Source organism: Paraburkholderia sp. TE9906, from assembly GCF_056279605.1.
The window spans coordinates 1-55,092 of record NZ_JBWCCT010000018.1; the positions used below are offsets into that span (position 1 = coordinate 1).

General features: G+C 60.6%; 61 protein-coding genes and 4 tRNA genes (1 of these 65 only partly in view). 59 read left to right on the forward strand and 6 right to left on the reverse strand.

Going from position 1 to position 55,092, the window contains the following annotated elements; all coding sequences use genetic code 11:
- Positions 1-195: 195 nt before the first annotated feature.
- The 11 genes from ACZ9H4_RS32095 to rplL all read left to right on the forward strand — a co-directional run bounded on the left by ACZ9H4_RS32095 (position 196) and on the right by rplL (position 5,395).
- Positions 196-281 (forward strand) — tRNA-Tyr (locus tag ACZ9H4_RS32095).
- A 41-nt stretch (positions 282-322) separates the two neighbouring features.
- A tRNA-Gly gene (locus ACZ9H4_RS32100) sits at positions 323-396 on the forward strand.
- Between the two features lie 16 nt (positions 397-412).
- A tRNA-Thr gene (locus ACZ9H4_RS32105) sits at positions 413-487 on the forward strand.
- 63 nt (positions 488-550) lie between these two features.
- Positions 551-1,741, forward strand: coding sequence for an elongation factor Tu (gene tuf, locus ACZ9H4_RS32110; protein WP_105511076.1), 1,191 nt, complete (start codon positions 551-553; stop codon positions 1,739-1,741).
- A 64-nt stretch (positions 1,742-1,805) separates the two neighbouring features.
- Positions 1,806-1,881 (forward strand) — tRNA-Trp (locus tag ACZ9H4_RS32115).
- 36 nt (positions 1,882-1,917) lie between these two features.
- On the forward strand, positions 1,918-2,298 hold the full coding sequence (secE, locus tag ACZ9H4_RS32120) for a preprotein translocase subunit SecE (RefSeq protein WP_179707953.1): 381 nt from the start codon (positions 1,918-1,920) through the stop codon (positions 2,296-2,298).
- A gap of 1 nt (position 2,299) precedes the next feature.
- The gene (nusG, locus tag ACZ9H4_RS32125; protein ID WP_007180147.1) at positions 2,300-2,857 is read left to right on the forward strand and encodes a transcription termination/antitermination protein NusG; all 558 of its coding nucleotides are present in this window, start codon (positions 2,300-2,302) and stop codon (positions 2,855-2,857) included.
- Between the two features lie 163 nt (positions 2,858-3,020).
- Entirely contained in the window at positions 3,021-3,452 is a 432-nt protein-coding gene (gene rplK, locus ACZ9H4_RS32130; RefSeq protein WP_042329781.1) for a 50S ribosomal protein L11, read from the forward strand.
- Positions 3,453-4,151, forward strand: coding sequence for a 50S ribosomal protein L1 (gene rplA, locus ACZ9H4_RS32135; RefSeq protein ID WP_042329780.1), 699 nt, complete (start codon positions 3,453-3,455; stop codon positions 4,149-4,151).
- Between the two features lie 302 nt (positions 4,152-4,453).
- Positions 4,454-4,957, forward strand: a complete 504-nt coding sequence (gene rplJ, locus ACZ9H4_RS32140; RefSeq protein WP_042329779.1) for a 50S ribosomal protein L10 — start codon at positions 4,454-4,456, stop codon at positions 4,955-4,957.
- A 63-nt stretch (positions 4,958-5,020) separates the two neighbouring features.
- Positions 5,021-5,395, forward strand: coding sequence for a 50S ribosomal protein L7/L12 (gene rplL / locus ACZ9H4_RS32145; RefSeq protein ID WP_408149840.1), 375 nt, complete (start codon positions 5,021-5,023; stop codon positions 5,393-5,395).
- Between the two features lie 3 nt (positions 5,396-5,398).
- Here rplL and ACZ9H4_RS32150 read toward each other — a convergent pair whose 3' ends face one another.
- Positions 5,399-5,641, reverse strand: coding sequence for a hypothetical protein (locus ACZ9H4_RS32150; RefSeq protein WP_408149842.1), 243 nt, complete (start codon positions 5,639-5,641; stop codon positions 5,399-5,401).
- Positions 5,642-5,765: 124 nt separating this feature from the next.
- Here ACZ9H4_RS32150 and rpoB point away from each other — a divergent pair, with 124 nt between their 5' ends.
- The 38 genes from rpoB to dsbD all read left to right on the forward strand — a co-directional run bounded on the left by rpoB (position 5,766) and on the right by dsbD (position 38,100).
- Positions 5,766-9,872: a DNA-directed RNA polymerase subunit beta gene (rpoB, locus tag ACZ9H4_RS32155; protein ID WP_121315902.1), complete on the forward strand. Its 4,107-nt coding sequence runs from the start codon at positions 5,766-5,768 to the stop codon at positions 9,870-9,872.
- Positions 9,873-9,893: 21 nt separating this feature from the next.
- Positions 9,894-14,132 (forward strand): DNA-directed RNA polymerase subunit beta', encoded by a 4,239-nt coding sequence (gene rpoC / locus ACZ9H4_RS32160; protein WP_408149844.1) that lies wholly within the window; start codon positions 9,894-9,896, stop codon positions 14,130-14,132.
- 201 nt (positions 14,133-14,333) lie between these two features.
- Positions 14,334-16,181 carry a DNA helicase RecQ gene (gene recQ / locus ACZ9H4_RS32165; RefSeq protein WP_476122458.1) on the forward strand — a complete coding sequence of 616 codons (1,848 nt, stop codon included), beginning with the start codon at positions 14,334-14,336 and terminating at the stop codon, positions 16,179-16,181.
- A gap of 221 nt (positions 16,182-16,402) precedes the next feature.
- The gene (gene rpsL, locus ACZ9H4_RS32170; RefSeq protein ID WP_006998493.1) at positions 16,403-16,783 is read left to right on the forward strand and encodes a 30S ribosomal protein S12; all 381 of its coding nucleotides are present in this window, start codon (positions 16,403-16,405) and stop codon (positions 16,781-16,783) included.
- Between the two features lie 178 nt (positions 16,784-16,961).
- Positions 16,962-17,432, forward strand: a complete 471-nt coding sequence (gene rpsG / locus ACZ9H4_RS32175; RefSeq protein ID WP_006053291.1) for a 30S ribosomal protein S7 — start codon at positions 16,962-16,964, stop codon at positions 17,430-17,432.
- A gap of 133 nt (positions 17,433-17,565) precedes the next feature.
- Positions 17,566-19,668 (forward strand): elongation factor G, encoded by a 2,103-nt coding sequence (gene fusA, locus ACZ9H4_RS32180; protein ID WP_175164670.1) that lies wholly within the window; start codon positions 17,566-17,568, stop codon positions 19,666-19,668.
- Positions 19,669-19,715: 47 nt separating this feature from the next.
- The gene (gene tuf / locus ACZ9H4_RS32185; RefSeq protein WP_105511076.1) at positions 19,716-20,906 is read left to right on the forward strand and encodes an elongation factor Tu; all 1,191 of its coding nucleotides are present in this window, start codon (positions 19,716-19,718) and stop codon (positions 20,904-20,906) included.
- Between the two features lie 127 nt (positions 20,907-21,033).
- Entirely contained in the window at positions 21,034-21,345 is a 312-nt protein-coding gene (rpsJ, locus tag ACZ9H4_RS32190; RefSeq protein ID WP_006998489.1) for a 30S ribosomal protein S10, read from the forward strand.
- 201 nt (positions 21,346-21,546) lie between these two features.
- Positions 21,547-22,206 carry a 50S ribosomal protein L3 gene (gene rplC / locus ACZ9H4_RS32195; protein ID WP_007180137.1) on the forward strand — a complete coding sequence of 220 codons (660 nt, stop codon included), beginning with the start codon at positions 21,547-21,549 and terminating at the stop codon, positions 22,204-22,206.
- Positions 22,206-22,826 (forward strand): 50S ribosomal protein L4, encoded by a 621-nt coding sequence (gene rplD, locus ACZ9H4_RS32200; protein WP_007180136.1) that lies wholly within the window; start codon positions 22,206-22,208, stop codon positions 22,824-22,826. The genes rplC and rplD overlap by 1 nt, the downstream gene beginning before the upstream one ends.
- Positions 22,823-23,137, forward strand: coding sequence for a 50S ribosomal protein L23 (gene rplW / locus ACZ9H4_RS32205; protein WP_007180135.1), 315 nt, complete (start codon positions 22,823-22,825; stop codon positions 23,135-23,137). Before rplD ends, rplW begins: the two co-directional genes overlap by 4 nt.
- Before the next feature lie 2 nt (positions 23,138-23,139).
- Positions 23,140-23,967, forward strand: a complete 828-nt coding sequence (rplB, locus tag ACZ9H4_RS32210; protein ID WP_408149849.1) for a 50S ribosomal protein L2 — start codon at positions 23,140-23,142, stop codon at positions 23,965-23,967.
- A gap of 10 nt (positions 23,968-23,977) precedes the next feature.
- The gene (gene rpsS, locus ACZ9H4_RS32215) at positions 23,978-24,253 is read left to right on the forward strand and encodes a 30S ribosomal protein S19 (RefSeq protein ID WP_004199273.1); all 276 of its coding nucleotides are present in this window, start codon (positions 23,978-23,980) and stop codon (positions 24,251-24,253) included.
- Positions 24,254-24,260: 7 nt separating this feature from the next.
- Positions 24,261-24,593, forward strand: coding sequence for a 50S ribosomal protein L22 (rplV, locus tag ACZ9H4_RS32220; RefSeq protein ID WP_007180133.1), 333 nt, complete (start codon positions 24,261-24,263; stop codon positions 24,591-24,593).
- An 11-nt stretch (positions 24,594-24,604) separates the two neighbouring features.
- Positions 24,605-25,411 carry a 30S ribosomal protein S3 gene (gene rpsC, locus ACZ9H4_RS32225; protein ID WP_408149852.1) on the forward strand — a complete coding sequence of 269 codons (807 nt, stop codon included), beginning with the start codon at positions 24,605-24,607 and terminating at the stop codon, positions 25,409-25,411.
- A 2-nt stretch (positions 25,412-25,413) separates the two neighbouring features.
- Entirely contained in the window at positions 25,414-25,830 is a 417-nt protein-coding gene (gene rplP, locus ACZ9H4_RS32230) for a 50S ribosomal protein L16 (protein WP_042329259.1), read from the forward strand.
- A 10-nt stretch (positions 25,831-25,840) separates the two neighbouring features.
- Entirely contained in the window at positions 25,841-26,035 is a 195-nt protein-coding gene (gene rpmC / locus ACZ9H4_RS32235; protein WP_007180130.1) for a 50S ribosomal protein L29, read from the forward strand.
- A complete protein-coding gene (rpsQ, locus tag ACZ9H4_RS32240; protein ID WP_007180129.1) occupies positions 26,032-26,304 on the forward strand; it encodes a 30S ribosomal protein S17 in 273 nt (90 codons plus the stop codon). Before rpmC ends, rpsQ begins: the two co-directional genes overlap by 4 nt.
- A 290-nt stretch (positions 26,305-26,594) precedes the next feature.
- The gene (gene rplN, locus ACZ9H4_RS32245; protein ID WP_006052212.1) at positions 26,595-26,963 is read left to right on the forward strand and encodes a 50S ribosomal protein L14; all 369 of its coding nucleotides are present in this window, start codon (positions 26,595-26,597) and stop codon (positions 26,961-26,963) included.
- A 9-nt stretch (positions 26,964-26,972) separates the two neighbouring features.
- The gene (gene rplX / locus ACZ9H4_RS32250; protein ID WP_042329258.1) at positions 26,973-27,281 is read left to right on the forward strand and encodes a 50S ribosomal protein L24; all 309 of its coding nucleotides are present in this window, start codon (positions 26,973-26,975) and stop codon (positions 27,279-27,281) included.
- A gap of 17 nt (positions 27,282-27,298) precedes the next feature.
- Positions 27,299-27,838, forward strand: a complete 540-nt coding sequence (gene rplE, locus ACZ9H4_RS32255; RefSeq protein WP_094778390.1) for a 50S ribosomal protein L5 — start codon at positions 27,299-27,301, stop codon at positions 27,836-27,838.
- A gap of 7 nt (positions 27,839-27,845) precedes the next feature.
- Positions 27,846-28,151 (forward strand): 30S ribosomal protein S14, encoded by a 306-nt coding sequence (rpsN, locus tag ACZ9H4_RS32260; RefSeq protein ID WP_013340737.1) that lies wholly within the window; start codon positions 27,846-27,848, stop codon positions 28,149-28,151.
- Between the two features lie 14 nt (positions 28,152-28,165).
- Positions 28,166-28,561 (forward strand): 30S ribosomal protein S8, encoded by a 396-nt coding sequence (gene rpsH, locus ACZ9H4_RS32265; protein WP_006052216.1) that lies wholly within the window; start codon positions 28,166-28,168, stop codon positions 28,559-28,561.
- A gap of 18 nt (positions 28,562-28,579) precedes the next feature.
- On the forward strand, positions 28,580-29,110 hold the full coding sequence (gene rplF, locus ACZ9H4_RS32270; RefSeq protein ID WP_408149856.1) for a 50S ribosomal protein L6: 531 nt from the start codon (positions 28,580-28,582) through the stop codon (positions 29,108-29,110).
- Positions 29,111-29,122: 12 nt separating this feature from the next.
- Positions 29,123-29,488 carry a 50S ribosomal protein L18 gene (rplR, locus tag ACZ9H4_RS32275; RefSeq protein WP_006052218.1) on the forward strand — a complete coding sequence of 122 codons (366 nt, stop codon included), beginning with the start codon at positions 29,123-29,125 and terminating at the stop codon, positions 29,486-29,488.
- 14 nt (positions 29,489-29,502) lie between these two features.
- Entirely contained in the window at positions 29,503-30,021 is a 519-nt protein-coding gene (rpsE, locus tag ACZ9H4_RS32280; protein ID WP_006052219.1) for a 30S ribosomal protein S5, read from the forward strand.
- A gap of 10 nt (positions 30,022-30,031) precedes the next feature.
- Positions 30,032-30,214, forward strand: coding sequence for a 50S ribosomal protein L30 (gene rpmD / locus ACZ9H4_RS32285; protein ID WP_007180126.1), 183 nt, complete (start codon positions 30,032-30,034; stop codon positions 30,212-30,214).
- 29 nt (positions 30,215-30,243) lie between these two features.
- The gene (gene rplO / locus ACZ9H4_RS32290; RefSeq protein ID WP_102632855.1) at positions 30,244-30,678 is read left to right on the forward strand and encodes a 50S ribosomal protein L15; all 435 of its coding nucleotides are present in this window, start codon (positions 30,244-30,246) and stop codon (positions 30,676-30,678) included.
- A 46-nt stretch (positions 30,679-30,724) separates the two neighbouring features.
- Positions 30,725-32,071, forward strand: a complete 1,347-nt coding sequence (gene secY, locus ACZ9H4_RS32295; RefSeq protein WP_408149858.1) for a preprotein translocase subunit SecY — start codon at positions 30,725-30,727, stop codon at positions 32,069-32,071.
- An 8-nt stretch (positions 32,072-32,079) separates the two neighbouring features.
- Entirely contained in the window at positions 32,080-32,298 is a 219-nt protein-coding gene (gene infA, locus ACZ9H4_RS32300) for a translation initiation factor IF-1 (RefSeq protein ID WP_004521905.1), read from the forward strand.
- Between the two features lie 20 nt (positions 32,299-32,318).
- A complete protein-coding gene (gene rpmJ, locus ACZ9H4_RS32305) occupies positions 32,319-32,435 on the forward strand; it encodes a 50S ribosomal protein L36 (RefSeq protein WP_004199844.1) in 117 nt (38 codons plus the stop codon).
- 41 nt (positions 32,436-32,476) lie between these two features.
- On the forward strand, positions 32,477-32,842 hold the full coding sequence (gene rpsM, locus ACZ9H4_RS32310; RefSeq protein ID WP_012434566.1) for a 30S ribosomal protein S13: 366 nt from the start codon (positions 32,477-32,479) through the stop codon (positions 32,840-32,842).
- Positions 32,843-32,870: 28 nt separating this feature from the next.
- Complete coding sequence (gene rpsK / locus ACZ9H4_RS32315; protein WP_006052224.1) at positions 32,871-33,275, forward strand: 30S ribosomal protein S11; 405 nt, start codon at positions 32,871-32,873, stop codon at positions 33,273-33,275.
- 147 nt (positions 33,276-33,422) lie between these two features.
- Entirely contained in the window at positions 33,423-34,046 is a 624-nt protein-coding gene (rpsD, locus tag ACZ9H4_RS32320) for a 30S ribosomal protein S4 (RefSeq protein ID WP_121315894.1), read from the forward strand.
- A 124-nt stretch (positions 34,047-34,170) separates the two neighbouring features.
- Positions 34,171-35,148 carry a DNA-directed RNA polymerase subunit alpha gene (locus ACZ9H4_RS32325; RefSeq protein ID WP_042329254.1) on the forward strand — a complete coding sequence of 326 codons (978 nt, stop codon included), beginning with the start codon at positions 34,171-34,173 and terminating at the stop codon, positions 35,146-35,148.
- 172 nt (positions 35,149-35,320) lie between these two features.
- Positions 35,321-35,713, forward strand: a complete 393-nt coding sequence (gene rplQ / locus ACZ9H4_RS32330; protein ID WP_006052227.1) for a 50S ribosomal protein L17 — start codon at positions 35,321-35,323, stop codon at positions 35,711-35,713.
- A gap of 160 nt (positions 35,714-35,873) precedes the next feature.
- Positions 35,874-36,233 carry a divalent-cation tolerance protein CutA gene (cutA, locus tag ACZ9H4_RS32335; protein ID WP_408149862.1) on the forward strand — a complete coding sequence of 120 codons (360 nt, stop codon included), beginning with the start codon at positions 35,874-35,876 and terminating at the stop codon, positions 36,231-36,233.
- Positions 36,226-38,100, forward strand: coding sequence for a protein-disulfide reductase DsbD (gene dsbD, locus ACZ9H4_RS32340; protein WP_476122459.1), 1,875 nt, complete (start codon positions 36,226-36,228; stop codon positions 38,098-38,100). The genes cutA and dsbD overlap by 8 nt, the downstream gene beginning before the upstream one ends.
- A 167-nt stretch (positions 38,101-38,267) precedes the next feature.
- Here the strand turns inward: dsbD and hemB are convergent, their stop codons facing one another.
- Complete coding sequence (gene hemB, locus ACZ9H4_RS32345; RefSeq protein WP_408155315.1) at positions 38,268-39,266, reverse strand: porphobilinogen synthase; 999 nt, start codon at positions 39,264-39,266, stop codon at positions 38,268-38,270.
- A 249-nt stretch (positions 39,267-39,515) separates the two neighbouring features.
- A complete protein-coding gene (gene yihA / locus ACZ9H4_RS32350; RefSeq protein ID WP_408149868.1) occupies positions 39,516-40,169 on the reverse strand; it encodes a ribosome biogenesis GTP-binding protein YihA/YsxC in 654 nt (217 codons plus the stop codon).
- Between the two features lie 216 nt (positions 40,170-40,385).
- On the opposite strand from yihA, the gene ACZ9H4_RS32355 reads away from it, so the two are divergent.
- The 5 genes from ACZ9H4_RS32355 (at position 40,386) to msrQ (ending at position 46,510) form a co-directional block, all read left to right on the forward strand.
- Positions 40,386-41,039, forward strand: a complete 654-nt coding sequence (locus ACZ9H4_RS32355) for a c-type cytochrome (RefSeq protein WP_476122460.1) — start codon at positions 40,386-40,388, stop codon at positions 41,037-41,039.
- Between the two features lie 115 nt (positions 41,040-41,154).
- The gene (locus tag ACZ9H4_RS32360) at positions 41,155-43,368 is read left to right on the forward strand and encodes a cytochrome c biogenesis protein ResB (RefSeq protein WP_408155313.1); all 2,214 of its coding nucleotides are present in this window, start codon (positions 41,155-41,157) and stop codon (positions 43,366-43,368) included.
- 4 nt (positions 43,369-43,372) lie between these two features.
- Positions 43,373-44,584 carry a c-type cytochrome biogenesis protein CcsB gene (gene ccsB, locus ACZ9H4_RS32365; protein WP_408149874.1) on the forward strand — a complete coding sequence of 404 codons (1,212 nt, stop codon included), beginning with the start codon at positions 43,373-43,375 and terminating at the stop codon, positions 44,582-44,584.
- A gap of 198 nt (positions 44,585-44,782) precedes the next feature.
- Positions 44,783-45,778 (forward strand): protein-methionine-sulfoxide reductase catalytic subunit MsrP, encoded by a 996-nt coding sequence (gene msrP / locus ACZ9H4_RS32370; RefSeq protein WP_476122461.1) that lies wholly within the window; start codon positions 44,783-44,785, stop codon positions 45,776-45,778.
- A 9-nt stretch (positions 45,779-45,787) separates the two neighbouring features.
- A complete protein-coding gene (msrQ, locus tag ACZ9H4_RS32375) occupies positions 45,788-46,510 on the forward strand; it encodes a protein-methionine-sulfoxide reductase heme-binding subunit MsrQ (RefSeq protein ID WP_408328816.1) in 723 nt (240 codons plus the stop codon).
- A 96-nt stretch (positions 46,511-46,606) separates the two neighbouring features.
- On the opposite strand, the gene lysA is transcribed toward msrQ, so the two are convergent.
- Together lysA and lptM are read right to left on the reverse strand one after the other, a co-directional pair.
- Positions 46,607-47,869: a diaminopimelate decarboxylase gene (gene lysA / locus ACZ9H4_RS32380; RefSeq protein WP_476122462.1), complete on the reverse strand. Its 1,263-nt coding sequence runs from the start codon at positions 47,867-47,869 to the stop codon at positions 46,607-46,609.
- A gap of 8 nt (positions 47,870-47,877) precedes the next feature.
- Positions 47,878-48,222 carry an LPS translocon maturation chaperone LptM gene (lptM, locus tag ACZ9H4_RS32385; protein WP_476122463.1) on the reverse strand — a complete coding sequence of 115 codons (345 nt, stop codon included), beginning with the start codon at positions 48,220-48,222 and terminating at the stop codon, positions 47,878-47,880.
- Between the two features lie 35 nt (positions 48,223-48,257).
- Between lptM and cyaY the strand changes: the two genes are divergently transcribed.
- Positions 48,258-48,575, forward strand: coding sequence for an iron donor protein CyaY (gene cyaY, locus ACZ9H4_RS32390; RefSeq protein ID WP_408149884.1), 318 nt, complete (start codon positions 48,258-48,260; stop codon positions 48,573-48,575).
- Positions 48,576-48,728: 153 nt separating this feature from the next.
- On the opposite strand, the gene ACZ9H4_RS32395 is transcribed toward cyaY, so the two are convergent.
- Complete coding sequence (locus tag ACZ9H4_RS32395) at positions 48,729-51,125, reverse strand: penicillin-binding protein 1A (RefSeq protein ID WP_408146403.1); 2,397 nt, start codon at positions 51,123-51,125, stop codon at positions 48,729-48,731.
- 265 nt (positions 51,126-51,390) lie between these two features.
- Here ACZ9H4_RS32395 and pilM point away from each other — a divergent pair, with 265 nt between their 5' ends.
- The 4 genes in view from pilM to ACZ9H4_RS32415 are tightly spaced (each overlapping or abutting the next) and all read left to right on the forward strand, a layout consistent with a single transcriptional unit that may run on beyond the window.
- Positions 51,391-52,383 (forward strand): pilus assembly protein PilM, encoded by a 993-nt coding sequence (pilM, locus tag ACZ9H4_RS32400; protein WP_408146405.1) that lies wholly within the window; start codon positions 51,391-51,393, stop codon positions 52,381-52,383.
- The gene (locus ACZ9H4_RS32405; protein ID WP_476122464.1) at positions 52,380-53,105 is read left to right on the forward strand and encodes a fimbrial assembly protein; all 726 of its coding nucleotides are present in this window, start codon (positions 52,380-52,382) and stop codon (positions 53,103-53,105) included. Before pilM ends, ACZ9H4_RS32405 begins: the two co-directional genes overlap by 4 nt.
- Positions 53,102-54,022 (forward strand): hypothetical protein, encoded by a 921-nt coding sequence (locus ACZ9H4_RS32410; RefSeq protein ID WP_408155300.1) that lies wholly within the window; start codon positions 53,102-53,104, stop codon positions 54,020-54,022. The genes ACZ9H4_RS32405 and ACZ9H4_RS32410 overlap by 4 nt, the downstream gene beginning before the upstream one ends.
- Positions 54,019-55,092 carry the 5' portion of a type IV pilus secretin PilQ gene (locus ACZ9H4_RS32415; protein ID WP_476122465.1) on the forward strand. Its footprint extends 666 nt past the window's final position, so the window shows 1,074 of its 1,740 coding nt (coding positions 1-1,074); it begins with the start codon at positions 54,019-54,021; its stop codon lies off the right edge, out of view. Before ACZ9H4_RS32410 ends, ACZ9H4_RS32415 begins: the two co-directional genes overlap by 4 nt.

Consider the following 55,092-nt stretch of genomic DNA (forward strand, 5'->3'; position numbering starts at 1 on the left):
TAGTGCGGATTGCCCGTGTGAAAGTAGGTAATCGTCAGGCTCCCTAGCAGCAACAGAAACCCCGCCCCCAAAAGGTGGGGTTTCTGCGTTTACGGAAGGACTGGAATCACTATATAAGTGAGAGCTTTGGGTTTGGAACGGTCAAGCAAGTCTTGACAACAAACGGTTGTTCCCCCATAATCATCAGTTCTCTGCGGAGGGGTGCCCGAGTGGCTAAAGGGGGCAGACTGTAAATCTGTTGGCTTACGCCTACGTTGGTTCGAATCCAACCTCCTCCACCAGAATGCAAGTTGTAGCAGTTGTTGGGAATCCATGAATCCTCGCGGGTGTAGCTCAATGGTAGAGCAGAAGCCTTCCAAGCTTACGACGAGGGTTCGATTCCCTTCACCCGCTCCAGTGACACAGAAGTAGCGCCCATGTGGCTCAGTGGTAGAGCACTCCCTTGGTAAGGGAGAGGTCGGCAGTTCGATCCTGCCCATGGGCACCAGAAGTACTCGGTGATTGTTTGCGCCCGGCGCAACGTACGGAAAAATCCTCTTAGGAGTCGAAAATGGCCAAGGGTAAGTTTGAGCGGACCAAGCCGCACGTGAACGTCGGCACGATCGGTCACGTTGACCACGGCAAGACCACGCTGACGGCAGCGATCACGACGGTTCTGACGCAGAAGTTTGGCGGCGAAGCGAAGGCATACGACCAGATCGACGCGGCGCCGGAAGAAAAGGCACGTGGTATTACGATCAACACGGCACACGTCGAGTACGAAACGGCTAACCGCCACTACGCACACGTCGACTGCCCGGGCCACGCTGACTATGTGAAGAACATGATCACGGGCGCAGCGCAGATGGACGGCGCGATCCTGGTGTGCTCGGCTGCAGACGGCCCGATGCCGCAAACGCGTGAGCACATCCTGCTGGCGCGTCAGGTTGGCGTTCCGTACATCATCGTGTTCCTGAACAAGTGCGACATGGTGGACGACGCTGAGCTGCTGGAGCTGGTCGAGATGGAAGTTCGCGAACTTCTGTCGAAGTACGACTTCCCGGGCGACGACACGCCGATCATCAAGGGTTCGGCCAAGCTGGCGCTGGAAGGCGACAAGGGCGAGCTGGGCGAAGTGGCGATCATGAACCTGGCCGATGCGCTGGACACGTACATCCCGACGCCGGAGCGCGCAGTTGACGGTGCGTTCCTGATGCCGGTGGAAGACGTGTTCTCGATCTCGGGTCGCGGCACGGTGGTGACGGGTCGCGTTGAGCGCGGCATCGTGAAGGTCGGCGAAGAAATCGAAATCGTTGGTATCAAGCCGACGGTGAAGACGACCTGCACGGGCGTGGAAATGTTCCGCAAGCTGCTCGACCAGGGTCAGGCAGGCGACAACGTTGGTATCCTGCTGCGCGGCACGAAGCGTGAAGACGTGGAGCGTGGCCAGGTTCTGGCGAAGCCGGGTTCGATCAACCCGCACACGCACTTCACGGCTGAAGTGTACGTGCTGAGCAAGGACGAAGGTGGCCGTCACACGCCGTTCTTCAACAACTATCGTCCGCAGTTCTACTTCCGTACGACGGACGTGACGGGCTCGATCGAGTTGCCGAAGGACAAGGAAATGGTCATGCCGGGCGACAACGTGTCGATCACGGTGAAGCTGATCAACCCGATCGCGATGGAAGAAGGTCTGCGTTTCGCAATTCGCGAAGGCGGCCGTACGGTCGGCGCTGGTGTGGTTGCCAAGATTCTCGAGTAACGCCAGATAGTTCTCGTGGATCGGTAGTTTCGGGGTTGGCGGTGTCGTCAACCCCAAATGGTTTAGGGGCATAGCTCAACTGGCAGAGCGTCGGTCTCCAAAACCGAAGGTTGGGGGTTCGATTCCCTCTGCCCCTGCCAACTCTTGCGTCGTATGTGGCGCTTCGTTAAGGTGTTATGGCGAATCCTTCCGTCGAAACTGTAAATACATCCGGCGACAAGTTGATGCTCGTTGCAGGGGTATTGTTGGTCTTGGCCGGGTTCGTGGGGTTCTTCTGGCTCAATGGCCAGGAATGGTACATCCGCGGAGCTGCCTTGGCTGTTGGTGCGATCGCGGGCGTTGCGGTCGGTCTTCTCTCCGCGCCTGGCAAGGGTTTCATCGCTTTCGCCAAAGATTCGTACAAGGAAGTCCGTAAGGTTGTTTGGCCTACTCGCAAAGAGGCGACCCAGACAACGCTCGTAGTTTTCGGCTTCGTGTTCGTCATGGCAATTTTTCTTTGGGTTAGTGACAAATCCATTGAATGGGCGATTTTCTCGGTGATTCTGGGTTGGAAATGATATGAGCGATACTCCGGCATCCCCGAGCGGCAAACGTTGGTATGTGGTGCACGCCTACTCCGGTATGGAGAAGAGCGTGCAACGTGCGCTTCAGGAGCGCATCGAACGTGCTGGCATGCAAGACCAGTTTGGTCAAATCCTCGTTCCGACCGAAGAGGTGGTCGAGGTGAAGGGCGGTCACAAATCGGTGACCGAACGTCGGTTCTTCCCAGGCTACGTGCTCGTGGAAATGGAAATGACAGATGAAACGTGGCACCTTGTGAAGAACACGGCTAAGGTGACCGGTTTCGTTGGCGGTGCGCGAAATCGCCCGAGCCCGATTTCCCCGCGGGAAGTCGAAAAGATCATGTCGCAAATGCAGGAAGGCGTGGAGAAGCCGCGTCCGAAGACCCTGTTCGAAGTTGGCGAGATGGTTCGGGTGAAGGATGGTCCTTTCACGGATTTCAACGGCAGCGTCGAAGAAGTGAACTACGAAAAGTCGCGCGTCCGTGTTTCCGTTACAATCTTCGGCCGGGCAACGCCGGTCGAGCTGGAATTCGGCCAGGTCGAAAAGTTGTAATCCAGAATTCTACGGGGCGCACCGGTCGGTGCGTTCCGTATTTCGCGCTTACGGTCCGCGTAATGGTCGTTGAGGAGCGTAAGTAGTCAGTTTCGACGAACGCGCGCTACTACTCACTGAACGTTCGCATTTATTTCTGGAACGTTCCAAAGAGGTTTTCAACATGGCAAAGAAAATCATCGGCTTTATCAAGCTGCAGATTCCTGCAGGTAAAGCCAACCCGTCGCCGCCGGTCGGCCCGGCACTGGGCCAACGCGGCCTGAACATCATGGAGTTCTGCAAGGCGTTCAACGCGCAGACTCAAGCAATGGAGCCGGGTCTGCCGATTCCGGTCGTGATCACCGCGTTCGCTGACAAGAGCTTCACGTTTGTACTGAAGACGCCGCCGGCCACGGTTCTAATCAAGAAGGCAGCTAAGATTGACAAGGGTTCGAGCAAGCCGCATACCGACAAGGTCGGCAAGATCACCCGTGCTCAAGCTGAGGACATCGCCAAGACCAAGATGCCCGATCTGACGGCAGCTGATCTGGACGCAGCGGTTCGTACGATCGCTGGTAGCGCCCGCTCGATGGGCATCACCGTGGAGGGCGTGTAAATGGCTAAGCTTTCGAAGCGTCTGCAAGCATTTGCAGCCAAGGTTGATCGTCAGAAGCTGTACGCGATCGACGAAGCTCTGTCGATCGTCAAGGAATGCGCAAGCGCGAAGTTCGACGAGTCGATCGACGTCGCAGTGCAACTCGGCATCGACGCGAAGAAGTCGGACCAAGTGGTTCGTGGTTCGGTCGTGCTGCCGGCTGGTACTGGTAAGTCGGTCCGCGTCGCAGTGTTCGCACAAGGTGAAAAGGCTGAGCAAGCTCGTGCCGCCGGCGCAGAAGTCGTTGGTATGGAAGACCTGGCTGAACAGGTCAAGGCTGGCAAGCTGGACTTCGACATCGTGATCGCTTCGCCGGACACGATGCGCGTCGTCGGTACGCTGGGTCAGATCCTCGGCCCGCGTGGCCTGATGCCGAACCCGAAGGTCGGTACGGTTACGCCGGACGTCGCGACTGCGGTCAAGAACGCCAAGGCTGGTCAGGTGCAATTCCGTGTCGACAAGGCCGGTATCATCCACGCGACCATCGGCCGTGCTTCGTTCGAGCCGACGGCTCTGCGTAGCAACCTGAGCGCGCTGGTCGAAGCACTGCAAAAGGCGAAGCCGGCAACGAGCAAGGGTGTCTACCTGCGCAAGGTTGCTGTGTCGAGCACGATGGGTGTCGGCGTTCGCGTCGACCAGGCATCGCTCGCTGCACAGTAATAAATTTCATCGCCTCGGCGCGAGTCGGGGCGGTTTTATGGGCTTTGGGCGGTTGTGAGGTGGCAGTCTGCATCGCACAGCCGGTTGTCAAAGACCGTTGGCGGGCAAGCAGTAGGTAGGCAAGTCCTTAATGTAAAGCCAACGCAGATGGCGAACCCGAAAAGGTTTTGTAGTGATGAAGCCGGTTGACGTCCGCAGCAATGCGGGTGTCAGGCGGTCGAAATACTCCTGACTGGTCGGACGCCGTTATTGAACGCGGTACACAAGGCGCACGCTGCGTGTATCGAATCTGGAGGTTAACCGTGCCACTCAACAAAGAAAGCAAGCAGGCTGTGGTCGCTGAGGTTGCCGCGCAAGTCGCGAAAGCCCAGACCGTGGTTCTGGCTGAGTATCGTGGAATCGCGGTTGGCGATCTGACCAAGCTGCGCGCGAAAGCGCGTGAGCAACAGGTTTACCTTCGTGTGTTGAAAAACACGCTGGCGCGTCGCGCTGTCGAAGGTACCCCGTTTGCTCCGCTGGCAGAGCAGATGACTGGCCCCCTGATCTACGGCATCTCGGAAGATGCAATTGCTGCAGCTAAGGTCGTCAACGACTTCAGCAAGGGCAATGACAAGTTGGTCATCAAGGCTGGTTCCTACGAAGGCAAGGTGATGGACAAGGCTGGCGTGCAAGCGCTGGCAAACATCCCGAGCCGCGAAGAACTGCTCTCCAAGCTGTTGTACGTTATGCAAGCACCTGTTTCCGGCTTTGCGCGCGCTCTGGCCGCGCTGGCAGAAAAGAAACAAGGCGAAGAAACCGCTGCGTAACGCACTTCAGTCGAGCGTGATTGATCGCTGGCTGTATCCGAATTCAATTTAGGAGTATTTCAAATGGCAATCGCAAAAGAAGACATCCTCGAAGCCGTAGGCTCGATGTCGGTTCTGGAACTGAACGAGTTGGTTAAGGCGTTCGAAGAAAAGTTTGGCGTGTCGGCAGCTGCTGTTGCAGTGGCAGGCCCGGCAGGCGGCGGCGCTGCTGCTGCTGCTGAAGAGCAGACCGAATTCACGGTCAACTTGGTTGACGTCGGCGCGAACAAGGTTTCCGTCATTAAGGCTGTTCGCGAACTGACGGGTCTCGGCCTGAAGGAAGCGAAGGACCTGGTCGACGGTGCACCGAAGCCTGTTAAGGAATCGGTGCCGAAGGCTGCTGCTGAAGAAGCCAAGAAGAAGCTGGAAGAAGCCGGCGCGAAAGCTGAAATCAAGTAAGGTTCAGCGCGCTGTGCGAAGGCTGGCGGTTTTCCACCGCCGGCCTTTTTGTGCTTTGTGGGAGCTGCGTTTTTGCACGGCTGTTTCGGCAAGAACGAGACTCCCAGAAGCCAAAGAAAACCGCCCTTCGGCAATATTGACCGGCGTTTTTCTTTGTCTTCTGAAGCGACTGCAGAAGGCAAGTTTGGTCGGGTAGCGGGCAACATAGGCATCCGCTGCCGTCAGCCAGCGGTTGGTAGCGGCCAACCACCAAGCTTCTAGGCTCGTTCAAGCCATCGGACGGCCATCGGGTCTCAGTCGGTGAACACTCGGGTTGTCTCATCAAGGTATCCTGCCTCGACAACAATGCCCGCCGTGATTCGGAGATCGTATGCAATATTCCTTCACCGAGAAGAAGCGTATTCGCAAGAGTTTTGCGAAGCGCCCCATCGTTCACCAAGTACCTTTCCTGCTGGCTACCCAGCTTGAATCATTCAGCACGTTTCTGCAAGCAGACACGTCGTCTACGCAACGCAAGCCGGAAGGCCTGCAAGCTGCGTTTACCTCCGTTTTCCCGATCGTTTCGCATAACGGTTTCGCTCGTCTCGAGTTCGTCAGCTACATGCTGTCGCCGCCGGCATTCAACATCAAGGAATGTCAGCAGCGCGGTTTGACGTACTGCTCGGCCCTGCGCGCGAAAGTGCGTCTGGTGCTGCTCGACAAGGAATCGCCGAGCAAGCCGGTCGTCAAGGAAGTGAAGGAGCAGGAAGTGTACATGGGCGAAATTCCGCTCATGACGCCGACCGGTTCGTTCGTCATCAACGGCACGGAACGTGTGATCGTTTCGCAGCTGCACCGTTCGCCGGGCGTGTTTTTCGAACACGACAAGGGCAAGACGCACAGCTCGGGCAAGCTCCTGTTCTCGGCTCGTATCATTCCTTACCGCGGTTCGTGGCTCGACTTCGAGTTCGACCCGAAGGACGTGCTGTATTTCCGCGTCGACCGTCGCCGCAAGATGCCGGTCACGATCCTGTTGAAGGCAATCGGTCTCACGCCGGAACAGATCCTCGCAAACTTCTTCGTGTTCGACAATTTCACGCTGATGCCGGAAGGCGCGCAGATGGAATTCGTGCCGGAGCGTCTGCGCGGCGAAGTCGCGCGCTTCGACATCTCGGACCGTGACGGCAACGTGATCGTCCAGAAGGACAAGCGGATCAACGCGAAGCACATTCGCGACCTCGACAACGCGAAGACCAAGTTCATCTCGGTCCCGGAAGACTATCTGCTCGGCCGCGTGCTGGCGAAGAACGTCGTCGACGGCGACACCGGTGAGGTCATCGCCAACGCGAACGACGAAATCACCGAAACCGTCCTCGAAAAGCTCCGCGAAGCGAAGATCAAAGACATCCAGACGCTCTACACGAACGATCTGGATCAAGGTCCGTACATCTCGTCGACGCTGCGGATCGACGAAACGGCGGACAAGATGGCCGCTCGCATCGCGATCTACCGCATGATGCGTCCGGGCGAACCGCCGACCGAAGAAGCGGTCGAGGCGCTGTTCAACCGTCTGTTCTACAGCGAAGACGCATACGACCTGTCCAAGGTGGGTCGTATGAAGTTCAATCGTCGCGTGGGTCGCGACGAGATCGTCGGTCCGATGACGTTGCAAGACGACGACATCCTCGCCACGATCAAGATCCTGGTCGAACTGCGTAACGGCAAGGGCGAAGTGGACGACATCGACCACTTGGGCAATCGTCGTGTGCGTTGTGTCGGCGAACTGGCGGAAAACCAGTTCCGCGCAGGTCTCGTGCGTGTCGAACGTGCTGTGAAGGAACGCCTCGGCCAGGCCGAAAGCGAAAACCTGATGCCGCACGACCTGATCAACTCGAAGCCGATTTCGTCGGCGATTCGCGAGTTCTTCGGTTCGTCGCAGCTGTCGCAGTTCATGGACCAAACGAACCCGCTGTCGGAAATTACCCACAAGCGCCGCGTTTCGGCACTTGGCCCGGGCGGTTTGACGCGCGAGCGCGCTGGCTTTGAAGTCCGCGACGTGCACCCGACTCACTACGGTCGTGTGTGTCCGATTGAAACGCCGGAAGGTCCGAACATCGGCCTGATCAACTCGCTGGCGCTGTACGCGCACCTGAACGAATACGGCTTCCTCGAAACGCCGTATCGCAAGGTGGTCGACAGCAAGGTGACCGACCAGATCGACTATCTGTCGGCGATCGAAGAAGGCCGTTACGTGATCGCTCAGGCGAACGCGGCGGTGGCTGCCGACGGCTCGCTGACCGATGAACTCGTGTCGTCGCGTGAAGCAGGCGAAACGCTGATGGTCACGCCGGACCGCATCCAGTACATGGACGTGGCGCCGTCGCAGATCGTGTCGGTCGCAGCTTCGCTGATTCCGTTCCTCGAGCACGATGACGCGAACCGCGCATTGATGGGTTCGAACATGCAGCGTCAGGCTGTGCCGTGTCTGCGTCCTGAAAAGGCCGTGGTCGGTACGGGTATCGAGCGCACGGTGGCAGTCGACTCGGGCACGACGGTTCAGGCATTCCGCGGCGGTGTGGTCGATTACGTCGACGCAGGCCGTATCGTGATTCGCGTGAACGACGACGAAGCGGTGGCGGGCGATGTCGGTGTGGACATCTACAACCTGATCAAGTACACGCGTTCGAACCAGAACACGAACATCAACCAGCGTCCGATCGTGAAGATGGGCGACAAGGTTGCGCGCGGCGACGTGCTGGCTGACGGCGCTTCGACCGATCTGGGCGAGCTCGCGCTCGGCCAGAACATGCTGATCGCGTTCATGCCGTGGAACGGCTACAACTTCGAAGACTCGATTTTGATCTCGGAGAAGGTGGTTGCTGACGACCGCTACACGTCGATCCACATCGAAGAGCTGAACGTCGTGGCTCGCGACACGAAGCTCGGACCGGAAGAAATCACGCGCGACATTTCGAACCTCGCGGAAGTGCAGCTTGGCCGTCTCGACGAGTCGGGCATCGTGTACATCGGCGCGGAAGTCGAAGCGGGCGACGTGCTGGTCGGTAAGGTCACGCCGAAGGGCGAAACCCAACTGACGCCGGAAGAAAAGCTGCTGCGCGCGATCTTCGGTGAAAAGGCTTCGGACGTGAAGGACACGTCGCTGCGCGTGCCGTCAGGCATGAGCGGTACGGTCATCGACGTTCAAGTGTTCACGCGTGAAGGCATTCAGCGCGACAAGCGTGCGCAACAGATCATCGACGATGAACTGAAGCGCTATCGCCTCGACCTGAACGACCAGCTGCGCATCGTGGAAGGCGACGCGTTCCAGCGTCTCGCACGTATGCTCGACGGCAAGGTCGCGAACGGCGGTCCGAAGAAGCTCGCGAAGGGCACGAAGATCGAACAGGCTTACCTGGAAGATCTCGACCACTACCACTGGTTCGACATCCGCCTCGCGGACGAAGAAGCAGCGGCGCAGCTCGAAGCGATCAAGAACTCGATCGAAGAAAAGCGTCACCAGTTCGATCTGGCGTTCGAAGAAAAGCGCAAGAAGCTCACGCAAGGCGACGAACTGCCGCCGGGCGTGCTGAAGATGGTCAAGGTGTACCTGGCAGTCAAGCGCCGTCTGCAGCCTGGCGACAAGATGGCCGGCCGTCACGGTAACAAGGGTGTCGTGTCGAAGATCGTTCCGATCGAAGACATGCCGTACATGGCCGACGGCCGTCCGGCTGACGTCGTTCTGAACCCGCTCGGCGTGCCGTCACGGATGAACGTGGGTCAGGTTCTCGAAGTGCATCTGGGTTGGGCCGCGAAGGGTCTGGGCTGGCGTATCGGCGAAATGCTGCAGCGTCAGGCGAAGATCGCTGAACTGCGCGAATTCCTGACCAAGATCTACAACGAGTCGGGCCGTGCTGAAGAGCTGGACAGCTTCACCGACGACGAAATCGTTGAGCTGGCGAAGAACCTGCGCGAAGGCGTGCCGTTTGCAACGCCGGTGTTCGACGGTGCGACGGAAGAAGAAATGTCGCGCGCGCTGGATCTGGCATTCCCGGACGACATCGCGAAGAACCTCGGCATGACGCCGTCGAAGAATCAGGTTCGTCTGTACGACGGCCGCACGGGCGAGATGTTCGAACGTACGGTGACGGTCGGCTACATGCACTACCTGAAGCTGCACCACCTGGTCGACGACAAGATGCACGCGCGTTCCACGGGCCCGTACTCGCTCGTGACGCAGCAGCCGTTGGGCGGTAAGGCGCAGTTCGGTGGCCAGCGTTTCGGTGAAATGGAAGTGTGGGCGCTCGAAGCGTACGGCGCATCGTACGTGCTGCAGGAAATGCTGACGGTGAAGTCGGACGACGTGACAGGCCGGACCAAGGTGTACGAGAACCTGGTCAAGGGCGATCACGTGATCGATGCAGGCATGCCGGAATCCTTCAACGTGTTGGTGAAGGAAATCCGCTCGCTCGGTATCGACATCGACCTCGACCGCAACTAATCGGACTACTGGAGAGAAGCGATGAAAGCTTTGCTCGATCTATTCAAGCAAGTCCAACAACCTGAAGTTTTTGACGCGATCAAGATCGGTCTGGCCTCGCCGGACAAGATCCGTTCGTGGTCGTTCGGTGAAGTGAAGAAGCCGGAAACCATCAACTACCGGACGTTCAAGCCGGAACGCGATGGTCTGTTCTGCGCGAAGATTTTCGGTCCGATCAAGGACTACGAATGCCTTTGCGGTAAGTACAAGCGCCTGAAGCACCGTGGCGTGATCTGCGAGAAGTGCGGCGTCGAAGTGACGCTGGCGAAGGTGCGTCGCGAACGGATGGGCCACATCGAACTGGCCTCGCCGGTTGCGCACATCTGGTTCCTGAAGTCGCTGCCGTCGCGTCTGGGCATGGTGCTCGACATGACGCTGCGCGACATCGAACGCGTGCTGTACTTCGAAGCATACGTGGTGATCGATCCGGGCATGACGCCGCTGAAAGCGCGGCAGATCATGACCGAAGAGGATTACTACAACAAGGTCGAAGAATACGGTGACGAATTCCGTGCCGAGATGGGTGCGGAAGGCGTTCGCGAGCTGCTGCGCGCGATCAACATCGACGAACAGGTCGAGATGCTCCGTACCGAACTCAAGAACACGGGTTCGGAAGCGAAGATCAAGAAGTACGCGAAGCGCCTGAAGGTGCTCGAGGCTTTCCAGCGTTCGGGCATCAAGCCTGACTGGATGGTGCTCGAAGTGCTGCCGGTGCTGCCGCCGGAACTGCGTCCGCTGGTGCCGCTGGACGGCGGCCGCTTCGCGACGTCGGACCTGAACGACCTGTATCGCCGCGTGATCAACCGTAACAACCGGTTGAAGCGTCTGCTCGAACTGAAGGCGCCTGAAATCATCGTCCGCAACGAAAAGCGGATGCTGCAGGAAGCCGTCGATTCGCTGCTCGACAACGGCCGTCGCGGTAAGGCGATGACCGGCGCGAACAAGCGTCCGCTGAAGTCGCTCGCTGACATGATCAAGGGTAAGGGCGGTCGTTTCCGTCAGAACTTGCTCGGTAAGCGCGTCGACTACTCCGGTCGTTCGGTGATCGTGGTCGGCCCGACGCTCAAGCTGCATCAGTGCGGTCTGCCGAAGCTGATGGCGCTCGAACTGTTCAAGCCGTTCATCTTCAACAAGCTCGAAGTGATGGGTGTTGCTACCACCATCAAGGCTGCGAAGAAGGAAGTCGAGAACCAGACGCCGGTGGTGTGGGACATCCTGGAAGAGGTGATCCGCGAGCATCCGGTCATGCTGAACCGTGCGCCGACGCTGCACCGTCTTGGCATTCAGGCTTTCGAGCCGGTGCTGATCGAAGGTAAGGCCATCCAGCTGCACCCGCTCGTTTGCGCGGCGTTCAACGCCGACTTCGACGGTGACCAGATGGCTGTTCACGTGCCGCTGTCGCTGGAAGCGCAGATGGAAGCGCGCACGCTGATGCTGGCGTCGAACAACGTCCTGTTCCCGGCCAACGGCGATCCGTCGATCGTGCCGTCGCAGGATATCGTGCTCGGCCTGTACTACGCGACCCGCGAAGCAGTGAACGGCAAGGGCGAAGGCCTGACGTTCACGGGCGTCTCGGAAGCGCTGCGTGCATACGAGAACAAGGAAGTCGAGCTGGCCTCGCGCGTCAACGTGCGGATCACGGAAATGGTCCACAACGAAGACAAGTCGGAAGGTGCGCCGGCATTCGTGCCGAAGATCACGCTGTACGCGACGACCGTCGGCCGTTCGATCCTGTCGGAAATTCTGCCGCCGGGCCTGCCATTCTCGGTGCTGAACAAGCCGCTGAAGAAGAAGGAAATCTCGCGTCTGATCAACACCGCATTCCGCAAGTGCGGTCTGCGCGAAACGGTGATTTTCGCCGACCAGTTGATGCAGTCGGGTTTCCGTCTGGCAACGCGCGCTGGTATCTCGATCTGCGTCGACGACATGCTCGTGCCGCCGCAGAAGGAAACCATCGTCGGCGACGCCGCGAAGAAGGTGAAGGAATACGACCGTCAGTACATGTCGGGTCTCGTCACGTCGCAAGAGCGCTACAACAACGTGGTCGACATCTGGTCGGCGACGTCGGAAGCGGTCGGCAAGGCGATGATGGAACAGCTGTCGACGGAACCGGTCACGGATCGCGACGGCAACGAAACGCGTCAGGAATCGTTCAACTCCATCTACATGATGGCGGACTCGGGCGCTCGTGGTTCCGCAGTTCAGATTCGTCAGCTGGCCGGCATGCGCGGCCTGATGGCGAAGCCGGACGGCTCGATCATCGAGACGCCGATCACGGCGAACTTCCGTGAAGGCCTGAACGTGTTGCAGTACTTCATCTCGACCCACGGTGCACGTAAGGGTCTGGCTGATACGGCACTGAAGACCGCAAACTCGGGTTACCTGACGCGACGTCTCGTCGACGTGACGCAGGATCTCGTGGTGGTCGAGGACGATTGCGGTACGTCCAACGGCGTCGCGATGAAGGCGTTGGTCGAAGGCGGTGAAGTCGTCGAAGCGCTGCGTGACCGTATCCTGGGTCGCGTGACGGTGGCTGACGTCGTCAATCCGGAATCGCAGGAAACGCTGTACGAAACGGGCACGCTGCTCGACGAAGACGCGGTCGAAGAAATCGAACGCCTCGGCATCGACGAAGTGCGCGTGCGTACGCCGCTGACTTGCGAAACGCGTTACGGTCTGTGCGCAGCCTGCTACGGCCGCGACCTGGGCCGCGGCTCGTCGGTCAACGTTGGCGAAGCAGTCGGCGTGATCGCTGCGCAGTCGATCGGTGAACCGGGCACGCAGCTCACGATGCGTACGTTCCACATCGGTGGTGCGGCATCGCGTGCGGCGGTGGCTTCGTCGGTTGAAGCGAAGTCGAACGGTACGGTGCGTTTCACAGCGACGATGCGTTACGTCACCAACGCGAAGGGCGAGCAGATCGTCATCTCGCGTTCGGGCGAGGCGATGATCACCGACGACCACGGTCGCGAGCGCGAACGTCACAAGGTGCCGTACGGTGCGACGCTGTTGCAACTGGACGGCGCGCAGATCAAGGCCGGCACGCAACTGGCGACATGGGACCCGATGACGCGTCCGATCATCACCGAGTACGGTGGCACGGTGAAGTTCGAAAACGTCGAAGAAGGCGTGACCGTGGCGAAGCAGATCGACGATGTGACCGGTCTGTCGACGCTGGTCGTGATCGACGTGAAGCGTCGTGGTTCGCAAGCGTCGAAGACGGTGCGTCCGCAGGTCAAGCTGCTCGATGCGAGCGGCGAAGAAGTCAAGATCCCGAACACCGAGCACTCGGTGCAGATCGGTTTCCAGGTCGGCGCTCTGATCACCGTGAAGGACGGTCAGCAAGTGCAGGTGGGTGAAGTGCTCGCACGTATCCCGACCGAATCGCAGAAGACGCGTGACATTACCGGCGGTCTGCCGCGTGTGGCGGAACTGTTCGAAGCACGTTCGCCGAAGGACGCAGGTATCCTGGCGGAAGTCACGGGTACGACGTCGTTCGGTAAGGACACGAAGGGCAAGCAGCGTCTCGTTATCACGGACCTCGAGGGCAACCAGCACGAGTTCCTGATCGCGAAGGAAAAGCAGGTTCTGGTGCACGATGGTCAAGTCGTCAACAAGGGCGAAATGATCGTCGACGGGCCGGCGGATCCGCACGACATCCTGCGTTTGCAGGGCGTCGAGGCGCTGTCGCGTTACATCGTGGACGAAGTGCAGGACGTGTACCGTCTGCAAGGCGTGAAGATCAACGACAAGCACATCGAAGTGATTGTTCGTCAGATGCTGCGCCGCGTGCAGATTACGGACAACGGTGATACGCGTTTCATCCCGGGCGAACAGGTCGAGCGGTCGGATATGCTCGACGAAAACGACCGTATGATCGCGGAAGACAAGCGTCCGGCAACGTACGAAAACGTGTTGCTCGGTATCACGAAGGCGTCGCTGTCGACCGATTCGTTCATCTCCGCGGCGTCGTTCCAGGAAACGACTCGCGTGCTGACCGAAGCGGCGATCATGGGCAAGCGCGACGATCTGCGTGGTCTGAAGGAAAACGTGATCGTCGGCCGCCTGATCCCGGCTGGTACGGGTCTCGCGTTCCACAAGGCACGCAAGAGCAAGGAACTGTCCGACCGCGAGCGTTTCGATCAGATCGCAGCAGAAGAGTCGTTCGAATTCGGTACGCCGGAAACCCCGGCCGCCGAACAGCAGCACTCAGGCGAGTAAGTCCTGGCGGCGCAAGCCGCTTGGGGCTCTAGCCAGCGAAGCCGCTCAGTTTCGACTGAGCGGCTTTTTTTATGCGCCTCATTTTTGTGCGCTTTTGTGAAGTCGTAGGCCGGATGGCTAACGTTGTCGCAAAGCGCGGGCGCAGCACGAATGCGTTGGTAAAATTCGTGTCATCGGCTTTTTGCTGCTTCTCTCAAATTCATGTCCCGTCCGCTCGAAATCCTCAACGAAGTCTTCGGTTATCCCGCGTTCAGAGGGCAGCAGGGCGAAATTGTCGAGCACGTCGCCGGCGGCGGCGACTGTCTCGTGCTGATGCCCACGGGCGGCGGCAAGTCGCTGTGCTATCAGATTCCGTCGTTGGTGCGGCGCGAAGGTGGCTTCGGCACGGGCATCGTCGTGTCGCCGCTGATTGCACTGATGCAGGATCAGGTGGCCGCGCTCACTGAAGTTGGCGTGCGCGCCGCGTATTTAAACTCGACTTTGTCGAGCGCGGAGGCGATGGCCACTGAGCGCGCGTTGCGCGAGGGCGAGATCGATCTGCTTTACGTCGCGCCGGAACGCCTGATGACGCCGCGTTTTCAGGAGTTGCTGGAACGCACGCGCATCGGTCTGTTCGCCATCGACGAAGCGCATTGCGTATCGCAATGGGGGCACGATTTCCGCCCCGAATATATTCAGCTCTCGGTGCTGCACGAACGCTTCCCGAACGTGCCGCGCATCGCGCTCACGGCGACCGCGGACGCGATCACACGCGACGAAATCATCCACCGTCTGGCGCTCGATGACGCGCGAATCTTCGTGTCGAGCTTCGACCGGCCGAACATCCGCTACCGCATCGTCGAAAAAGACAATGCGCGCGCGCAACTGCTGGACTTCATCCGCGCCGAACATTCAAAGCCGGACGGCACGACCGACGCCGGTGTGGTCTATTGCCTGTCGCGCCGCAAGGTGGAGGAGACGGCGGAGTGGTTGAAGGAAAAAGGCATGCGCGCGCTGCCGTATCACGCCGGCATGGAGTTCGAGATTCGCCAGAAGCATCAGGAGATGTTCCAGCGCGAGGAGGGCATCGTGATGTGCGCGACGATCGCGTTCGGCATGGGCATCGACAAACCGGACGTGCGGTTCGTGGCGCACCTGGATTTGCCGAAGAGTGTCGAAGGCTATTATCAGGAAACCGGGCGGGCCGGTCGTGACGGCATGCCGGCGAACGCATGGATGGCCTACGGTCTGGGCGACGTCGTACAGCAACGCAAGATGATCGACGAGTCCGATGCCGACGACGCCCACAAGCGCGTGCAAACCGGCAAGCTCGACGCGCTGCTCGGTTTGTGCGAGGCGGCGACCTGCCGGCGTGTTCGGCTGCTCGCTTACTTTGGCGAAACCAGCAAGCCGTGCGGCAACTGCGACAACTGTCTTGAACCACCCGCAACCTGGGATGCGACGCGCGAGGCGCAGATGGCGCTGTCCTGTGTGTTTCGTGCGCAGCGCGCGAGTGGGTTCCATTTTGGCGCCGGGCACCTGATCGACATTCTGCGCGGCAATCGCAGCGAGAAGATCATGCAGCGTGGCCACGAAAAGCTCACCACGTTCGGCATCGGCGCGGCGCTTGGCGAGCCGGAGTGGCGCGCGGTGTTTCGCCAGCTGGTGGCGTTCGGCTATCTGACGGTCGATCACGAAGGTTTTGGTTCGCTGGTGCTGACCGAGGCAAGCAAGCCGGTGCTCAAGGGCGAGCAGAACGTGACGATGCGCCGCTACGTGAAACCGACCCGTACGCGCCAGTCGTCCGGGCGCACCAGTGAGCGAGCCGATCCGACGATCGGCATGGGGCCGCGCGAACGCGCCCGCTGGGAGCGCTTGCGCACGTGGCGCACCGAAACGGCGAAGAGCGACGGCGTGCCGGCTTATGTGATCTTCCACGATGCAACGCTGGCGGAAATTGCCCGCAACGGCCCCGATTCCATTGAGGATTTGCGCGGCATTCCGGGTATGGGCGCCCGTAAACTCGATCGTTTCGGCGACGAATTGCTGGAAGTCGTTGCCGCCGATTGAGCGTTCCGTCTGTGTCAGGGAAGGTCGGCAGGGGTGCGAAACATCGCAACCTGTTGACTCCCTTAGCATTTTTGGAATATTATGCTAGGTTCCGGTTCTTGGAATGCCTGCGCGTGAAGTCGATTCACCCACTGGCAGCCCGTCCGGAAGTTCGATGCGCAATCGTTTCTGCTTTGCCCGGAAACAGATGCGTCGATTTTGTTCAATTTCAGGAATAAACAATGCCAACCATCAATCAACTGGTTCGCAAAGGCCGCGCGTCGGAAACGACGAAGAGCAAGAGCCCGGCTTTGCAGGACTGCCCCCAGCGTCGTGGCGTGTGCACCCGTGTGTACACCACGACGCCGAAGAAGCCTAACTCGGCACTGCGTAAGGTTGCCAAGGTTCGTCTGACGAACGGCTTCGAAGTCATTTCGTACATCGGTGGTGAAGGCCACAACCTGCAGGAACACTCGGTCGTGCTGATTCGCGGCGGCCGTGTCAAGGACTTGCCGGGTGTGCGTTACCACATGGTTCGCGGCTCGCTGGATACCCAGGGCGTCAAGGATCGTAAGCAGGCTCGCTCGAAGTACGGTGCGAAGCGTGCCAAGGCTGGCAAGTAATCTGGCCGGTTTAGTGGTTTCAGGTCGCCTGCAAAGGCGGTAATAGCGGTGGTGCCGGAATCGCCGGTGCTGTCGAGTAAGTGGTCACCCGACCGGGCTGGTAAGTCTTGAAGATGAATCGGGTTAGTTGGTGGCCGCGGGGCTGAGTAGCTCCAACTGAAAAGTTAAAGGAAGAAACATGCCGCGTCGTCGCGAAGTCCCCAAGCGGGAAGTGTTGCCGGATCCGAAGTTCGGTAACGTTGATGTAGCTAAGTTCATGAACGTGCTGATGCTGTCCGGCAAGAAGTCGGTTGCTGAACGCATCGTGTACGGCGCTTTCGAACAGATCCAGACCAAGGGTGGCAAGGACCCGCTGGAAGTGTTCACGGTAGCGCTCAACAACGTCAAGCCGGTGGTCGAAGTCAAGAGCCGCCGCGTTGGTGGTGCGAACTATCAGGTTCCGGTCGAAGTGCGCCCGTCGCGTCGTATGGCATTGGCGATGCGTTGGCTGCGTGAAGCCGCGAAGAAGCGCAGCGAGAAGTCGATGGCCCTGCGTCTTGCAGGTGAACTCTCCGAAGCGGCCGAAGGCCGTGGCGGCGCAATGAAGAAGCGCGACGAAGTTCACCGGATGGCAGAAGCCAACAAGGCGTTCTCGCACTTCCGTTTCTAAGCTTCCCGAACCCGGGTTTAGCGGAAAAACGGAAAGAAATTCCGGGCGGGTGCGCTTACAAAGCGCCTCGCCCGTTTGTGTTACAGCGCGATGGGTATTTTCTCGCATCGCGTCATCCCAATAGAGGATCAAAGTGGCTCGCAAGACACCTATCGAGCGCTACCGTAACATCGGTATTAGCGCTCACATCGACGCCGGCAAAACGACGACGACCGAGCGCATCCTGTTCTATACCGGCGTGAACCACAAGATTGGTGAAGTTCACGACGGCGCTGCCACCATGGACTGGATGGAGCAGGAGCAGGAACGCGGTATCACGATCACGTCCGCTGCTACCACGGCGTTCTGGAAAGGCATGGCCGGCGACCGCGCTGAGCACCGCATCAACATCATCGACACCCCGGGCCACGTCGACTTCACGATTGAAGTTGAGCGCTCGATGCGCGTGCTCGACGGCGCGTGCATGGTGTACTGCGCTGTGGGCGGCGTTCAGCCCCAGTCGGAAACCGTGTGGCGTCAGGCTAACAAGTACAAGGTTCCCCGTCTCGCGTTCATCAACAAGATGGACCGTACCGGCGCGAACTTCTTCAAGGTCTACGACCAGCTCAAGCTGCGTCTGAAGGCGAACCCGGTTCCGGTCGTGGTGCCTATCGGCGCGGAAGAAAACTTCACGGGCGTCGTCGATCTGCTGAAGATGAAGGCGATCATTTGGGACGACGCGTCGCAAGGCACGAAGTTCTCCTACGAAGACATCCCGGCAGAGCTGGCTGACACGTGCAACGAGTGGCGCGAGAAGATGGTCGAAGCGGCTGCCGAGTCGAGCGAAGACCTGATGAACAAGTACCTGGAAGAGGGCGAGCTCTCTGAAGCGGAAATCATCAAGGGTCTGCGCGACCGTACGATCGCTTGCGAAATCCAGCCGATGCTGTGCGGCACCGCGTTCAAGAACAAGGGCGTGCAACGCATGCTGGACGCCGTGCTCGACTTCCTGCCGTCGCCGATCGACATCCCGCCGGTTACCGGCGAGCTGGAGAACGGCGAGCAAGGTGAGCGCCGCGCTGCTGACGACGAGAAGTTCTCGGCATTGGCATTCAAGATCATGACCGACCCGTTCGTCGGCCAGTTGATCTTCTTCCGCGTGTACTCGGGCATTGTGAATTCGGGCGACACCGTGCTGAACGCGACCAAGGACAAGAAGGAACGTCTGGGTCGTATTCTGCAGATGCACGCGAACCAGCGCGAAGAAATCAAGGAAGTCCGCGCGGGCGACATCGCTGCAGCAGTCGGCCTGAAGGACGCGACGACCGGCGACACGCTGTGCGATCCGCAAAGCCCGATCGTGCTCGAGCGCATGATTTTCCCGGAGCCGGTGATTTCGCAGGCTGTTGAGCCGAAGACGAAGCCGGACCAGGAAAAGATGGGTCTCGCACTGAACCGTCTGGCTCAGGAAGATCCGTCGTTCCGCGTTCAAACGGATGAAGAATCGGGCCAAACCATTATTTCGGGCATGGGCGAGCTCCACCTGGAAATTCTGGTTGACCGTATGCGTCGTGAATTCGGCGTGGAAGCGACCGTCGGCAAGCCGCAGGTTGCTTACCGCGAAACGATTCGCGGCAAGGCGGAAGACGTTGACGGCAAGTTCGTCAAGCAGTCGGGTGGTCGCGGCCAGTACGGTCACGCGGTCATCACGCTCGAGCCGAACGAGCAGGGCAAGGGCTACGAGTTCCTGGACGAGATCAAGGGCGGTGTGATTCCGCGTGAATACATCCCGGCAGTCGACAAGGGTATCCAGGAAACGCTGAAGGCAGGCGTGCTGGCGGGCTTCCCGGTCGTTGACGTGAAGGTTCACCTGACGTTCGGTTCGTACCACGATGTTGACTCGAACGAAAATGCGTTCCGCATGGCCGGTTCGATGGCGTTCAAGGAAGCAATGCGCAAGGCTCAGCCGGTCATCCTCGAACCGATGATGGCCGTCGAAGTCGAAACGCCGGAAGACTACATGGGCAACGTGATGGGCGACCTGTCGGGTCGTCGCGGTATCGTCCAGGGCATGGACGATATGGTCGGCGGTGGCAAGATCGTTCGCGCAGAAGTCCCGCTGTCGGAAATGTTCGGCTACTCGACGTCGCTGCGTTCGCTGACCCAAGGTCGTGCAACGTACACGATGGAGTTCAAGCACTATTCCGAAGCACCGCGCAACGTGTCGGAAGCGATCATCAACGCGAAGTCGAAGTAAGCGCGCGGCAAGTCATTTAACGATTAACTTTTTGAAAGAAGAGAAACATGGCTAAAGGTAAATTCGAACGGACCAAGCCGCACGTGAACGTCGGCACGATCGGTCACGTTGACCACGGCAAGACCACGCTGACGGCAGCGATCACGACGGTTCTGACGCAGAAGTTTGGCGGCGAAGCGAAGGCATACGACCAGATCGACGCGGCGCCGGAAGAAAAGGCACGTGGTATTACGATCAACACGGCACACGTCGAGTACGAAACGGCTAACCGCCACTACGCACACGTCGACTGCCCGGGCCACGCTGACTATGTGAAGAACATGATCACGGGCGCAGCGCAGATGGACGGCGCGATCCTGGTGTGCTCGGCTGCAGACGGCCCGATGCCGCAAACGCGTGAGCACATCCTGCTGGCGCGTCAGGTTGGCGTTCCGTACATCATCGTGTTCCTGAACAAGTGCGACATGGTGGACGACGCTGAGCTGCTGGAGCTGGTCGAGATGGAAGTTCGCGAACTTCTGTCGAAGTACGACTTCCCGGGCGACGACACGCCGATCATCAAGGGTTCGGCCAAGCTGGCGCTGGAAGGCGACAAGGGCGAGCTGGGCGAAGTGGCGATCATGAACCTGGCCGATGCGCTGGACACGTACATCCCGACGCCGGAGCGCGCAGTTGACGGTGCGTTCCTGATGCCGGTGGAAGACGTGTTCTCGATCTCGGGTCGCGGCACGGTGGTGACGGGTCGCGTTGAGCGCGGCATCGTGAAGGTCGGCGAAGAAATCGAAATCGTTGGTATCAAGCCGACGGTGAAGACGACCTGCACGGGCGTGGAAATGTTCCGCAAGCTGCTCGACCAGGGTCAGGCAGGCGACAACGTTGGTATCCTGCTGCGCGGCACGAAGCGTGAAGACGTGGAGCGTGGCCAGGTTCTGGCGAAGCCGGGTTCGATCAACCCGCACACGCACTTCACGGCTGAAGTGTACGTGCTGAGCAAGGACGAAGGTGGCCGTCACACGCCGTTCTTCAACAACTATCGTCCGCAGTTCTACTTCCGTACGACGGACGTGACGGGCTCGATCGAGTTGCCGAAGGACAAGGAAATGGTCATGCCGGGCGACAACGTGTCGATCACGGTGAAGCTGATCAACCCGATCGCGATGGAAGAAGGTCTGCGTTTCGCAATTCGCGAAGGCGGCCGTACGGTCGGCGCTGGTGTGGTTGCCAAGATTCTCGAGTAAAATCGCGGATTGAACTTGCAGCAAGTGGTGCCCGGAGCCGGGCGCCGGCCCCAAGCGGGCGCCCGGCTCTACGTTCTTTTACTATCTGGCGGCGCAATACCGCCTCGCTCTTTTCCAAGGAATTGTCATGCAGAACCAGAAAATCCGCATTCGCCTGAAGGCTTTCGACTATCGTTTGATCGATCAATCGGCAGCTGAAATCGTCGACACGGCAAAGCGGACTGGCGCGATCGTGCGCGGCCCGGTGCCCCTGCCGACCCGCATTCAACGCTTCGACATCCTGCGTTCGCCGCACGTCAACAAGACGTCGCGCGACCAGCTCGAAATCCGTACGCACCAACGCCTGATGGACATCGTCGATCCGACGGACAAAACCGTTGACGCATTGATGAAGCTCGATCTGCCGGCCGGCGTGGACGTTGAAATCAAGCTGCAATAAGGCTTCCAGAGCTTGTCCGGCCTGCCGGACAGCGCTAAGTCATTGATTGCTTGCGGAAAACGAAAAGCCTCGCTATAATGCAAGGCTTTTCGCGCATTTGCGCAAAAAAGTCGGTGTGCTGCAGCGTGATTTCACGCCCGAAACGGCACCGGCATTTTGTAAATTAGCCCCGACCAATCGCAGTCGGGAATGGAGAAAACGATGAGCCTTGGACTCGTAGGTCGCAAGGTTGGCATGACCCGTATCTTCACGGCAGAAGGGGATTCGATTCCCGTTACCGTGCTGGACGTGTCCGACAACCGCGTGACGCAGATCAAGACTGTTGAAACCGACGGCTACACCGCCGTGCAGGTTGCATTCGGTACGCGCCGTGCATCGCGTGTGACGAAGCCGTTGGCCGGTCATCTCGCCAAAGCCGGTGTTCAAGCCGGTGAAATCCTCAAAGAATTCCAGATCGATGCCGCCAAGGCTGCCGAGTTGTCGAACGGCACCGTGGTCGGTCCCGACCTGTTCGAAGTAGGCCAGAAGGTCGACGTGCAAGGCGTGTCGATCGGTAAGGGCTACGCCGGTACCATCAAGCGTTACAACTTCGCGTCCGGCCGTGCATCGCACGGTAACTCGCGCTCGCACAACGTGCCGGGTTCGATCGGTATGGCGCAGGATCCGGGTCGTGTTTTCCCGGGTAAGCGCATGACCGGTCACATGGGTGACGACACGGTAACGGTGCAAAACCTCGAAATCGCTCGTATCGACGCTGACCGCAAGCTGTTGCTGGTCAAGGGCGCCGTTCCGGGTGCGAAGGGTGGCAAGGTATTCGTTACGCCGGCCGTGAAGACGCGTGCCGTGAAAGGAGCGAAATAATGGAACTTAAGCTCCTGAATGCCAATGGTCAGGAAGGTGCGGGCGTTAGCGCGTCGGACGTCGTGTTCGGCCGCGATTACAACGAAGCCCTGATTCACCAGGTGGTGGTGGCGTATCAAGCGAATGCCCGTAGCGGCAACCGCGCGCAGAAGGATCGTGAGCAAGTCAAGCACACGACCAAGAAGCCGTGGCGCCAGAAGGGTACGGGCCGCGCCCGTGCCGGTATGTCGTCGAGCCCGTTGTGGCGCGGCGGTGGCCGGATCTTCCCGAACTCGCCGGAAGAAAACTTTTCGCACAAGGTCAACAAGAAGATGCATCGCGCAGGTCTCTGCTCGATCTTCTCGCAGCTGGCCCGCGAAGGCCGTATCTCGGTGGTCGACGAGCTGACGCTCGAAGCGCCGAAGACGAAGCTGCTGGCCGAAAAATTCAAGGCGATGGGTCTCGACTCCGTGCTGGTGATTACCGACACGGTTGACGAAAACCTGTACCTCGCGTCGCGCAACCTCGCCCATGTGGCAGTTGTCGAGCCGCGTTACGCCGACCCGCTGTCGCTGATCTACTTCAAGAAGATCCTGATCACGAAGGCTGCGGTCGCCCAGATCGAGGAGTTGCTGTCATGAGCGAGATTCGCAAGAACGATCATCGTTTGATGCAGGTCCTGCTCGCGCCGGTGATCTCCGAAAAGGCGACGCTGGTGGCCGACAAGAACGAGCAGGTTGTGTTCGAAGTCGCGCCCGATGCTACGAAGCAGGAAGTGAAAGCTGCAGTCGAGCTGCTGTTCAAGGTGGAAGTCAATTCCGTCAACGTGCTGGTCTCGAAGGGCAAAGCCAAGCGCTTTGGCCGCTTCATGGGCAAGCGCAAGGACGTGAAGAAGGCGTACGTCTGCCTGAAGCCCGGCCAGGAAATCAACTTTGAAGCGGAGGCCAAGTAATCATGGCAATCGTTAAAGTTAAGCCGACTTCGCCGGGTCGCCGTGCGATGGTCAAGGTGGTCAACAAGGATCTGCATAAGGGCAAGCCGTACGCACCGCTGCTCGACTCGCAATCCTCGACCGCCGGCCGTAACAACAACGGTCACATCACCACGCGTCATAAGGGTGGTGGTCATAAGCATCACTATCGTGTCGTCGATTTCCGTCGCACGAAGGATGGCATTCCGGCCAAGGTCGAACGTCTCGAGTACGATCCGAACCGTAGCGCGAACATCGCGCTGGTTCTGTACGCAGACGGCGAACGCCGTTACATCATTGCTCCGAAGGGTGTCACCGTCGGTCAGCAATTGATGTCGGGTTCGGAAGCGCCGATCCGCGCAGGCAATACGCTGCCGATCCGCAACATTCCGGTCGGTACGACGATCCACTGCATCGAAATGCTGCCGGGCAAGGGCGCGCAAATGGCGCGTTCGGCTGGCACGTCGGCGATGTTGCTGGCTCGTGAGGGCATCTACGCACAGGTCCGCCTGCGCTCGGGTGAAATCCGCCGCGTCCACGTTGAGTGCCGCGCGACGATTGGTGAAGTTGGCAACGAAGAGCATAGCCTCCGTCAAATCGGTAAGGCTGGCGCGAACCGCTGGCGCGGTATCCGCCCGACGGTGCGTGGCGTTGCAATGAACCCGGTCGATCACCCGCACGGTGGTGGTGAAGGCAAGACGGCTGCAGGTCGCGATCCGGTGAGCCCGTGGGGCACGCCTGCTAAGGGTTATCGCACCCGCAGCAACAAGCGCACGACGAGCATGATCGTCCAGCGCCGTCACAAGCGTTAAGGAGTAGGCAATGGCACGTTCTGTAAAAAAAGGTCCGTTCTGCGACGCCCATTTGCTGAAGAAAGTTGAGGCGGCAGCAGCTTCGCGGGATAAGAAGCCGATCAAAACCTGGTCGCGTCGCTCGACGATCCTCCCGGATTTCATCGGTCTGACGATCGCCGTTCACAACGGCCGTCAACACGTTCCGGTGTACATCTCGGAAAACATGGTCGGCCACAAGCTTGGCGAGTTTGCATTGACCCGTACGTTCAAGGGTCACGCAGCCGACAAGAAGGCTAAGAAATAAGGGGCTCATGATGGAAGTGAAAGCAATTCATCGCGGTGCCCGCATCTCGGCGCAGAAAACGCGCCTTGTGGCTGACCAGATCCGCGGTTTGCCGGTCGACAAGGCGCTGAACGTTCTGACGTTCTCGCCGAAGAAGGCTGCGGGAATCGTGAAAAAGGTCGTGCTGTCGGCGATCGCGAATGCGGAGCATAACGAAGGCGCCGATATCGATGAGCTCAAGATCACGAGCATCTACATCGACAAGGCTGCATCGCTCAAGCGTTTCACCGCGCGCGCTAAAGGCCGTGGTAACCGCATCGAGAAGCAATCCTGTCACATCACTGTGACGGTCGGGAATTAAGGGGTCATACGATGGGACAGAAAATTCATCCGACTGGCTTCCGTTTGGCCGTCAGCCGCAATTGGGCGTCGCGTTGGTACGCGAACAACAACAATTTCGCGGCGATGCTGCAGGAAGACATCGGTGTTCGTGAATACCTGAAGAAGAAGCTGAAGAACGCGTCCGTCGGCCGCGTTGTGATCGAGCGTCCCGCAAAGAACGCACGTATCACGATTTTCAGCTCGCGTCCGGGTGTCGTGATCGGTAAGAAGGGTGAAGACATTGAACTGCTGAAGTCCGAGCTGCAAAAGCGTATGGGCGTTCCGGTTCACGTCAACATCGAAGAAATCCGCAAGCCGGAAACTGATGCGCAACTGATCGCTGATTCGATCACGCAACAGCTCGAGCGCCGGATCATGTTCCGCCGCGCGATGAAACGTGCGATGCAAAACGCAATGCGTCTGGGTGCTCAAGGCATCAAGATCATGAGCGCTGGCCGTCTGAACGGTATCGAAATCGCTCGTACGGAATGGTATCGCGAAGGTCGCGTGCCGCTTCATACGCTGCGTGCTGATATCGACTACGCGACGTCGGAAGCGAAGACGACGTACGGCATCATCGGCGTGAAGGTCTGGGTGTACAAGGGCGACACGCTCGGCCGCAACGACGCTCCGGTGGTTGAAGAAGCCGCCGAAGAAAAGCGTCCGCGCCGCAACGCACGTCCGGGTGGCGATCGCCGTCCGCGTCGCGATGGTGAAGGTGGTGGCCCGGCAGGTGCACGCCGTGGCGCGCCTCGTCGTGCTGGCGGTGCCGGCGGCGACGGGAAGACTGGAGAATAACGATGCTGCAACCGAAACGCAGAAAGTATCGCAAAGAGCAGAAAGGTCGTAACACCGGTATTGCTACCCGCGGCAACGCGGTGTCGTTCGGTGAGTTCGGCCTGAAGGCTGTCGGTCGTGGTCGCTTGACCGCGCGCCAGATTGAAGCGGCACGTCGTGCAATGACGCGTCACATCAAGCGTGGCGGCCGCATCTGGATCCGCATCTTCCCGGACAAGCCGATCTCGCACAAGCCGGCTGAAGTACGTATGGGTAACGGTAAGGGTAACCCTGAGTACTACGTCGCAGAGATTCAACCGGGCAAGATGCTGTACGAAATGGACGGCGTAACCGAAGAGCTGGCACGCGAAGCGTTCCGTCTGGCTGCAGCTAAGCTGCCGCTGAAGACGACGTTTATCGTGCGTCAGCTCGGCGCCTAAGGAGCAAATGATGAAGGCTTCCGAACTTCACCAGAAAGATCAGGCCGCGCTCAACAAGGAGCTGTCGGACCTGTTGAAGGCGCAATTCGGCCTGCGCATGCAACTCGCGACACAGCAGCTCACGAACACGAGCCAGCTGAAGAAGGTCCGTCGCGACATCGCACGTGTGCGGACCGTCCTGACTGAGAAGGCGAACCAGAAATGAACGATAGCGTAAAAACCTCGCTCAAGCGGACGCTGGTCGGCAAGGTCGTCAGCAACAAGATGGACAAGACGGTCACCGTGCTGGTTGAGCACCGCGTGAAGCACCCGATCTACGGCAAGTACGTTGTGCGTTCGAAGAAGTATCACGCGCACGACGATGCGAACACGTACAACGAGGGTGACCTCGTTGAAATCCAGGAAACGCGTCCGATTTCGAAGACGAAAGCTTGGGTTGTGGCTCGCCTGGTCGAGGCTGCTCGCGTCATCTGACGCCGCAAAGTTGTAGAAGTAATTGAAATCGCAGTAAGTTTCGCTTGCAAGGCCGGGATTATTTGTTATAATCTCGGTCTTCCCTCTTTTATGGGAGCCCCGTCGCGGGCGAAGTTGGTGGGGGAAGCGGTTCGGGCGCCAGCCTGTTCCGAAGGATTCACCGGATTGCGATGGCGGGTTTCGTTTGCCGTCGCTGCTGTTCATACCCAAGCAGCCGATTGGCTGACGGGACCAAGACTGACCGGGTACGCCATGGTGGTGTGACCGGATTAAGTTGGGAAAGATAAACCATGATCCAGACCGAAACTCGGCTTGAAGTGGCCGACAACACGGGTGCGCGTGAAGTCATGTGCATCAAGGTGCTCGGCGGCTCGAAGCGTCGTTATGCCAGCATTGGCGACATCATTAAGGTGACCGTCAAAGAAGCAACGCCGCGCGGGCGCGTGAAGAAAGGCGAAATTTATAACGCCGTGGTGGTTCGCACCGCCAAGGGCGTGCGCCGTCAGGACGGCTCGCTGATCAAGTTCGATGGCAATGCCGCTGTGTTGTTGAATGCCAAGCTCGAACCTATTGGCACCCGTATTTTCGGGCCTGTCACGCGCGAGTTGCGCAGCGAACGATTCATGAAGATCGTTTCGCTGGCACCTGAAGTGCTGTAAGGAGTCGCGATGAACAAGATTCGCAAAGGTGACGAAGTTATCGTCATCACCGGCAAAGATAAAGGCAAGCGCGGCGTCGTGCTGTCCGTTGGCGAAGGCAAGGTTGTTGTCGAGGGTATCAACCTCGTCAAGAAACACGTCAAGCCGAACCCGATGAAGGGTACGACGGGCGGTGTGGAAGCCAAGACGATGCCGCTGCAAATTTCGAACGTCGCATTGGTCGACGCGAATGGCAAGGCGTCGCGTGTAGGCATCAAGGTCGAAGGAGACAAGAAGGTCCGTTTCCTTAAGACGACCGGTGCCGAGCTGAGCGCCTGACGCTGCGGAGTAAAAAAATGGCTCGTTTGCAAGAGTTTTACAAAGAAAAGGTTGTACCCGGCCTCATCGAGAAGTTCGGTTACAAGTCCGTGATGGAAGTGCCGCGCATCACCAAGATCACCCTGAACATGGGCCTTGGCGAAGCGGTTGCTGACAAGAAGATCATCGAAAACGCCGTTGGCGACCTGACGAAGATCGCAGGCCAGAAGCCGGTGATCACGAAGGCACGCAAGGCAATCGCTGGCTTCAAGATCCGTCAGGGCTATCCGATCGGTGCAATGGTCACGTTGCGTGGTCAGGCAATGTACGAATTTCTGGACCGTTTCGTGACGGTTGCGCTCCCGCGTGTGCGCGACTTCCGTGGCGTGTCGGGTCGTGCGTTCGATGGTCGCGGCAACTACAACGTCGGTGTGAAAGAGCAGATCATTTTCCCCGAAATCGACTACGACAAGATCGACGCATTGCGTGGGCTGAACATCAGCATCACGACGACTGCGAAGACCGACGACGAAGCAAAGGCTCTGCTCGCCAGCTTCAAGTTCCCGTTCAGAAACTGAGGTTACCGTGGCTAAACTGGCACTGATCGAACGTGAAAAGAAGCGTGCTCGCCTCGCTGCTAAGTACGCTCCCAAGCGTGCAGAGTTGAAGGCGATCATTAGCGATATGAGCAAGTCGGACGAAGAGCATTACGCAGCACGTCTGGAACTGCAACAACTGCCGCGCAACTCTAACCCGACCCGTAAGCGCAATCGTTGCGCCATTACCGGTCGTCCGCGCGGTACGTTCCGTAAATTCGGGCTGGCGCGTAACAAGATTCGTGAAATCGCGTTCCGCGGCGAGATCCCTGGCCTGACCAAGGCGAGCTGGTAATAGGAGAAACGTAAATGAGCATGAGTGATCCTATCGCCGATATGCTGACTCGCATCCGCAATGCGCAGATGGTTGAGAAAGTCTCGGTGACTATGCCCTCGTCGAAAGTCAAGGTTGCGATTGCGCAGGTCCTTAAGGACGAAGGCTATATCGATGATTTCGCAGTGAAGTCCGAAGGTGCGAAGTCTGAATTGAACATCGTGTTGAAGTACTACGCTGGCCGTCCGGTGATCGAGCGCATTGAGCGCGTCTCGAAGCCTGGTCTGCGTGTGTACCGCGGCCGTAACGACATCCCCGTGGTCATGAATGGCCTCGGCGTGGCAATCGTGTCGACGCCGAAGGGCGTGATGACGGACCGCAAGGCGCGTGCAACGGGCGTTGGCGGCGAAGTCATCTGCTACGTCGCTTAAGGCCGAAAGGAGAGAAACATGTCTCGAGTAGGTAAAAGCCCGATCGCGCTGCAAGGCGCAGAAGTGGCCCTTAGCGACGAACGCATTACCGTCAAGGGCCCGCTGGGTACGATTTCGCAGGCTGCTAACAGCCTTGTGAAGGTGGTGAACGACAACGGCACGCTGAAGATCGAGCCGGTTGGCGAAAGCCGCGAAGCGAATGCGATGTCGGGCACGATGCGCGCACTGGTTGCGAACATGGTGCAAGGCGTGACGAAGGGTTTCGAGCGCAAGCTGACGCTGGTTGGCGTCGGTTACCGCGCACAAGCGCAAGGCGACAAGCTGAACCTGTCGCTGGGTTTCTCGCACCCCGTGGTGCACCAGATGCCGGAAGGCGTCAAGGCTGAAACCCCGACGCAAACCGAAATCGTGATCAAGGGGATCAATAAGCAACAAGTTGGCCAGGTCGCGGCAGAAGTGCGCGGCTATCGCCCGCCGGAGCCCTACAAGGGCAAGGGTGTGCGTTACGCCAATGAGGTTGTGATCCTCAAAGAAACGAAGAAGAAGTAAGGGTGCGCAATCATGGATAAGACTCAATCTCGCCTGCGCCGCGCTCGTCAGACGCGTATCAAGATCGCTGAGCTGCAGGTCGCGCGTCTCGCCGTGCATCGCACGAACACGCACATCTATGCGCAAGTGTTCTCGCCGTGCGGCACCAAAGTGCTCGCCAGCGCGTCGACGCTCGAAGCCGAAGTGCGTGCGCAATTGGCTGATCAGACGGGCAAGGGCGGCAACGTCGCTGCAGCGACCCTGATCGGTAAGCGCATTGCAGAAAAGGCTAAGGCTGCCGGCATCGAATCCGTCGCCTTCGACCGTTCGGGTTTCCGTTACCACGGCCGCGTGAAAGCGCTGGCTGATGCGGCGCGCGAAGCCGGACTCAAGTTCTAAGGGAAGAATTCGTCATGGCAAAGATGCAAGCGAAAGTTCAGGCTGACGAACGCGACGACGGCCTTCGTGAAAAAATGATTTCGGTCAACCGCGTGACCAAGGTCGTGAAGGGTGGCCGGATTCTCGGTTTCGCCGCACTGACCGTGGTCGGCGACGGTGATGGCCGCGTCGGTATGGGCAAGGGCAAGGCGAAGGAAGTGCCGGTCGCTGTTCAGAAAGCGATGGAGCAGGCTCGCCGCAACATGTTCAAGGTGCCGCTGAAGAACGGTACCCTGCAACACGAAGTGCACGGTAAGCACGGCGCATCGATGGTCCTCCTCGCTCCGGCGAAGGACGGTACCGGTGTGATCGCTGGTGGTCCGATGCGCGCAGTGTTCGACGTGATGGGCGTGCAGAACGTTGTGGCCAAGAGCCACGGTTCGACGAACCCGTACAACCTCGTTCGTGCAACCCTCGACGGCCTGCGCAAGCAGTCGACGCCGGGTGACATCGCGGCGAAGCGCGGCAAGTCCGTCGAAGATATTCTGGGCTAAGGTGGACACCATGTCTGATAAAACTGTCAAGGTCCAGCTCGTCAAGAGCCTGATCGGCACCCGTGAAACGCATCGTGCAACGGTGCGTGGCTTGGGCCTGCGCCGACTCAATTCGGTTAGCGAGTTGCAGGACACGCCGGCTGTGCGCGGCATGATCAACAAGGTTTCGTACCTCGTTAAGGTCATCAGCTAAGCGGCTGACCAGGACTCAAGGAGTTGATAATGGAATTGAATAACCTGAAGCCGGCTGAAGGCGCGAAGCACGCAAAGCGTCGCGTTGGTCGCGGCATCGGCTCCGGCCTCGGCAAGACCGCTGGCCGTGGTCACAAGGGTCAGAAGTCGCGTTCGGGCGGCTTTCACAAGGTTGGCTTCGAAGGCGGTCAAATGCCGCTGCAACGTCGCCTGCCGAAGCGTGGCTTCACCTCGCTGACGAAGGAATTCGTCGGTGAAGTGCGTCTCTCGGATCTGGAAAAGCTGCCGGTCGACGAAATCGATCTGCTGGCTCTGAAGCAGGCTGGCCTTGTTGGCGAGCTGATCAGGAGCGCCAAGATCATTGCGACGGGCGAGCTTAAGCGCAAGATCGTTGTGAAGGGTCTGGGTGCGACGAAGGGTGCGCGCGCTGCTATTGAAGCAGCCGGCGGCTCTTTTGCCGAGTAACGCGCAAGTTATTTGCCGTCACTAGCATTTGCATCGGAGAAGGTACTTGGCTAACAGCCCGAGTCTCGCAAAACCCGGTCGCAGCGCGGCGAAGTTTGGCGATCTGCGTCGGCGGGCAGTGTTCCTGCTGCTGGCGTTGATCGTCTACCGTGTCGGCGCGCATATTCCGGTGCCGGGTATTGACCCGGACCAGCTGGCAAAGTTGTTCCAAAGCCAGTCGGGCGGCATCCTTGGCATGTTCAACATGTTTTCGGGTGGCGCACTTTCGCGGTTCACGATTTTTGCGCTGGGGATCATGCCGTACATTTCGGCGTCGATCATCATGCAGTTGCTGGCAATTGTCTCGCCGCAACTCGAAGCGCTGAAAAAGGAAGGGCAGGCGGGTCAACGGAAGATTACGCAGTACACGCGTATCTTTACGGTCCTGTTGGCGACGTTCCAGGCGTTCGGTATTGCCGTCGCACTGGAAAATCAGCCGGGCCTGGTAATCGATCCGGGGATGGTGTTTCGGTTGACGACGGTCGTGACGCTGGTGACAGGCACGATGTTCCTGATGTGGCTGGGTGAGCAGATCACGGAGCGCGGGCTTGGCAACGGTATCTCGATCATCATTTTCGGCGGTATTGCGGCGGGTTTCCCGAACGCAATCGGTGGTCTTTTCGAATTGGTGCGAACCGGCTCGATGAGCATCATCTCGGCGATTATCGTGGTCGCGCTGATTGCTGCTGTGACGTATCTGGTGGTGTTCATTGAACGCGGCCAGCGCAAGATTCTTGTGAACTACGCCAAGCGGCAAGTCGGTAACAAGATTTACGGCGGACAGTCTTCGCATCTGCCGCTGAAGCTGAACATGTCGGGTGTGATTCCGCCGATCTTTGCATCGTCGATCATTCTCTTCCCGGCAACCATCCTGAACTGGTTCAGTTCGGGGTCGCGTACCAGCTGGTTCGCAGACACGTTGCACAACGTGGCCGAAGCCCTCAAGCCCGGTCAACCCGTGTACGTGTTGCTGTACGCGTTGGCGATCGTTTTCTTCTGCTTCTTCTACACCGCACTGGTGTTCAACAGCAGGGAAACGGCCGACAACCTGAAAAAGAGTGGCGCTTTCGTCCCAGGCATCCGCCCGGGCGATCAAACGGCGCGATATATCGACCGTATCCTCACGCGTTTGACGCTGGCTGGTGCGATCTACATCGTGTTTGTTTGTCTGCTGCCCGAATTTCTGGTGCTGCGCTGGAACGTGCCGTTTTATTTTGGTGGAACGTCGCTGCTGATCATTGTCGTCGTCACAATGGATTTCATGGCGCAGGTGCAGTCGTACGTTATGTCGCAACAGTATGAATCGCTGCTGAAGAAAGCTAATTTCAAAGGCGGCGGCGTCCCGATGCGTTGAAAGGACTTATGGCCAAAGACGATGTTATCCAGATGCAGGGTGAAGTCATCGAAAACCTGCCTAACGCTACCTTCAGGGTGAAGCTGGAAAACGGCCATGTCGTATTGGGACACATATCCGGCAAGATGCGGATGCACTACATCCGAATCTTGCCGGGCGACAAGGTAACGGTTGAATTGACGCCTTACGATCTGTCGCGTGCGCGGATCGTGTTCCGGGCGAAGTGATTTGAAAAAAGGGTAATATCATGAAAGTGATGGCATCGGTTAAGCGCATTTGCCGCAATTGCAAGATCATCAAGCGCAAAGGCGTTGTGCGCGTGATTTGCAGCTCTGATCCGCGCCACAAACAGCGTCAAGGCTGAACGCCGCGCTTTTTGCTGCGCTTTTTGTTTGAGGAAAAACAATGGCTCGTATCGCAGGGGTTAATATCCCGAATCACCAGCATACCGAAATCGGCCTGACGGCTATTTACGGTGTCGGCCGCACGCGCTCGCGCGACATCTGCGTCGCTGCTGGTGTGGCATTTTCGAAGAAGGTCAAAGACCTGAACGACGCAGACCTCGAAAAGCTGCGTGAAGAAGTCGGCAAGTTCATCGTTGAAGGCGATCTGCGCCGTGAAACGACGATGAACATCAAGCGCCTGATGGATCTCGGCTGCTACCGTGGCGTTCGGCATCGTAAGGGCTTGCCCCTGCGTGGCCAACGTACGCGTACGAATGCCCGTACGCGCAAGGGTCCGCGTCGTGCAGCGCAATCGCTGAAGAAGTAAGCGGAACTGACAGTTACAGGAAAACGTAATGGCTAAGGCTTCGAACAACTCCGCGGCGCAACGCGTTCGCAAGAAGGTCAAGAAGAACGTCGCCGAGGGCGTGGTTCACGTTCACGCGTCGTTCAACAACACCATCATCACGATCACCGATCGTCAAGGCAATGCACTTGCTTGGGCAACGTCGGGTGGTCAGGGCTTCAAGGGTTCGCGTAAATCGACCCCGTTTGCAGCTCAGGTGGCAGCCGAATCGGCAGGCCGCGTGGCGATGGAATACGGCGTCAAGAACCTCGAAGTGCGGATCAAGGGCCCCGGCCCTGGCCGTGAGTCGGCGGTGCGCGCGTTGCATGGTCTTGGCATCAAGATCACCGCGATTTCCGACGTGACTCCGGTGCCGCACAACGGCTGCCGTCCGCCGAAGCGTCGTCGTATCTAAGACGCGGGTTTTGCTTGCGCCTGTTGCCGCCCCGCGCGGCGGCAGGCTGCTTGCGTTATTGAATTGACTAAGCCCACCGTTCGACCCAAAGGGTTCGGACTAGCGTGAATGCATGCATTCGCGTGATTAATCATAGAAGGAATCAACGTGGCACGTTATATCGGCCCTAAGGCCAAGCTGTCCCGCCGTGAAGGCACTGACCTCTTCCTGAAGAGCGCCCGTCGTTCGCTCGCTGACAAGTGCAAGCTTGACAGCAAGCCTGGCCAACATGGCCGCACCTCGGGTGCACGTACGTCCGACTACGGCACGCAGCTGCGCGAAAAGCAAAAAGTTAAGCGTATCTACGGTGTTCTCGAGCGTCAATTCCGCCGCTACTTCGCTGAAGCCGACCGCCTGAAGGGCAACACGGGTGAAAACCTGCTCCAGTTGCTCGAATCGCGTCTGGACAACGTCGTGTATCGCATGGGCTTCGGCTCGACGCGCGCTGAAGCACGTCAGCTCGTGAGCCACAAGGCGATCATGGTGAACGGCGTCGTGTCGAACATCCCGTCGATGCAAGTGAAGGCCGGCGACGTTGTCGCAGTGCGCGAACAGAAGAAGAAGCAAGCGCGTATTCTCGAAGCGCTGTCGCTGGCTGAGCAAGGCGGTCTGCCGAGCTGGGTTGCTGTCGATTCGAAGAAGTTCGAAGGCACGTTCAAGTCGAAGCCGGAACGCAGCGACATCGCTGGCGATATCAACGAAAGCCTGATCGTCGAATTGTATTCGCGGTAATCGGATTAACGGCCGGGGCACCCCGATTGCGTTGCGCAAGGGGGCGTCTCGGCTGTTTATTTTCAGGTTGTTACCGGTCAGCCTTATCGGTGTAACGAGCCGAGGGTATTGAAAAGGAAAACCTATGCAAACCAGTTTGTTGAAGCCCAAGATCATCGCAGTTGAATCGCTTGGCGAGAGCCACGCGAAAGTGGTCATGGAACCGTTTGAACGCGGTTACGGCCACACCTTGGGTAACGCGCTTCGGCGCGTGCTGCTGTCGTCGATGGTGGGCTACGCGCCGACCGAAGTGACGATCGCAGGCGTCGTACATGAGTATTCGACGCTCGACGGTGTGCAAGAGGATGTGGTCAACCTGTTGTTGAACCTGAAGGGCGTCGTGTTCAAGCTGCATAACCGTGATGAAGTCACGGTTACGCTGCGCAAGGACGGCGAAGGCGTTGTCACTGCTGGCGACATCGAACTCGCGCACGACTGCGAAGTGATCAACCCGGATCACGTGATTGCGCATCTGTCGAAGGGCGGCAAGCTCGACGTGCAGATCAAGGTCGAAAAGGGCCGCGGCTATGTGCCGGGCAATGTGCGTCGTTATGGCGAAGAGTCGGCCAAGATTATCGGCCGTATCGTGCTGGACGCGTCGTTCTCGCCGGTTCGCCGTGTGAGCTACGCCGTGGAAAGCGCTCGCGTCGAACAGCGTACCGACCTCGACAAGCTCGTGATGAACATCGAAACCAACGGTGTGATCTCGCCGGAAGAAGCGATCCGTCAATCGGCTCGCATTCTGGTCGATCAGCTGTCGGTGTTCGCTGCACTGGAAGGCACGGAAGCAACGGCTGAAGCGCCGTCGCGTGCGCCGCAGATCGATCCGATCCTGCTGCGTCCGGTCGATGATCTCGAACTGACGGTTCGTTCCGCGAACTGCCTGAAGGCCGAGAACATTTACTACATCGGTGACCTGATCCAGCGTACGGAAAACGAGCTGCTCAAGACGCCGAATCTGGGCCGCAAGTCGCTGAACGAAATCAAGGAAGTATTGGCGTCGCGTGGTTTGACGCTCGGCATGAAGCTCGAAAACTGGCCGCCCGCAGGGCTGGACAAGTAATTCGAGTAGCAATCCCGGGACAGAACCCACCCGCTGCACTGGCAAAGACGCGGATTTTCCTTTAAAATCCGCGTCTTGTCTTTTTTCACTACCGGCCCGTGCACTCGCTACTTTCGGGTAGATCGAGCGCGATAGAAGAGCTGGACCAAAACTTTGAATCGAAGGAATTAACATGCGTCACCGTCATGGTCTGCGGAAACTGAACCGCACGAGCAGCCACCGTCTGGCAATGCTCCGTAATATGTCCAACTCGCTGATCGAGCACGAAGTCATCAAGACCACGCTGCCGAAGGCGAAAGAGCTCCGTAAAGTCGTCGAGCCGCTGATCACGCTCGGCAAGAAGCCGTCGCTGGCAAATCGTCGTCTGGCGTTCAACCGCCTGCGCGATCGTGACTCGGTCACGAAGCTGTTCGAAGTTCTTGGCCCGCGTTACGCTACCCGTCCGGGCGGCTACCTGCGCGTCCTGAAGTTCGGCTTCCGCGTCGGCGACAACGCACCGATGGCACTGGTCGAACTGCTGGACCGTCCGGAAGTTGAAGAAGTTGAAGTGCAAGAAGCTGAGTAAGCTTTTTTAGCTTCGATAGAAAGCCAGGCGCATAGCCTGGCTTTTTTGTTTTTGCCGGCTCATTTGCCATTGAGGTGTCCATTCACCGCTGGCCAAATGCTGCGTGTCCGCTGCGGGGCCATCAGCGGCGCCATAGGGCTAGGTGATACGATATCGACACATGATTCGTGCGTCGCTGGAGCCTTTTGTGAGTGTGAATGTGATCCTGATTCTGACCACGGTGCCGGATGCGGCCGTCGCTCAGAAGCTCGCCGCGGATGCGCTGGCCGCGCATTTATGTGCGTGCGTCACGCAGTTAGGCAGCGTGCAGTCGAGTTATCACTGGCAGGGCAAAATCGAAACCGCGCAGGAGATCCAATTGCTGTTCAAGACGAGCGCCGCACGTGCGCTCGAACTCGAGCAGTACATACAGGCTCACCATCCCTACGACACGCCGGAAATCCTCTCGTGGCAAGCGACGGCATCGGCCGCGTACGGCCAGTGGATCACTGCTGAAACCCAACGTCCTCTCCATGTTTAACGGTCTTGACCGGCGCGCGCGTCATGCGCTGCGCACCGCATTTTTCCTGCTCGGCTGCGTAATCCTCGCGCAGTTCACCACGCTCGCCCACGCCGCTGACGACTTTCTGGATCCTGCCGTCGCGTTCAAATTCAGCGCGAGCGAGAAGCCGGGTGAAGTCGTCGTGACATACAAGATCGCCGACGGCTATTACATGTACCGCGAGCGCTTCGCGTTTGCGACCCGGGACGGCGCGGCCACGATTGGCGAGCCGCAGTTGCCGGCCGGCCACGTGAAGTTCGATCAGACGTTCAACAAGGACGTGGAGACTTACCGCAACGAGCTTACGATCCGCATCCCCGTCAAACAGGCGACGGGGCCGTTCGAACTGGCGGTAACGTCGCAGGGCTGTGCTGATGCCGGCATTTGCTATCCGCCGATGGAGCGTGTGTACCGCGTGAGCGGCGAAGCCTTGCGGCCCGCCGGCAGCGCGGCGGCCGCCACGACGGCCACGCAGCAATCCGCGGCAGCCGACGAGCCTTGGTACGAGCGCGCCACCAGCGCCGACTACGCGCAGTCGCTGCTGCAGCGCGGCGGCCTGCTGGCGATCGCCGGACTCTATTTCGTCGCGGGCGCCGTACTCAGCCTGCTGCCGTGCTCGTATCCGATGATCCCAATCCTGTCGGCGATCATCATAGGTGAAGGCGCGCGGGTGACGCGTGCGCGCGGCTTCGCGTTATCGCTGTCCTATGTGATCGGCATGGCACTCGTGTACACCGCGCTGGGCGTGGCGGCGGCGCTCATCGGACAGAGCCTCGGAGCATGGCTTCAGAGCCCGTGGGTACTTGGCGCATTCGGCGTCCTGCTGACGATTTTCGCGCTGACGCTGCTCGCCGGTGTCGACATCGCGGTGCCGCAGCGCTGGCAGGAGGGGGTGTCGCGTGCATCGCGCGGGCGCTCTGGCGGCAAATTCGCCGCCGTCGCCATAATGGGCGCGCTGTCTGCACTGGTGGTCGGTGCGTGTATGACCGCGCCGCTTTTTGCCGTACTGGCATTCATTGCACATACCGGCGACGCCGTGCTTGGCGGCGCCGCGCTGTTTTCGATGGGACTCGGGCTCGGTGTGCCGCTCCTGATCGTCGGACTTGGCGCCGGCACTCTGCTGCCGCGTGCGGGCGCATGGATGGACGGCGTCAAGGTCTTCTTCGGCGTCGTGCTGCTTGCGGCGGCGCTGTGGATCGTTTGGCCGGTGCTCGGCGCGGCTGCGACGATGCTGTTGAGCGCGCTCTGGTTGCTGATCGCGGCGGCTTCGCTTGGGTTGTTTTCCGGGCCGGTTGTCGGCGGGTCCGTCTGGCAGCGGTTGGGCCGCGGAATCGGCGCGGCGCTGGCAGTGTGGGCGGCGGTGCTGCTGGTCGGTCTGGCTGCTGGATCGACAGATCCGCTGCGGCCGCTCGCCGTGTTGGCCGCCCGTGGCGGAGAGGTCGGCGCCGCGGATGCCTCCAGCCAGGTGGGCGCGGCGTCGCAAAGCGCTCTGACGTTTGCCGCGGTCCGATCATCGAGCGAACTCGATCAGGCCGTCAAAACGGCTGCACAGCCCGCTATGCTCGATTTTTATGCGGACTGGTGCGTGAGTTGCAAGGAGATGGAGAAATTCACCTTCAGCGACCCGCGTGTTCAGGCGAAATTGAAGCAGATGAACCTGCTGCGTGCCGACGTCACTGCAAACAACGTCGACGATCAGGCTTTGCTCAGGCGTTTTAGCCTGTTTGGACCGCCGGGGATCATCTTCTTCGATCAGGGCGGCAAGGAAGTGTTGCGCGTCGTGGGGTATGAGTCGGCGGATAAATTCTTGCGCACGCTGGATCGCGCGGGTGCGTCGGGAGCGTAACGCGCCGTGACATCGGCGAAATGAAAGCGCCGACATAGCTCCAGAACAGCCGAACTGCCGCAGTCGGCATCCCGGCATAAAAAACGGAGGCACGCCCGTAAAGGCCTGTCTCCGTTTCGCACAACGCCTGAACAACCCAGGCCGCCGCCAACAGGCGGCCCATCAGCTTACTTCTGCGAACGCAGAATCCGCGCGGCATCCAGCGCAAAATACGTCAGCACGCCATCCGCGCCGGCCCGTTTGAACGCCAGCAGCGATTCCATCATGGCCTTGTCGTGATCGAGCCAGCCGTTCTGCGCGGCCGCCTTCAACATCGCGTATTCGCCGCTGACCTGGTACACGTACGTCGGGAACTGGAACTCATCCTTCACGCGACGCACGATATCCAGATACGGCATGCCCGGCTTGACCATCACCATGTCCGCGCCTTCGTTGATGTCCGCTTGCACTTCGCGCAGCGCTTCATTCGAATTGGCCGGGTCCATCTGGTACGTCATCTTGTTGCTCTTGCCGAGGTTCGTCGCGGAACCGACGGCGTCGCGGAACGGGCCATAGAACGCCGACGCGAACTTGGCCGCGTAAGCCATGATGCGCGTATGGATGTGGTCCTCGCTCTCGAGCATTTCGCGGATTGCGCCGATGCGGCCGTCCATCATGTCCGACGGCGCGACGATGTCAACGCCCGCCTCAGCCTGCGCGCGTGCCTGCTCGACGAGAATCTCGACGGTCTCGTCGTTGATCACGTAACCGGCTTCGTCGAGCACGCCGTCCTGGCCGTGGCTCGTGTACGGATCGAGCGCGACGTCGGTGAGCACGCCGAGCTCCGGGAAATTCTTCTTCAGTTCACGAACCGCGCGCGGGATCAGGCCGGCCGGATTGGTCGCCTCGCGGCCATCGGGCGTTTTCAGCGACGGCTCGATCGCGGGGAACAGCGACAGCACCGGCACGCCCAGTTCGACGCATTGCTCGGCGACACCCATCAGCAGATCGACCGACACGCGCTCGACGCCCGGCATCGACGGTACGGCTTGCCGCACGTTGGTGCCTTCGACGATGAACACGGGGTAGATCAGATCGTTGGTGGTGAGGATGTTTTCGCGCATCATGCGACGCGAGAAGTCGTCACGGCGCATACGGCGCGGACGGTAGTGCGGGTAGAAGCTCATATCGGATCGAAGGTCGTGGATGTGTGGAGTGGACAAGTAACGCCTGCCTCCGCTCCCGGAAACTTTTCGAGACAATGGTATATCATACCGATCGAGCAAGGCGCCTTGCGCTGACCTCCCCGCTTCTCCTCCCTGAGCGGGTGCCTGTCGTTTTTTCGATTAGGCTGTTTGACCCGCCGTTTAAGCGGCGGGTTTTTTTATGCGCGGCCGGATTTGGCACTTTTGTCCTATCCGAGCCGGTGACGGAACTTACTGCGCGCCGTCCGTTTCGCCCTTCGCATCGGGGATCAGCCAGCTTTCGATCAGCGCGTGCGCTTCGTCGATCCCAACGCGCTTGAGCGCCGAGAACAGTTGCGCGGTCAGCTCGCCCTGATAGCCGGCGGTGCGATATTCCGCCAAGCCTTTCTGCGTGGCACGCAAGGCGTTCACGCTTTCCTGGCGCGTCAATTTGTCGCATTTGGTGAGCAACGTGTGGATCGGCTTGCCGGTCGGCGCGAACCACTCGATCATGCGGCGGTCCAGTTCGGTCAGCGGGCGGCGCGAGTCCATCATCAGGATCATGCCGCGCAATTGCGAGCGTGATTGCAGATACGTGGACAGCAGCGCTTCCCAGTGCGCCTTGGCCGCGCCCGGCACTTCCGCATAGCCGTAACCCGGCAGGTCGACCAGATGCGCGGTCGGCTCGTCCGCTTTGCCCACCGAAAAGTAATTGATGTGCTGCGTGCGTCCCGGCGTCTTGCTGGCGAAGGCGAGGCGCTTCTGATTGCACAGGATATTGATGGCCGTCGACTTGCCCGCGTTCGAGCGTCCCGCGAAGGCAATCTCGGGTTGCGAGGTGGCCGGCAAATCGCGCAAGTGATTGACGGTCGTGAAAAAGCGGGATTGGTGGAGCAGGAAGGACATGATCAGGCCAGGATTCGAGACGCCGGGGAACCCGGAGTGGGGACGGGTCAAGCCCGACTGGCGTCTTAGCGATTAGCGAGTTATTGTACAATACGATGGTTTACTGAAAACCTGAGGGGGCCAGCCCGCGTGCCTTGGCGGCTCCTGGCGGTCACTCGGTCGCCGTCGTATTTTGCAAAACCTCTAAAATCCCACAAGACGAGACAGGGTGTGCGAATGAATCGACTGAGCAAGACTCTGATGGTGCTTCATGTAGCGGCAGGTCTTTCTGGTTTGGCAATTCAGGCACGAGCAGCAGATCCGGCGAAGCCGGACGTCAATCGGGGGCAGGCAATCGCAGTGCAGGTATGCGCGTCGTGTCACGGCGTGGACGGCAACAGTGCCGGCGGTGCCTATCCGAAGCTGGCGGGCCAGCATCCCGAGTATCTCGTCAAGCAACTGCAGGATTTCAAGATTCAGCCGGGCGCGAAGCAGCCCGCGCGCAACAATGCGATCATGGCGGGCATGGCCGCGGCGCTCTCCGAACAGGACATGGTCAACGTCGCCGCTTATTTCGCGTCGCAGACCCCGAAGCCCGGCTACGCGCATAACAAGAACACGGTCGCGCTCGGTCAGAGAATTTATCGAGGCGGGATCGCCGACAAGGGCGTGCCGGCATGCGCAAGCTGCCATGGGCCGACCGGTCAAGGGATCCCGTCGCAATTCCCGCGCATGTCGGGACAATGGGCGGAATACTCAGTGGCGCAGTTGGCCGCGTTCACGCAAGGGCCTGGCGCACGCAACAACAACGAGGCGATGCACACTATTGCATCGCGTCTGTCGGACAGCGAGATCAAGGCTGTAGCCGATTACATCGCGGGCTTGCGTTAAGAAGTCCGCTCGCAAGCGCAACCGGCCCGGCGAGGCCGGTACAAACAAGAAAAGGGTGAGGGCGTCGCGCGTACGACAGCCGTTCACCCTTTTTTGCTGTTCAGTCGGAGTTTGAATGAGCGTCACCACGTCGGGTTTGCAGTCGAAGTCGGGCAATCGGGTCTTGCGCAGCGTCATCGAAGTCTTGAGTTCGATGCGTTTCGCCATTGCGCTGCTCGTGATTCTGTCGATCGCCAGCATCATCGGCACCGTCCTCACGCAGGACGATCCGTATCCTAACTACGTCAATCAGTTCGGCCCGTTCTGGGCGGACATCTTCCGCTCGCTGAGCCTGTACACGGTGTACAGCTCGTGGTGGTTCATGCTGATTCTCGGCTTCCTGATGGTGTCGGTGTCGCTGTGCGTGATCCGCAACGCGCCCAAGATGCTCGCCGACGCGAAGAGCTGGAAAGATAAAGTCCGCGAAGGCAGCCTGCGCGCGTTCCATCACAAGGGCGAGTTCGCGGTACACGGCACGCGCGCGCAGACCTCGGCGGTGCTCGCCCAACTGTCGGCGCGACTTGGCTACAAATTCGTCACGCGTGAGTCCGAGGGCGCGACGCTGATCGCCGCCAAGCGCGGCGCATTGACCAGGTTCGGCTACATCTCCGCTCACATCGCGATCGTCGTGATCTGCCTCGGCGGCCTGCTCGACAGCAATCTGCCGATCAAGCTGCAAATGTGGCTGTTCGACAAATCGCCGATCCGCGCGAACACGGTGATCAACGACATCCCGCCGGAACATCGTCTTTCCGAATCGAACCCGACGTTCCGTGGCTACGCGTGGGTGCCGGAAGGGCAGCACGTGTCGACCGCTATCCTGAACCAGCCGGACGGCTCGCTGATCCAGGACCTGCCGTTCTCGATCGAGCTGAACAAGTTCATCGTCGATTATTACTCGACGGGTATGCCTAAGCTGTTCGCGAGCGACATCGTCGTGGTCGATCACAAAACGGGCGCGCGCGTGCCGGCGCGCATCGAGGTGAACAAGCCGTTCACCTATGACGGCGTGTCGATCTACCAGTCGAGCTTCCAGGACGGCGGCTCGCAGATGCAGATGACGGCCTATCCGATGTCCGGCACGAGCGCGAAGACCGCGCCGTTCGGCGGCACGATTGGCGGCAATGCGCCGCTCAACACGGCTACGCCGCTCGCCGACGGCCAGACGGTCGAGTTCACCGATTTCCGCGCGATCAATGTCGAAAACATCTCGAACGGCAGCGGCCAGAACGATGCTCGCGGCGTCGCCGCGCATCGCTCGCTGAAAGAGGCGTTCGACGAGCGTCTCGGCTCCGGCGCGAAGACCTCCAAGCCGCTGGATCTGCATAACGTCGGCCCGTCGGTGCAGTACAAGGTGCGCGACAAGGACGGCCAGGCGCGCGAGTACAACAACTACATGCTGCCGGTGGACGTCGCGGGCGAGAAAATGTTCCTCGCCGGCATGCGCCTGAATCCGGACGATCCGTTCCGCTACCTGCGCATTCCCGCCGACACTGGCGGCACGGTCAAGGAATGGATGAACCTGCGCGCGACGCTCGCGGATCCGGCCATGCGCGCCAAGGCCGCGCACCGTTTTGCGCTGCGCTCGGTGCCGGGTTCGAACGCCGAACTGCAGCAGCATCTCGAAGAAAGCGCGTCACGTGTGCTGACCCTTTTTGCCGGCGCGGACAGCGCCATCAAGCTGCCGAACGGCCAGCCGGTCGGCGGCTTCCAGGCGATTGCCGGCTTTATCGACCATTCGGTGCCGAAGGGGGAGCAGGAAAAGGCCGCGGGCCTGCTGCTGCGCATGCTGGAAGGCGCGACGTGGGACCTGTGGCAACTGTCCCGCGAGCAGCTCGGCGAGCCCGAGGTGCAGGCCAGCGCGGAGGCGAGCCGCTTCGTCCAGAGCTCGATCAACGCGATATCCGACAGCTTTCTGTATGGATCGCCGGTCTACTTGCAGCTTGACTCCTTCAAGCAGGTGCAAGCTTCGGTATTTCAGTTGACGCGCGCGCCGGGCAAAAAAGTCGTGTATCTTGGCAGCCTGCTCCTCGTGTTAGGCATCTTTTCGATGTTCTACGTCCGCGAACGGCGCCTCTGGTTCTGGCTCAAAGATACCGATCACGGCACGAATGTCGTGATGGCGATGTCGAGCGCGCGTAAAACGCTCGACTTCGAAAAAGAGTTCGTGCAGACGCGCGACGCCGTAGGCGCGGCGCTGGGCGCGAAGCTCAGCGAAACATCCGACGCCGCCGGCAAGCCACGCGACGCCGACCCGCCGTCCGCCAGCTCACAAGATTCGACCCGGTAAGATCATGGACTTGACTCAGGTTTCCTCTTCCTCTTCTTCAGCGTCGCGGCCCGACAAGGTGTTCGCGGGCGAGACGCTCAACGTCGCGCAGTATGACGAGCGGCCGTTTCTGAAGCGACTCGGTATCGTCGACTGGCTGTTCGCCGTCGCGATGGTCGCGGGTGCCGGGTTCGCGCTGTCGCGCTATTACCCGTTCATGAATTACTACGACAAACTGGTGCTGGTGTGCGCGGTGCCGGTCTTCGTCGTGCTCGGCTGGCGCTGGAAGCCGGTGCGTCCGTTGATGGTGGGGATCGCGGCGCTGTCGCTGCTGGCGATCCAGATTTACCAGGGCGATCTGAGCCGTGCGGACAACGCGTTCTTCCTCAAGTATTTCCTGTCGAGCCAGTCCGCGATTCTGTGGATGAGCGCGCTCTTCGTGTTCGCCACCGTGTTCTACTGGATCGGTCTGCTGTCGCGCTCGGCGACCGGTGCGGCGATCGGCTCGAAGATGACCTGGGCTGCCGTGGTGATGGGCTTCGTCGGCCTGATGGTGCGCTGGTACGAGTCGTATCTGATTGGTGCGGACGTCGGCCATATTCCCATTTCGAACCTGTACGAAGTGTTCGTGCTGTTCAGCCTGATCACCGCGCTGTTCTATCTGTACTACGAGCAGCACTACAACACCCGCGCGCTCGGCGCATTCGTGCTGCTGGTGATCAGTGCCGCTGTCGGCTTCCTGATGTGGTACTCGGTCGCGCGCGACGCGCAGCAGATCCAGCCGCTGGTCCCCGCCCTGCAAAGCTGGTGGATGAAGATTCACGTGCCGGCCAACTTCATCGGCTACGGCAGTTTCGCGCTGTCGGCGATGGTCGCCGTCGCGTATCTGGCGAAAGAGCGCGGCGTGCTGGCGGACCGCCTGCCGGCGCTCGACGTGCTCGACGACGTGATGTACAAGTCGATCGCCGTCGGCTTCGCGTTCTTCACGATCGCGACGATTCTCGGCGCGCTGTGGGCCGCGGAAGCGTGGGGCGGCTACTGGAGCTGGGACCCGAAGGAAACGTGGGCGCTGATCGTCTGGCTGAACTACGCGGCCTGGCTGCACATGCGTCTGATGAAGGGCCTGCGCGGCGCGGTCGCGGCCTGGTGGGCGCTGACCGGCCTGCTGGTGACGACGTTCGCGTTTCTCGGCGTCAACATGTTTCTGTCGGGGCTGCATAGCTACGGCAAGCTGTAAAATTCGTCGCTTCGGATGGACCAGAAACCGCCGCGTGCTTTCGCATCGGCGGTTTTTTTGCGACTGGCGGAATATTTGCTGCATCCAATGTGTTCGTCCTCACAGTACCTACGGGTGAGCGGACGCAGGTCCGGACGAGCGATCATCAATATGGCCCCGTAAGATGCACAGACCGAAGGGGCGCCAAGGAGCAGCACGATGTGGATCAAACGAAGCGACAGAAGGCAACTCGTCGGTGACGACATCGCGCGCAGCGAAATCACGCCGCAGCGTGTCTTCGAGAACCGGCGGCGCGTGTTGCAGGCGGCCGGCGCGGTAGCGCTCGGTGGTCTGATCGGCGGGAACGGCGAGGCGCAGGCCGCCTACACGTCGCCGGATCCGAAGGCGCAGAAACTCGCGGCGAAGACCAATACCCGGTTCGTCGCGCTCGACCGCATCACGCCGTACAAGGACATCACCACATACAACAACTTCTACGAGTTCGGCACCGACAAAGCCGATCCCGCGCACAACGCCGGGACGCTGCGGCCGCATCCGTGGAAGGTCAGCGTCGAGGGTGAAATCAGGAACCCGAAGGTGTACGACATCGACGAATTGCTCAAGCTCGCGCCGCTCGAAGAGCGCGTGTACCGGCTGCGTTGCGTCGAAGGCTGGTCGATGGTGATTCCGTGGATCGGCGTGCCGCTGGCGGAGTTGATCAAACGTGTGCAGCCGACCGGCAATGCCAAATACGTGCAGTTCATCACGCTGGCCGATCCGTCGCAAATGCCGGGGCTCTCGACCCCCGTGCTCGACTGGCCGTATTCCGAAGGCCTGCGCATGGACGAAGCGATGAACCCGCTCACGCTGCTGACGATGGGTCTCTACGGCCAGGTTCTGCCGAATCAGAACGGCGCGCCGGTGCGCATCGTGGTGCCGTGGAAGTATGGGTTCAAGAGCGCCAAGTCGCTGGTGAAGATCCGCTTTCTCGACAAGCAGCCGCCTACCAGCTGGAACACGTACGCATCGAGCGAATACGGTTTTTATTCGAACGTGAATCCGAATGTCGATCATCCGCGCTGGAGTCAGGCGACCGAACGGCGCATCGGTGAAGACGGTTTCTTCACGCCGAAGCGCAAGACGCTGATGTTCAACGGCTACGGGGATCAGGTCGCGTCGCTGTATCAAGGCATGGACCTGAAGAAGAATTTCTGAGGCGCGACGATGGCTTCCGATACACAACCCGTTGTCCCCGCCGAACGCAACGCATCGCGTGCGCCGGCGGCCACGCCCGCCGCAGCGGCAAAGACGGCAGCGACGGCGAAGCAGCGGCCCGCCGGCGGCGCGCGCTGGATCGTGCCGGCCAAAATCGCAGTATTTATCGCGGCGTGGTATCCGCTCGCGCGCATCGTGCTGTTCGGCATGACCGACCGGCTCGGCGCGAATCCGATCGAATTCATCACGCGCTCGACGGGCCTCTGGACGCTCGTCTTCCTCTGCATCACGCTGGCCGCGACACCATTGCGCCGTCTCACCGGCGTCGCGGCATTGGTGCGGTTTCGGCGCATGCTCGGCCTCTACACGTTCTTCTATGCGACACTGCATTTCACCACTTACCTCTGGTTCGACAAGTGGTTCGACGTGGCCGCCATTTTCAAGGACATCGGCAAGCGGCCGTTCATCACCGTGGGCTTTGCCGCCTTCGTGTTGCTGATCGCGCTGGCTGTGACGTCGCCACGCGCGATGGTGCGCAAACTCGGACGCCGCTGGCAGACCCTGCATCGCGCGATCTATGCGATCGGCGCGCTCGCGATTCTGCATTTCTGGTGGATGAAGGCGGGCAAGCACGATCTGCTGCTGCCGAAGATCTACGGCGCGATCATGGTCGTGCTGCTGGGATGGCGGTTGATTGTCTGGCTGCGTGAGCGAAGGTCAATGGCGCGTTGACGATCGCGCGGCGTGCGCGGCGACGGCGCGCAAATAGAAAAAGGCGATGCCGCACCGGCATCGCCTTTTTTTATCTTGTTGCGCTGATGCGACCGTTTACGCCGGCAGGATGGCTTCACCCGCAAACAGCTGTTTGACCTCTTCACGTGCGCGAGCCACATGGACCTGTGTACCATCGACCATCACCTCGGCCGCACGCGGACGCGTGTTGTAGTTCGAGCTCATCACGAAGCCGTAAGCGCCGGCCGAGCGGATCGCGAGCAGATCGCCCGGTTCGACCGCCAGCAGGCGTTCGCGGCCGAGCCAGTCGCCGCTTTCGCAAACCGGGCCGACCACGTCGTAGACATGAGCAGGCACGTCGCGCTTCACGACGGGCTCGATGGCGTGATACGCCTCGTACATCGCGGGGCGCGCGAGATCGGTCATCGCCGCGTCGACGATGGCGAAGTTCTTTTCAGCGCCGGGCTTCAGAAACTCGAGACGCGTGAGCAGCACACCCGCATTGCCGACCAGCGAACGGCCCGGCTCGAAATACACTTCACGATGGCCGTGACCGCGCGCTTCGATGCGATCGAGCACGGTGCGCACGAACTCGCCGATCTCCGGCGGTGTTTCGTCGTCGTACGTGATGCCGAGGCCGCCGCCTACGTCGATGTGGCGAATCTTCACGCCGTCCTGCTCGATCTGCTCGACCAGTTCCAGCACCTTGTCGACCGCGTCGAGATAAGGCGCGACTTCGGTGATCTGCGAGCCGATGTGGCAGTCGATACCGATCACGTCCAGATTCGCCATCGCCGCGGCGGCGCGATACGTGGCGCGCGCATCTTCGAAGGCGACGCCGAACTTGTTCGACTTCAGCCCGGTGGAGATATACGGATGCGTTTTCGCATCGACGTCGGGATTCACGCGCAACGACACCGGCGCCTTCTTGCCCATTTCCGCCGCAACCGCGTTCAGGCGATCGAGTTCGGGAATCGATTCGACGTTGAAGCATTTGACGCCCGCCGCGAGCGCGTCGCGCATCTCTTGTGCGTTCTTGCCCACGCCGGAAAACACGGTGTTCTCCGCTTTGCCGCCGGCCGCGAGCACGCGCGCCAGTTCGCCACCCGACACGATGTCGAAGCCGGCGCCGAGACGCGCGAACACGTTCAGCACCGCGAGATTGCTATTGGCCTTGACGGCCACGTGCACGCTCGCGCGACGGCCGGCGCAAGCGCCCGCATACGCGTTCCACGCTTCGGTGAGCGCGGCGCGCGAATAGACGTACAGCGGCGTGCCGAACTGTTCGGCGAGAGAGACGGCGGACACGCCTTCGGCGTGCAATAAGCCGTCGACATAGTCAAATGCGGATCGAGTCATGCGAAAGTCTATTGAACGGGGGTGACGGCGGAGGCAGGCAGCGGAGCGGCGGTACCGGATGCAGCGGAAGCGGGCGGCGTGGCGAGTTCGGTTTCCGGCGCCAGCGAGAGCGGTGTGCCCGAGGTATCCGGCACGGTGCTCAGGTCAGCGGCGCTTGCCGAGGCGGGTTGCGCGCTCTCCGGCGGCGGGGTTTGCGTGCGGGTTGCCGGCGGAGCCGGAAGCGGCGGCACGGTCGGCAAATAGAGCGAACCGCGTTGTCCGCAACCACCGAGCGCGCAACCTGCGAGAATGGCTAAACCCGCTACAATCGCGCGGCCGGGCGCCGCCGCGCGCATCCGAGATACAACTCGCATGACTGTCCCTGAATAAATAATCGATGGAGTTTAGCATGTCCGATAGTGATTACCTGACCCGTGCGGAAGCCGCGCTAGCCGCCATCGAACGCGCGCTGGACGACACCGACGCCGACATCGAACTCGAGCGCAGCGGCAACGTGCTGACGCTCGAATTTGAGAATCGCACGAAGATTATCGTCAACCTGCAACCGCCGATGAGCGAGATCTGGATCGCCGCGAAAGCGGGTGGTTTTCACTTCCGTTTCGTCGATGGCGAATGGCGCGACACGCGCAGCGGCGCCGAGTTTTTCGCCGCGTTGTCGGAGTACGCGACGCAGCAGGCTGGTGAGCCGGTTCGCTTCTCGGCGTAACTAGCGGGCTCGCGTTGGCATCGGCGCCGACACTTTCGATGCTCGGTAGCGCCGGGCGAGCCTGCGTAGCGCAAATCAGACGCCCAAAACAAAACCGCCGCGCATCTTTCGAGCGCGGCGGTTTTGTTTTTTCCGGCAACACCAGGCAACCCGTCAGTGTCCGCGGAACAGATTCATGATGTCCTGCTTTTCCTGTTCGCCGACCTGTTGGGGCGCGGCGGCCGCCGCGCTCGCCTCTGCGTCCAGCGTCGCCTGACTGACGCCGACCGTGGCGACGAAACCGTGCCCCGGTGTGAAGTCGGCGAAGTAAAGCTCCGAGCCGACTTCGGTCACATCGTCGGGGCGCGCCATCTTGTATTCCGGCACGCCTTTGAGCGCGCGTCCCATGTAATCGATCCACACCGGCAACGCGAGGCCGCCGCCGGTTTCCTTGTCGCCGAGGCTGCGCGGGTTGTCATAGCCGATCCACGCGATCGCCGTGAGCGTGTGCTGATAACCGGCGAACCATGCGTCGCGCGAATCGTTGGTCGTGCCCGTCTTGCCGGCCAGATCGGTCCGCTTGAGCACGTTGGTCTTCGCGCCCGTGCCGCGTTGGGCGACGCTCTGTAGCAGGCTGTTCATCACGTACGCGTTGCGCGGCTCGATCGCGTGCGGCGCGCTTTGCGCGGCCACCAGCGGCTGCGCGTGCGCCACCACGATGCCGCGCTGATCGGTGACTTCGGCGATCAGATACGGATTGACGCGGTAACCTCCGTTCGCGAACACCGAGAACGCGCCCGCCATCTGCAACGGTGTGACGAGACCCGCGCCGAGCGCCATCGGCAGATAGGCCGGGTGACGCTCCGCGTCGAAGCCGAAGCGCGTGATGTACTGCTGCGCGTACTTCGGGCCGATCTGGTTCAGGATGCGGATCGACACCAGGTTCTTCGACTTCTGCAGCGCGGTGCGCATGGTCATCGGACCATCGAAGCCGCCGCCGTAGTTCTTCGGCTCCCACGCCTGGCCGCCGGTTTCGGCGGCGCTGAAAAAGAGCGGCGCGTCGTTGATGATGGTGGCCGGCCCGAGCCCCTTTTCGAGCGACGCCGAATAGATGAACGGCTTGAAACTCGAACCCGGCTGACGCCAGGCCTGGGTCACGTGATTGAATTTGTTCTTGTTGAAATCGAAGCCGCCGACCAGCGCGCGAATCGCACCGTCCTGCGGGATCACTGAAACGAACGCGCCTTCCACTTGCGGTAGTTGCGTGATCGACCAGTCGCCGTCGTCGTTCTTCGCGAGGCGGATGATTGCGCCGGGCCGCACGCGTTGATTCGGCTGCGCGCGCGGCCCGAGCGCGAACTGCGCGAAGCGCAGGCCATCGCCCTCGATGGTCGCGACATTGCCGTCGATGAACGTGGCCTGCACCTGCTTCGGGCTCGCCGCGGTGACGACTGCCGCGATGATCTCGCCGTTGTCCGGATGTTCGAGCAGCGCGTCGTCGATCGCCTGTTCCCGGTCCCCGGCGTCGGCCGGCAAATTGATGAACGCCTCCGGACCGCGATAGCCGTGACGGCGTTCATAGTCCATCAGCCCTTTGCGCAGCGCGCGGTAGGCGACGTCCTGATCGGCGGAATCGATCGTGGTCACGACATTCAGGCCGCGCGTATACGCTTCTTCGCGATACTGCGCGTACATCATCTGCCGCACCATTTCCGCGACGTACTCCGCGTGCACGCTGAATTCCTTGCCTGCACCCTTGACGACGAGCGCCTGTTTGCTGGCATCGTCGTATTGTTCCTGAGTGATGTAGTGCAGTTCGTACATGCGCTGCAGGATGTATTCCTGACGCACCTTCGCACGCTTCGGATTGACCACCGGGTTATACGCGGACGGCGCCTTCGGCAGACCGGCGAGCATCGCCGACTCCGCCAGCGTCAGATCCTTCAGATCCTTGCCGAAGTACACGCGTGCCGCGCTGGCGAAACCATACGCGCGCTGGCCGAGATAGATCTGATTCATGTACACCTCGAGAATCTGATCTTTCGTCAGCTTCGACTCGATCTTGTACGCGAGCAGCATCTCGTAGATCTTGCGCGTATAGGTTTTCTCGCTCGACAGGAAGAAGTTGCGCGCCACCTGCATCGTGATCGTACTGGCGCCCTGGGTCGCGTGGCCGTTGGTCAGCGCGACGAAGCCGGCGCGCGCGATGCCGGTGAGGTCGACACCGCCGTGATCGTAGAAGCGCGCGTCTTCGATCGCGAGGATCGCCTTCTTCAGACTATCGGGCACGTCCTGGATGTGCACGATGTCGCGTCGCTCTTCACCGAATTCGCCGATCAGCACGTGGTCGGCCGTATAGATGCGCAGCGGCACTTTCGGGCGATAGTCGGTCAGCGCATCGAGAGAGGGCAGATTCGGCGTGGCGACGACGAGCGCATAGCCGAGTACCAGCAGCACGCACAGAATGCCCGCGACGATCAGGCCGAAAAAGCCGAGGATGAGCTTGAGCCATAGCGGGCGTTTGCGCTTCTGAGGCGCGGGCGGCGGGGACGTAGGAGACGTGGATTGCATATGTGCACCAAAAAACAGTCCCGCGATTATAGCCGCCTCGCTTTTTAGCTTTCGGCTCGCTTACGAGACGTGCTGTCAGGTCTGCGCGCAGGGCGCGGGAATGACTTCACTGTAGCTTCACTGTAGTCGCTTTGATCGCACGCAGGGCGCGTGCTGCGCAACGTTAGCCATTCGGCTGAGTGTCGCGCGGCGGCGCGTCTACGCACAATTCTCCCTCGTCACTCGCGTTCGAATGGTTCGTCGCGAGAGTCAGAGGGAGGGCGTGATGGGGTTCAGAAATTCGTGGCTTCAGGCCGTGCGATCAGGGCGGCAGCGTTTCGGCGCCGGGATCGACGTCGGTTCGCAAAACGTGCGTCTCGTCGTGGTGAGTCAGCGCTCGCGCGCACACGGCGCGCTATATCTCGAATATGTCAGCACCGTCGCGCTTGCCGCCGGTGCGATGGCCGGCACGGAGATCGCCGACCGCCAGGCGGTGGCGCGTGCGTTGCGCGACGCGTTTGCCGGTTTGCCGCGTGCGTGTGCGACGCACGCATTGCGGTGCGCGATGGCGGTGCCCGCATCGGCCACATCGACCACCACGGTGCCGCTCGCGCGGCTCGCTGCGCAAAGCCATTGCGCGGACGACGGCGGCCATGCATTGGCCGCACTGGAGCCTGCGGTGATGGGCGAGGCGGAGCGCATCGCGGGAATCGAGCGGCATGCATTGGCGGTCGACTGGTCGGTCGATGAAACGCCGTCGCCGATTCGCTCGGTGAAGATCGCCGCCACCGCGCGCCAGCATCTCGAAGCGCGCATGGAGTGCGCGGCGACGGCCGGCATTTCGCTCTCCGCCGTCGATGGCGAGCCGCATGCGGCGCTGCGCGCAATGCGCTATGCGGCGAGCCGCGAACTCGATCCGCTCGAGCCGTATGTGGCGCTGTGGATTGGCACGGACGGCGTGTACGGCTGGCGCATCGTGGACGACTCCATCGCTGGCGAAATGCGTTATCCGGCGCCCGAGCATGCCGATCTCGCCGACGCGTTGCGCGATCTCGTGCATGGTCCCGTACTCGACTGCGCATTGGTGAGCGGCGAAGTCGATCTGCTCGACGGCGTGGGTTTCACGCTGGCCGATATCGCGGACGTGTTGGGCTGCACGGTGTTGCCGTTCGAATGCTCGGTGCTGGGTGGGCTCGTGCGGCCGCTGAGCGACGAGTTGCTGAATGAACCGGCGGGGGCTGTCGCGTTCGGGCTTGCATTGCGCGGGGTGATCGAATGATGCGCGGCCTTTTCTTTTCCGGCGCGGCTGGTTCGCGCGCAGCGGTTCCGTCGCGTGCCGCGCGTCTCACGCAGCCGTGGCTCGGCGGTTTCAACCTGCTGCCGTACCGGCAACGCGACGTGCGGCTCGCGCGGCGGCGTCGTGCGTGCGAATGGGGCGGCGCCGTGCTCGCGGGGTGTGCCGCTGTCCTCGCATTGGCCGGGTGGCAGGCCTTCGAGAAGACGCGTCTCGATGCACAGCGCGCGTCGATCGAGCACGCCCTGGCGGGATTGTCCGCGCCGCTCGCAGAGCACGCCACCTTGCTGCGCGAGCAAGACGAAATGCGCAAGCATGCGGCGCGTGCGACGAGCTTGTCCGAGCCGCTCGCGCATCTGCTCGATCTGCTCGAAGCGTTGAGTTTCGAACCTGGCGAAGGCGTGGTATTGCGGCAGTTGCGCCAGCGTGAGCACGAAACCGAGTTGCTGGCGACATCGCACGGACATCTCGCGTCGGCGGAGTGGCTCAAGCGCCTGAGTGCGGTCCACGGCGTGAAGGGCGCGGAGATGAGCGACCTGCATCGCCCGACGGCGCGCGGCAACTCGCCCGCGGATGAAAGCGTGAGCGGCCCGGTCGAATTCGGCGCACGTCTGCGCTGGGACGAGCCGGCGCCGAAAGCCGCCCACGTTGCTGCCGCCGCGGCGGCGCGTCCTGTGAAGTCCGAACCGTCGGGAGGTGTGAAATGAGTACGATCTTTGTCGGGACGGGCGGCGTGGCCAACCCCCAATTCTCTGTTGCCCAGTTGACCAAACGGTTGCGGTTGCCGCTCGCTGCGTGGAGCCGGCGCCGGCGCTGGCTGGTCGCGTTGCTGATCGCCATGCTGGTGTTCGGGCTGGGCGCGCATGGCTGGATCGTCGCCGATCTCGGCGGTGTCGAGGCGAGCCGCACGGCATTGGCCGCGAGTGTTCAGCGTCTTGCGCACGCGCGCCGCTCGCTTGCGCAATTGCCCTCGTTGCGCCGCAAAGCCACGGCGAGCCCCGCCGTGTCGCCGGCTGCCTCGTGGAGTTCCGCGGACGACGTGCGCATCGTCTCGGAATTGGCTGCCGCGAATAACGTCGCTTTGTATGCGCTCGAGCCAGGTGCGGTCAGTGGCGATGGCATCGAACGCATGCGCCCTTTGCAGCTCACCGCGCGCACGGACTTTGTCCACCTGATGGCGTTTCTGCACGGACTGTCGGACTTGCCGGTGCTGATCGTTCCCGTCGATGTGACCGTCAAGCAGGACGCCGCGTCGTTGTCGGTGAGTGGGACGCTGCGCGTGTTCAGTGCGCTGCGGCCCGCTTCTTCGAATGACGCCGCGCACGCGTTCGACGACGTGAGCCTCGACGCGGACGACGACGAGGACATCGTGTTCTTCGACCCGTTCGTGCAACCGCAGGTGCGGGCAGCCGGCGAGTTGCCCGATATCTCGCAAATGCGTCTGGTCGGCGTGCTGCGCGATCGCACGCACGGCCTGGCCCTGCTCGATACGCCAGACGGCGCGACCACCGTCGCATCCGGGCAGCAGCTTGGCGCCGAGCGCGTGACGCGGCTCGACGCGCTCGGCATTACGCTCGCGAGAGGCGATACGACGCGCACGCTCGCACTCGCGGAGGCTTCATGACGAAAAGACTGACGAAGCCATGGCTTGCGACGTGTGCGCGCATCGGTGCTCGCGCATCTCCAGGTTTTCGCGCGCATAGTTGCGCTCGAACGTGCATCGGCCTTTACATCAGCGCGGCACTCGGTGCAGGCATCGCGCAGGCTTCGACGCCACCGCAACCACTGCTGCCGCCGTTGCCGGGTTTCATGCCGCTCGACGACGCGGTGGCGCCTGCCGATCCCGCGTACGGCGCAGCCCCGCTGCCGCGCGCCGTTTCCGGCGAAGTGCCGAATCCGTTTCGCGACAATCCGGCGGAGGACCCTATGGCAGCGCGAACGGCCGCGCCGTCAGCCAACTACAGCGCCAACACGGACGATTTCGCCGCTGCCGCCGAAGGCTCCGTGCCGCTGGGCGCAAAACAGCCGTCCGCTGCGCCTCACGACGATAGCGTCGACGCCGGCGCACTCGAAGGTCCGCCGGTGCCGCTGCCGCCGCGCGTGCGTCTGAGTAACGGACCCAGGAGCGCAGCCGACGCGCGCCTCGCCGCCGACGACAAACCGATCTCGCTGAATTTCCAGCGTGCCGAACTTGGCGCCGTGCTCAAAGCATTTGCCGAGTTCACAGGGATGAACATCGTCGCGAGCGAACGAGTGCGCGGCGCCGTCTCGCTGCGCCTCGACAAGGTGCCGTGGCGCACCGCGTTCGATACCTTGCTCGACGTCAACAACCTCGCGATGGAGCGGCACGGCAACGTGATCTGGGTCGCACCCGTCGCGGATCTGGCCGCGCGCGAGCGGCAGCGTTTCGAAGCGCACGCGCGGGCCGCCGATCTCGAACCGCTCGCGAGCCGCACCTTCGAGTTGCATTATGCGCACGCCGAGGACGTGCGGCGCCTGCTGACCGGCGCGGGTACGCAGCGCGTGCTGTCCAAACGCGGCGCCGTGACCGCCGATCCGCGCACCAATCTGCTGTTCGTGACCGATCTTGCGGGGCGCCTCGAACAGATCGCGGCGCTGCTCGTTGCCGTTGACCGGCCGACTCGCCAAGTGCTGATCGAAGCGCGCATCGTCGAGGGCGATCACGGCTTTTCG

Excerpts from the sequence above, each read along its gene's own strand:
- rplC (WP_007180137.1), top strand. The coding sequence starts at position 21,547 with ATGAGCCTTGGACTCGTAGGTCGCAAGGTTGGCATGACCCGTATCTTC.
- rplD (WP_007180136.1), top strand. The coding sequence starts at position 22,206 with ATGGAACTTAAGCTCCTGAATGCCAATGGTCAGGAAGGTGCGGGCGTT.
- ACZ9H4_RS32355 (WP_476122460.1), top strand. The coding sequence starts at position 40,386 with ATGAATCGACTGAGCAAGACTCTGATGGTGCTTCATGTAGCGGCAGGT.
- yihA (WP_408149868.1), bottom strand. The coding sequence starts at position 40,169 with ATGTCCTTCCTGCTCCACCAATCCCGCTTTTTCACGACCGTCAATCAC.
- dsbD (WP_476122459.1), top strand. The coding sequence starts at position 36,226 with ATGTTTAACGGTCTTGACCGGCGCGCGCGTCATGCGCTGCGCACCGCA.
- ccsB (WP_408149874.1), top strand. The coding sequence starts at position 43,373 with ATGGACTTGACTCAGGTTTCCTCTTCCTCTTCTTCAGCGTCGCGGCCC.
- rpsG (WP_006053291.1), top strand. The coding sequence starts at position 16,962 with ATGCCGCGTCGTCGCGAAGTCCCCAAGCGGGAAGTGTTGCCGGATCCG.
- rplQ (WP_006052227.1), top strand. The coding sequence starts at position 35,321 with ATGCGTCACCGTCATGGTCTGCGGAAACTGAACCGCACGAGCAGCCAC.
- ACZ9H4_RS32360 (WP_408155313.1), top strand. The coding sequence starts at position 41,155 with ATGAGCGTCACCACGTCGGGTTTGCAGTCGAAGTCGGGCAATCGGGTC.
- lptM (WP_476122463.1), bottom strand. The coding sequence starts at position 48,222 with ATGCGAGTTGTATCTCGGATGCGCGCGGCGGCGCCCGGCCGCGCGATT.
- rpmJ (WP_004199844.1), top strand. The coding sequence starts at position 32,319 with ATGAAAGTGATGGCATCGGTTAAGCGCATTTGCCGCAATTGCAAGATC.
- pilM (WP_408146405.1), top strand. The coding sequence starts at position 51,391 with ATGGGGTTCAGAAATTCGTGGCTTCAGGCCGTGCGATCAGGGCGGCAG.
- rpsE (WP_006052219.1), top strand. The coding sequence starts at position 29,503 with ATGGCAAAGATGCAAGCGAAAGTTCAGGCTGACGAACGCGACGACGGC.
- rpsC (WP_408149852.1), top strand. The coding sequence starts at position 24,605 with ATGGGACAGAAAATTCATCCGACTGGCTTCCGTTTGGCCGTCAGCCGC.
- rplE (WP_094778390.1), top strand. The coding sequence starts at position 27,299 with ATGGCTCGTTTGCAAGAGTTTTACAAAGAAAAGGTTGTACCCGGCCTC.
- rpsL (WP_006998493.1), top strand. The coding sequence starts at position 16,403 with ATGCCAACCATCAATCAACTGGTTCGCAAAGGCCGCGCGTCGGAAACG.
- rplL (WP_408149840.1), top strand. The coding sequence starts at position 5,021 with ATGGCAATCGCAAAAGAAGACATCCTCGAAGCCGTAGGCTCGATGTCG.
- rpsQ (WP_007180129.1), top strand. The coding sequence starts at position 26,032 with ATGAACGATAGCGTAAAAACCTCGCTCAAGCGGACGCTGGTCGGCAAG.
- rpsM (WP_012434566.1), top strand. The coding sequence starts at position 32,477 with ATGGCTCGTATCGCAGGGGTTAATATCCCGAATCACCAGCATACCGAA.
- rplB (WP_408149849.1), top strand. The coding sequence starts at position 23,140 with ATGGCAATCGTTAAAGTTAAGCCGACTTCGCCGGGTCGCCGTGCGATG.
- rpoC (WP_408149844.1), top strand. The coding sequence starts at position 9,894 with ATGAAAGCTTTGCTCGATCTATTCAAGCAAGTCCAACAACCTGAAGTT.
- rpsJ (WP_006998489.1), top strand. The coding sequence starts at position 21,034 with ATGCAGAACCAGAAAATCCGCATTCGCCTGAAGGCTTTCGACTATCGT.
- cyaY (WP_408149884.1), top strand. The coding sequence starts at position 48,258 with ATGTCCGATAGTGATTACCTGACCCGTGCGGAAGCCGCGCTAGCCGCC.
- rplO (WP_102632855.1), top strand. The coding sequence starts at position 30,244 with ATGGAATTGAATAACCTGAAGCCGGCTGAAGGCGCGAAGCACGCAAAG.
- rplA (WP_042329780.1), top strand. The coding sequence starts at position 3,453 with ATGGCTAAGCTTTCGAAGCGTCTGCAAGCATTTGCAGCCAAGGTTGAT.
- nusG (WP_007180147.1), top strand. The coding sequence starts at position 2,300 with ATGAGCGATACTCCGGCATCCCCGAGCGGCAAACGTTGGTATGTGGTG.
- hemB (WP_408155315.1), bottom strand. The coding sequence starts at position 39,266 with ATGAGCTTCTACCCGCACTACCGTCCGCGCCGTATGCGCCGTGACGAC.
- cutA (WP_408149862.1), top strand. The coding sequence starts at position 35,874 with ATGATTCGTGCGTCGCTGGAGCCTTTTGTGAGTGTGAATGTGATCCTG.
- rpoB (WP_121315902.1), top strand. The coding sequence starts at position 5,766 with ATGCAATATTCCTTCACCGAGAAGAAGCGTATTCGCAAGAGTTTTGCG.
- rplV (WP_007180133.1), top strand. The coding sequence starts at position 24,261 with ATGATGGAAGTGAAAGCAATTCATCGCGGTGCCCGCATCTCGGCGCAG.
- rplN (WP_006052212.1), top strand. The coding sequence starts at position 26,595 with ATGATCCAGACCGAAACTCGGCTTGAAGTGGCCGACAACACGGGTGCG.
- secE (WP_179707953.1), top strand. The coding sequence starts at position 1,918 with ATGGCGAATCCTTCCGTCGAAACTGTAAATACATCCGGCGACAAGTTG.
- lysA (WP_476122462.1), bottom strand. The coding sequence starts at position 47,869 with ATGACTCGATCCGCATTTGACTATGTCGACGGCTTATTGCACGCCGAA.
- rpmC (WP_007180130.1), top strand. The coding sequence starts at position 25,841 with ATGAAGGCTTCCGAACTTCACCAGAAAGATCAGGCCGCGCTCAACAAG.
- msrQ (WP_408328816.1), top strand. The coding sequence starts at position 45,788 with ATGGCTTCCGATACACAACCCGTTGTCCCCGCCGAACGCAACGCATCG.
- ACZ9H4_RS32325 (WP_042329254.1), top strand. The coding sequence starts at position 34,171 with ATGCAAACCAGTTTGTTGAAGCCCAAGATCATCGCAGTTGAATCGCTT.
- msrP (WP_476122461.1), top strand. The coding sequence starts at position 44,783 with ATGTGGATCAAACGAAGCGACAGAAGGCAACTCGTCGGTGACGACATC.
- infA (WP_004521905.1), top strand. The coding sequence starts at position 32,080 with ATGGCCAAAGACGATGTTATCCAGATGCAGGGTGAAGTCATCGAAAAC.
- ACZ9H4_RS32405 (WP_476122464.1), top strand. The coding sequence starts at position 52,380 with ATGATGCGCGGCCTTTTCTTTTCCGGCGCGGCTGGTTCGCGCGCAGCG.
- recQ (WP_476122458.1), top strand. The coding sequence starts at position 14,334 with ATGTCCCGTCCGCTCGAAATCCTCAACGAAGTCTTCGGTTATCCCGCG.
- tuf (WP_105511076.1), top strand. The coding sequence starts at position 19,716 with ATGGCTAAAGGTAAATTCGAACGGACCAAGCCGCACGTGAACGTCGGC.
- tuf (WP_105511076.1), top strand. The coding sequence starts at position 551 with ATGGCCAAGGGTAAGTTTGAGCGGACCAAGCCGCACGTGAACGTCGGC.
- rpsH (WP_006052216.1), top strand. The coding sequence starts at position 28,166 with ATGAGCATGAGTGATCCTATCGCCGATATGCTGACTCGCATCCGCAAT.
- rplP (WP_042329259.1), top strand. The coding sequence starts at position 25,414 with ATGCTGCAACCGAAACGCAGAAAGTATCGCAAAGAGCAGAAAGGTCGT.
- rplW (WP_007180135.1), top strand. The coding sequence starts at position 22,823 with ATGAGCGAGATTCGCAAGAACGATCATCGTTTGATGCAGGTCCTGCTC.
- rplK (WP_042329781.1), top strand. The coding sequence starts at position 3,021 with ATGGCAAAGAAAATCATCGGCTTTATCAAGCTGCAGATTCCTGCAGGT.
- rpsK (WP_006052224.1), top strand. The coding sequence starts at position 32,871 with ATGGCTAAGGCTTCGAACAACTCCGCGGCGCAACGCGTTCGCAAGAAG.
- ACZ9H4_RS32395 (WP_408146403.1), bottom strand. The coding sequence starts at position 51,125 with ATGCAATCCACGTCTCCTACGTCCCCGCCGCCCGCGCCTCAGAAGCGC.
- ACZ9H4_RS32410 (WP_408155300.1), top strand. The coding sequence starts at position 53,102 with ATGAGTACGATCTTTGTCGGGACGGGCGGCGTGGCCAACCCCCAATTC.
- rpsS (WP_004199273.1), top strand. The coding sequence starts at position 23,978 with ATGGCACGTTCTGTAAAAAAAGGTCCGTTCTGCGACGCCCATTTGCTG.
- rplX (WP_042329258.1), top strand. The coding sequence starts at position 26,973 with ATGAACAAGATTCGCAAAGGTGACGAAGTTATCGTCATCACCGGCAAA.
- rplR (WP_006052218.1), top strand. The coding sequence starts at position 29,123 with ATGGATAAGACTCAATCTCGCCTGCGCCGCGCTCGTCAGACGCGTATC.
- rplF (WP_408149856.1), top strand. The coding sequence starts at position 28,580 with ATGTCTCGAGTAGGTAAAAGCCCGATCGCGCTGCAAGGCGCAGAAGTG.
- rpmD (WP_007180126.1), top strand. The coding sequence starts at position 30,032 with ATGTCTGATAAAACTGTCAAGGTCCAGCTCGTCAAGAGCCTGATCGGC.